This is a genomic window from Sphingobacterium sp. 40-24, from assembly GCF_001899705.1.
Lineage (GTDB): Bacteria > Bacteroidota > Bacteroidia > Sphingobacteriales > Sphingobacteriaceae > Sphingobacterium > Sphingobacterium multivorum.
Genome location: NZ_MKWH01000060.1, coordinates 57,672 through 115,342, shown reverse-complemented (window position 1 = coordinate 115,342; position 57,671 = coordinate 57,672). Strand labels below are relative to the sequence as shown.

46 protein-coding genes (1 of these 46 only partly in view) are annotated in these 57,671 nt (G+C 40.1%); 22 read left to right on the top strand and 24 right to left on the bottom strand.

Translation table 11 applies throughout. The features are described from left to right. Window positions 1-41 precede the first annotated feature (41 nt). The 3 genes from BGP15_RS22185 to BGP15_RS22175 all read right to left on the bottom strand — a co-directional run bounded on the left by BGP15_RS22185 (window position 42) and on the right by BGP15_RS22175 (window position 5,299). Window positions 42-3,293 carry a SusC/RagA family TonB-linked outer membrane protein gene (locus tag BGP15_RS22185; protein ID WP_286770766.1) on the bottom strand — a complete coding sequence of 1,084 codons (3,252 nt, stop codon included), beginning with the start codon at window positions 3,291-3,293 and terminating at the stop codon, window positions 42-44. Between the two features lie 197 nt (window positions 3,294-3,490). Then, window positions 3,491-4,156 carry a hypothetical protein gene (locus tag BGP15_RS22180; RefSeq protein WP_286770765.1) on the bottom strand — a complete coding sequence of 222 codons (666 nt, stop codon included), beginning with the start codon at window positions 4,154-4,156 and terminating at the stop codon, window positions 3,491-3,493. Window positions 4,157-4,168: 12 nt separating this feature from the next. Beyond that, the gene (locus BGP15_RS22175; RefSeq protein WP_286770764.1) at window positions 4,169-5,299 is read right to left on the bottom strand and encodes a TlpA disulfide reductase family protein; all 1,131 of its coding nucleotides are present in this window, start codon (window positions 5,297-5,299) and stop codon (window positions 4,169-4,171) included. A gap of 276 nt (window positions 5,300-5,575) precedes the next feature. On the opposite strand from BGP15_RS22175, the gene BGP15_RS22170 reads away from it, so the two are divergent. Beyond that, window positions 5,576-5,926 (top strand): helix-turn-helix domain-containing protein, encoded by a 351-nt coding sequence (locus tag BGP15_RS22170; protein WP_286770763.1) that lies wholly within the window; start codon window positions 5,576-5,578, stop codon window positions 5,924-5,926. Window positions 5,927-5,986: 60 nt separating this feature from the next. Here BGP15_RS22170 and BGP15_RS22165 read toward each other — a convergent pair whose 3' ends face one another. The 7 genes from BGP15_RS22165 to BGP15_RS22135 form a co-directional block, all read right to left on the bottom strand. Further along, window positions 5,987-6,298: a hypothetical protein gene (locus BGP15_RS22165; RefSeq protein WP_286770762.1), complete on the bottom strand. Its 312-nt coding sequence runs from the start codon at window positions 6,296-6,298 to the stop codon at window positions 5,987-5,989. 124 nt (window positions 6,299-6,422) lie between these two features. Continuing rightward, window positions 6,423-6,794 (bottom strand): hypothetical protein, encoded by a 372-nt coding sequence (locus tag BGP15_RS22160; RefSeq protein ID WP_286770761.1) that lies wholly within the window; start codon window positions 6,792-6,794, stop codon window positions 6,423-6,425. A gap of 115 nt (window positions 6,795-6,909) precedes the next feature. Continuing rightward, window positions 6,910-7,665: a hypothetical protein gene (locus BGP15_RS22155; RefSeq protein ID WP_286770760.1), complete on the bottom strand. Its 756-nt coding sequence runs from the start codon at window positions 7,663-7,665 to the stop codon at window positions 6,910-6,912. A 6-nt stretch (window positions 7,666-7,671) separates the two neighbouring features. Beyond that, entirely contained in the window at window positions 7,672-8,325 is a 654-nt protein-coding gene (locus BGP15_RS22150; RefSeq protein ID WP_286770759.1) for a hypothetical protein, read from the bottom strand. Beyond that, entirely contained in the window at window positions 8,309-8,584 is a 276-nt protein-coding gene (locus BGP15_RS22145; protein WP_286770758.1) for a hypothetical protein, read from the bottom strand. Before BGP15_RS22145 ends, BGP15_RS22150 begins: the two co-directional genes overlap by 17 nt. Window positions 8,585-8,602: 18 nt before the next feature. Beyond that, a complete protein-coding gene (locus BGP15_RS22140; RefSeq protein ID WP_286770757.1) occupies window positions 8,603-12,100 on the bottom strand; it encodes a DEAD/DEAH box helicase in 3,498 nt (1,165 codons plus the stop codon). Further along, entirely contained in the window at window positions 12,097-13,839 is a 1,743-nt protein-coding gene (locus tag BGP15_RS22135) for a hypothetical protein (protein ID WP_286770756.1), read from the bottom strand. Before BGP15_RS22135 ends, BGP15_RS22140 begins: the two co-directional genes overlap by 4 nt. A 574-nt stretch (window positions 13,840-14,413) precedes the next feature. Here BGP15_RS22135 and BGP15_RS22130 point away from each other — a divergent pair. The 11 genes from BGP15_RS22130 (at window position 14,414) to BGP15_RS22080 (ending at window position 31,603) form a co-directional block, all read left to right on the top strand. Beyond that, window positions 14,414-15,484 (top strand): S41 family peptidase, encoded by a 1,071-nt coding sequence (locus BGP15_RS22130; protein WP_286770755.1) that lies wholly within the window; start codon window positions 14,414-14,416, stop codon window positions 15,482-15,484. 34 nt (window positions 15,485-15,518) lie between these two features. Continuing rightward, window positions 15,519-16,610 carry a DKNYY domain-containing protein gene (locus BGP15_RS22125; RefSeq protein WP_286770754.1) on the top strand — a complete coding sequence of 364 codons (1,092 nt, stop codon included), beginning with the start codon at window positions 15,519-15,521 and terminating at the stop codon, window positions 16,608-16,610. 356 nt (window positions 16,611-16,966) lie between these two features. Continuing rightward, the gene (locus tag BGP15_RS22120) at window positions 16,967-18,436 is read left to right on the top strand and encodes a hypothetical protein (RefSeq protein WP_286770753.1); all 1,470 of its coding nucleotides are present in this window, start codon (window positions 16,967-16,969) and stop codon (window positions 18,434-18,436) included. Between the two features lie 127 nt (window positions 18,437-18,563). Then, the gene (locus tag BGP15_RS22115; RefSeq protein ID WP_286770752.1) at window positions 18,564-19,091 is read left to right on the top strand and encodes an RNA polymerase sigma-70 factor; all 528 of its coding nucleotides are present in this window, start codon (window positions 18,564-18,566) and stop codon (window positions 19,089-19,091) included. Window positions 19,092-19,188: 97 nt separating this feature from the next. Further along, complete coding sequence (locus tag BGP15_RS22110) at window positions 19,189-20,136, top strand: FecR family protein (protein ID WP_201639765.1); 948 nt, start codon at window positions 19,189-19,191, stop codon at window positions 20,134-20,136. 67 nt (window positions 20,137-20,203) lie between these two features. After that, window positions 20,204-23,548 (top strand): SusC/RagA family TonB-linked outer membrane protein, encoded by a 3,345-nt coding sequence (locus tag BGP15_RS22105; RefSeq protein WP_286770751.1) that lies wholly within the window; start codon window positions 20,204-20,206, stop codon window positions 23,546-23,548. Window positions 23,549-23,601: 53 nt separating this feature from the next. Continuing rightward, entirely contained in the window at window positions 23,602-25,122 is a 1,521-nt protein-coding gene (locus BGP15_RS22100; RefSeq protein WP_046674178.1) for a RagB/SusD family nutrient uptake outer membrane protein, read from the top strand. Then, complete coding sequence (locus BGP15_RS22095; RefSeq protein WP_286770750.1) at window positions 25,116-26,969, top strand: alkaline phosphatase; 1,854 nt, start codon at window positions 25,116-25,118, stop codon at window positions 26,967-26,969. The genes BGP15_RS22100 and BGP15_RS22095 overlap by 7 nt, the downstream gene beginning before the upstream one ends. A gap of 165 nt (window positions 26,970-27,134) precedes the next feature. Further along, a complete protein-coding gene (locus BGP15_RS22090) occupies window positions 27,135-28,928 on the top strand; it encodes an alpha-L-fucosidase (protein WP_286770749.1) in 1,794 nt (597 codons plus the stop codon). 213 nt (window positions 28,929-29,141) lie between these two features. Continuing rightward, the gene (locus tag BGP15_RS22085; RefSeq protein WP_286770748.1) at window positions 29,142-31,037 is read left to right on the top strand and encodes a sensor histidine kinase; all 1,896 of its coding nucleotides are present in this window, start codon (window positions 29,142-29,144) and stop codon (window positions 31,035-31,037) included. A 158-nt stretch (window positions 31,038-31,195) separates the two neighbouring features. Next, window positions 31,196-31,603, top strand: a complete 408-nt coding sequence (locus BGP15_RS22080; RefSeq protein ID WP_286767618.1) for a response regulator — start codon at window positions 31,196-31,198, stop codon at window positions 31,601-31,603. 103 nt (window positions 31,604-31,706) lie between these two features. Here the strand turns inward: BGP15_RS22080 and BGP15_RS22075 are convergent, their stop codons facing one another. After that, a complete protein-coding gene (locus BGP15_RS22075) occupies window positions 31,707-33,482 on the bottom strand; it encodes an aminopeptidase P family protein (protein WP_286770747.1) in 1,776 nt (591 codons plus the stop codon). Window positions 33,483-33,714: 232 nt separating this feature from the next. Here BGP15_RS22075 and dacB point away from each other — a divergent pair, with 232 nt between their 5' ends. From dacB to msrC, 5 genes are all read left to right on the top strand, one after another. After that, entirely contained in the window at window positions 33,715-35,139 is a 1,425-nt protein-coding gene (gene dacB, locus BGP15_RS22070; protein ID WP_286770746.1) for a D-alanyl-D-alanine carboxypeptidase/D-alanyl-D-alanine endopeptidase, read from the top strand. A gap of 93 nt (window positions 35,140-35,232) precedes the next feature. Continuing rightward, complete coding sequence (locus BGP15_RS22065) at window positions 35,233-37,515, top strand: NADP-dependent malic enzyme (RefSeq protein WP_286770745.1); 2,283 nt, start codon at window positions 35,233-35,235, stop codon at window positions 37,513-37,515. Between the two features lie 32 nt (window positions 37,516-37,547). Next, complete coding sequence (ruvA, locus tag BGP15_RS22060; protein WP_112373856.1) at window positions 37,548-38,129, top strand: Holliday junction branch migration protein RuvA; 582 nt, start codon at window positions 37,548-37,550, stop codon at window positions 38,127-38,129. 660 nt (window positions 38,130-38,789) lie between these two features. Further along, entirely contained in the window at window positions 38,790-40,646 is a 1,857-nt protein-coding gene (locus BGP15_RS22055; RefSeq protein WP_286770744.1) for a beta-N-acetylhexosaminidase, read from the top strand. Window positions 40,647-40,826: 180 nt separating this feature from the next. Then, the gene (gene msrC / locus BGP15_RS22050) at window positions 40,827-41,303 is read left to right on the top strand and encodes a free L-methionine (R)-S-oxide reductase MsrC (RefSeq protein WP_286770743.1); all 477 of its coding nucleotides are present in this window, start codon (window positions 40,827-40,829) and stop codon (window positions 41,301-41,303) included. Window positions 41,304-41,436: 133 nt separating this feature from the next. On the opposite strand, the gene BGP15_RS22045 is transcribed toward msrC, so the two are convergent. The 13 genes from BGP15_RS22045 to BGP15_RS21985 all read right to left on the bottom strand — a co-directional run bounded on the left by BGP15_RS22045 (window position 41,437) and on the right by BGP15_RS21985 (window position 53,168). Beyond that, on the bottom strand, window positions 41,437-42,039 hold the full coding sequence (locus tag BGP15_RS22045) for a hypothetical protein (protein ID WP_046672349.1): 603 nt from the start codon (window positions 42,037-42,039) through the stop codon (window positions 41,437-41,439). A gap of 31 nt (window positions 42,040-42,070) precedes the next feature. Further along, complete coding sequence (locus BGP15_RS22040) at window positions 42,071-43,291, bottom strand: LVIVD repeat-containing protein (protein ID WP_286770742.1); 1,221 nt, start codon at window positions 43,289-43,291, stop codon at window positions 42,071-42,073. A gap of 123 nt (window positions 43,292-43,414) precedes the next feature. After that, window positions 43,415-44,317, bottom strand: coding sequence for a WD40 repeat domain-containing protein (locus BGP15_RS22035; RefSeq protein ID WP_286770741.1), 903 nt, complete (start codon window positions 44,315-44,317; stop codon window positions 43,415-43,417). 258 nt (window positions 44,318-44,575) lie between these two features. After that, window positions 44,576-45,160 carry a bifunctional phosphoribosyl-AMP cyclohydrolase/phosphoribosyl-ATP diphosphatase HisIE gene (gene hisIE, locus BGP15_RS22030; RefSeq protein WP_046672346.1) on the bottom strand — a complete coding sequence of 195 codons (585 nt, stop codon included), beginning with the start codon at window positions 45,158-45,160 and terminating at the stop codon, window positions 44,576-44,578. A gap of 123 nt (window positions 45,161-45,283) precedes the next feature. Beyond that, window positions 45,284-46,036, bottom strand: a complete 753-nt coding sequence (hisF, locus tag BGP15_RS22025; protein WP_070563353.1) for an imidazole glycerol phosphate synthase subunit HisF — start codon at window positions 46,034-46,036, stop codon at window positions 45,284-45,286. Window position 46,037: 1 nt separating this feature from the next. After that, the gene (locus BGP15_RS22020; protein WP_046672344.1) at window positions 46,038-46,790 is read right to left on the bottom strand and encodes a 1-(5-phosphoribosyl)-5-[(5-phosphoribosylamino)methylideneamino]imidazole-4-carboxamide isomerase; all 753 of its coding nucleotides are present in this window, start codon (window positions 46,788-46,790) and stop codon (window positions 46,038-46,040) included. A gap of 12 nt (window positions 46,791-46,802) precedes the next feature. Continuing rightward, window positions 46,803-47,402, bottom strand: coding sequence for an imidazole glycerol phosphate synthase subunit HisH (gene hisH, locus BGP15_RS22015; protein ID WP_046672343.1), 600 nt, complete (start codon window positions 47,400-47,402; stop codon window positions 46,803-46,805). Window position 47,403: 1 nt separating this feature from the next. Then, complete coding sequence (gene hisB / locus BGP15_RS22010; RefSeq protein ID WP_046672342.1) at window positions 47,404-48,543, bottom strand: bifunctional histidinol-phosphatase/imidazoleglycerol-phosphate dehydratase HisB; 1,140 nt, start codon at window positions 48,541-48,543, stop codon at window positions 47,404-47,406. 4 nt (window positions 48,544-48,547) lie between these two features. Then, the gene (gene hisC / locus BGP15_RS22005) at window positions 48,548-49,606 is read right to left on the bottom strand and encodes a histidinol-phosphate transaminase (protein ID WP_286770740.1); all 1,059 of its coding nucleotides are present in this window, start codon (window positions 49,604-49,606) and stop codon (window positions 48,548-48,550) included. 118 nt (window positions 49,607-49,724) lie between these two features. Continuing rightward, window positions 49,725-50,636 carry a ribonuclease Z gene (locus BGP15_RS22000; RefSeq protein WP_046672340.1) on the bottom strand — a complete coding sequence of 304 codons (912 nt, stop codon included), beginning with the start codon at window positions 50,634-50,636 and terminating at the stop codon, window positions 49,725-49,727. A gap of 1 nt (window position 50,637) precedes the next feature. Next, window positions 50,638-51,018 carry an STAS domain-containing protein gene (locus BGP15_RS21995; protein ID WP_286770739.1) on the bottom strand — a complete coding sequence of 127 codons (381 nt, stop codon included), beginning with the start codon at window positions 51,016-51,018 and terminating at the stop codon, window positions 50,638-50,640. 33 nt (window positions 51,019-51,051) lie between these two features. Continuing rightward, window positions 51,052-52,002, bottom strand: coding sequence for a phosphoribosylaminoimidazolesuccinocarboxamide synthase (locus BGP15_RS21990; RefSeq protein ID WP_286770822.1), 951 nt, complete (start codon window positions 52,000-52,002; stop codon window positions 51,052-51,054). Between the two features lie 200 nt (window positions 52,003-52,202). Beyond that, window positions 52,203-53,168: a PhoH family protein gene (locus tag BGP15_RS21985; protein WP_286770738.1), complete on the bottom strand. Its 966-nt coding sequence runs from the start codon at window positions 53,166-53,168 to the stop codon at window positions 52,203-52,205. 351 nt (window positions 53,169-53,519) lie between these two features. Here BGP15_RS21985 and BGP15_RS21980 point away from each other — a divergent pair, with 351 nt between their 5' ends. The 5 genes from BGP15_RS21980 to BGP15_RS21960 form a co-directional block, all read left to right on the top strand. Beyond that, window positions 53,520-54,308 (top strand): SAM hydrolase/SAM-dependent halogenase family protein, encoded by a 789-nt coding sequence (locus BGP15_RS21980; protein ID WP_046672337.1) that lies wholly within the window; start codon window positions 53,520-53,522, stop codon window positions 54,306-54,308. Between the two features lie 158 nt (window positions 54,309-54,466). Then, a complete protein-coding gene (locus tag BGP15_RS21975) occupies window positions 54,467-55,021 on the top strand; it encodes a hypothetical protein (protein WP_286770737.1) in 555 nt (184 codons plus the stop codon). A 160-nt stretch (window positions 55,022-55,181) separates the two neighbouring features. Continuing rightward, the gene (locus BGP15_RS21970) at window positions 55,182-57,017 is read left to right on the top strand and encodes an ABC transporter ATP-binding protein (RefSeq protein ID WP_070563339.1); all 1,836 of its coding nucleotides are present in this window, start codon (window positions 55,182-55,184) and stop codon (window positions 57,015-57,017) included. A 103-nt stretch (window positions 57,018-57,120) separates the two neighbouring features. Further along, window positions 57,121-57,519, top strand: a complete 399-nt coding sequence (locus BGP15_RS21965) for a hypothetical protein (RefSeq protein ID WP_286770736.1) — start codon at window positions 57,121-57,123, stop codon at window positions 57,517-57,519. A 77-nt stretch (window positions 57,520-57,596) separates the two neighbouring features. Then, window positions 57,597-57,671 carry the beginning of a heme exporter protein CcmB gene (locus BGP15_RS21960; protein ID WP_046672334.1) on the top strand. Its footprint extends 585 nt past the window's final position, so only the first 75 of its 660 coding nucleotides appear in the window; its start codon is at window positions 57,597-57,599; its stop codon lies beyond the right edge, outside the window.

Here is a 57,671-nt window from a genome sequence, read left to right as displayed (position 1 = left end):
GCGCAGTGCGTAGGACTATTTTTAGCTCCTTGATCCTGCAATTAGAACGTTACTTTTACACCAAGGTTATACGATCGCACCAATGGATAAAGTCCATAATCCACACCTGGAGTCAGGTTACCACGTTGATTATAATCCGGTTCCGGATTGTAACCTTTGTATTTAGAAATCGTAAATGGATTGTCCACTGTCGCGTAGACCCTTACTCCAGAAAGTGTTAACTTTTCTGCTAGGCTTTTGGGAAGATTGTACCCCAAAGCAATATTTGTCATACGCAGAAATGAACCGTCCTGCAGATAAAAATCAGAAAGACGTGTACTGTTACTTTGCGTACCGCCACGCGATGCACGGTATACTTTACCATTTCCCGGATTTTGAGCCGAACGGTAGCGTTGTGCGACATCCGCATATTGATTGCCGGAACCTTCCATATTATAGAGGTAATAATCATAGCCATCCAGCACTTTATTCCCTTGGGAGCCATTAAATGATGCGCGTAGATCAAATGCCTTATAGCGTGCATTGACGGCAAAGCCATAGGTGAAATTAGGATGCGGATTGCCGATCACACGTTTATCGGCATCATTGACGATACCATTGCCGTCAACATCTTCAAAATAAAGATCTCCAGGTTGTAGCGGAGTTGTTGAAGCAGCGGAAGGTGCGACAGTTTTATAGTTTTCCTCCGTGGCAACACCCAAAACTTTAAAGCCGTAGAACATACCAATCGGACTTCCTTCTTGTGTAATATGCGTTAAGTAGGAGCGTTCAGCACCATTCGTCAAGATGGTAGAAGCCCCACCGAGATCGAGCACTTTATTTCTGTTGACATTGATATTCCCACTGAATCCTAATTCAAATTCATTTTTGCGAATCAGTGTGGCATCAACCTGCACATCAAAACCTTTGTTCTGCACCTTCGAATTTGGCAGATTGGTCAAGATTGTTGTTGATCCGGATACAGCGGAGAGTGGCTGATTGAATAATAAATTGAAGGAACGGCTCAGGTAGAAGTTGGTCATAATGTTGAGTCGTCCTTTTAACAAACCGAGATCCACGCCAGCGTTGTATTGCGAGGTTGATTCCCAACCCAATTTTGGATCGAACAGATCACCTGCTGTATAGGAAGTCTCCACTTTATCGCCAAGAATAACTCCTGCTGGCGAGTTGATAACGGATAACGCGCGATAATCACCAATATTATTATTTCCACTACGTCCCCAGCTCGCTCTTAGTTTGACCGTTGACTGTTGTCCTAACCAATCCGTATAAAACTCCTCCTTGGAGAGGGTCCAACCACCTGAAACCGATGGGAAGGTTCCCCATTTGTTATTTGGCCCGAAACGTGATGATCCATCGGTACGAATGGAAGCTGAAAGGAAATATTTGGAATCAAAGCTATAGCTTACACGGCTAAAATATGACTGGAGCGTTGTCGTACGTTTGAACGTATCGTCTTTTAGCAATTGGAAATTAGAAGGATCGGCTCCTTTATCTGTAATTTCCCCAATTGCATTGTTATTAAAACCATTGGCTCTCACACCTTGATAATCGTAATCTGTTCGTTGAGCCGAATAGCCCAATAAAGCGGATACCTGATGTTTACCACCAAAAGTCTTGTTATAGTTTAACGTTGTTTCCAGCAATTTGTCCAATTCATTTTTTGTCTTGGCATCTGCATAGGCAGCAGAAATTGCCTGCGGTGAAAACGGCTTGTTGTTTCCATCGGATATACTTGTCGGACGGAAATAATCATACTTCTCGTCGTAAGTAGACAGTCCACCGTTTACTTTTAGATTTAGGCCATCCATAATAGAAAAATCTGCAAAGGCGTTGTATAGCCCTCTCTTTCCACGGCGGTTGTTTTTAATCTCAGTAACATAGGCCAGTGGGTTTTCAGGATTCTGGATACCGTAATTGTTCGCCGAAAGATCCGCCATCAGGTATTTGGCATAGGTTCCATCTTCGTTATAAACAGGGAGGGTAGGCAAATAAATTAATGCGGCCATTGATGGGCTTCTGTCGTAACGCCCAGTCGTCACCTCGTTGTTGTCATTATATGTAAATGAAACATTTGCGCCAACGGTCAATCTCTTGCTGACTTTGCTATCGATATTAGCGCGGAAATTAAAGACCTTTTGATCCGTCCCGAGCATGATCCCTTGTTGATTCTGATAAGATCCACTTAGGAAATAGCGATTTTTTTCGTTACCGCCATAGGTTGATAGATTATGACGTTGAAAAGGCGCATTACGGTATAAGGCATCCTGCCAATCCGTATCATATTTTGCTTTTTTTGCTGTACCAGATGCGAAGTCATAGTAGTCTTCAGGAATACTCACCGAGCCGGCATTTCCGACATTAGCAATACGCGTTTTATTATCATCAAAGCGTCTACTATCGCTCCAGGCAATCCCTTTCGTAGCCAAAAGGTCTTTATACGAATTGTTACGACCATCAATCAGGAGATCAATAAACTGTTCCGAATTTAAAACATCGATTTTCTTGGAAAGCTGACCGAAACCACCCAATACTTCGTAGTCCACATTACTCTTACCTTCCTTGCCACGCTTGGTTGTAATCAATACAACACCGCCAGCACCACGAGATCCATAGATCGCTGCAGAAGCGGCATCCTTTAACACATCGATAGACTCAATATCATTGGGGTTGATATTTAAATTGTTTCCTGCTGGATATCCATCAATAACGTACAATGGATCCGAACCAGCATTGATCGATCCCATTCCGCGGACGCGCATTTTGGTCCCATCGTATGGAGCGCCACTTGTCTGCATCACCTGTACACCTGCTACTTTACCAACCAATGCCTGGGATAATTTTGGTGCGCTCAGATTGAGTTCTTCCGCCTTAACGCTAGCGATTGCGCCAGTGACATCCGACTTTCTGATCCGCTGATAACCGATAGAGATGGTCACTTCTTCCAGTGTGTTTTCATCGGTCTTTAGAGAAAAGATCTGCCCATTGGATTGGCTGACAGCTTGCACGAGTCTGCTATATCCAATAAAGGAAATACTCAGGTTATCGCCCATTTCAGCTTCGATCTGGAAATTTCCTCTTTCGTCAGACTGAACAGATTTTTTACTTTTCAAATTTTGAACGGTTGCTCCTGCGACAGCATTTCCTTGGGTGTCGAGGACACGGCCTTTGACGATCCCCTGTGCATACGTAAATTGCGAGGTGGTTAGTGTGAGCGGTTTGGCTTGAACAGCGGTTGAGCTCGCTGCAATGGTACATAACAACCAAAAGACATTGTTGGCTTTAAATTTCATAAGTAGCGCATTTGATTTATGAGTACAAGATTACAAATGCTATATGAAGGCAGGGTCAATAAAACATTAACAGTTTTTAACTAAACCGGGTTAGCAAAGACGGGAGACTTAACAAAAAGGTAATACTAAAAAGGCGGCTGTGTACTCAGCCGCCGTCCTTTTAACGGATTATAAAACTATATTTCTTTTCTAGGTAATTAGATCCCTGGCCCTAGATCGACAACACCCCCCTCCAAAGCGTTCACATCAGCAATAGAAACACCCAAAGGAGAAGTATAATCAATTAAAAATTTTCCTTTTATCAAACTCAATCCATCAGAACTTCCATCTGTTCTTGTAATATAATCGCCAATACTGAGGGTAACCCCCTTCTCTAATTCTTTGAAATATTTTACAATATCAAATTTTAGAACAAATCCGTTTACAGCTGTTCCAAATACGGCAACAAATTTATGATCAGATACCTCAAATGATAAAAGATTTGCATTGGAGGTAACTGATCCAAAATAAGGAAACCAAGGGGTATAATCACCAAATTCATACCTATTAGTTGGATATGCAAACGTAGATCCAAAATTCAATCCCCCTGCAAAAAGACTAGTATATGATCCATTTACATAAGTGATCGGATAAGTTGTCAAAGTACCGCTTTCCATTCCAGGTAATTTTGCATTCTTTTTAGGCAAAGGAATCAAAGATTGTTCTTCGGCATTTTCTAAAATGGAAGCTTCCTTTGAACAGGAGACTATGGCAGTTGATAAACAGAATAAACTGATAATAGTCATAAAGCGAAAATTAAAATAGTTATTATTTTCATATTCTTTAACAATGACCATCCTATTTCGAATAGATTTATTTCTCATAATTTAAACAACTTAATCTGTGATATATTTCGACAATTGAAGCTCCAAATCTTCACCGCGAAGGTTTTTGGCAATAATTTTTCCATTGGGATCGATCAGAAAATTTTGAGGAATCGATCGGATATTATAAAGCTTAGCGACCTGGTTATCCCAAAAATTAAGATCCGAAACCTGATCCCACTCTAATTTATCATCTGCAATAGCTTTCAGCCAGTTGTTCTTTTTGCCAGGTTGATCTAAAGACACGCCGAGTACGGTAAATTTTTTGTTTTTTAGGGCATGATAAGCTTTTACGACATTGGGATTTTCCTGACGGCAGGGGCCACACCAACTTGCCCAGAAATCCAATAATACATATTTACCCCGATAATCGGCAAGGGAGATATTTTTCCCATCTGGGTTAGCCTGGGTAAAAGCCGGAGCAATCTGTCCGATTGATGTCGCCTTGGTTTGATCAATCTGTAGTGCAAAAGCTTTTCCTTTTTCCGAATGACGTATTTCCGGACTGAGCTGTTTGAAATATCGATCGAGGTCCTCGGCTTCGGGAGCATAGCCAACAACTTCTGCAATCCGGTCTAAGCTGACGAAAGAATTGGGATTCTCTGAGATAAAGGTTTCCAGGATTTTTTTATTCTCAAGCTGATAGTTCTCACTGAGCTGTTCAATTTCCTTTTTGAATTCTGGGGAATTTCGTTGCTCCTGGCTCGCCGAAAAATATGTTGTATTCAACGCATCACGCAAAGGAGCAATTTGTTCCAGCCGTTTCTTCAATTGGCTAAGCTCCTTATTTGTATTCCCCCCCTGGACCAATGGATTTTTTAATGAATCGGTGGACTGAACCTTGATCGCTGTGTTTTCAAGATAAAGTGTTAGATTTTTTGAACGTTGAGCCAGGGCAAGTGTCTTACCTACCGCTAGGCTGGCTACTGTCGGATCAGCAATCGTATAATTGAATTGAAATGTTCCATTTGAACCAATGTTGACGGAATCGACGATACGTTGTGTACCATTCCGATAGCTCAGAAAAGCTTTATCCTGCGCGGTATAGCCAGTCACTTGACCGTTTAACAGGGCAGTTTTATGCTGCGCCATAATCGCTGTAGAGAAAGTGAGCGATGCAATCAATGTAAATACTTTAGTCATATGTTTATTATTTTTACAAAAACTACTAAATCAGTAGACTATTCAAAAATAAGTGGTTTAACTATTCATTTCCAACAGTTAGGTAGAAAATGTTCCTATATTAAATGTCGTTATGAAGATTTAATACGCCTTACGAAGAAGATTTTACGAGGAGGATAGCAGTGGTTTTTAAATAACTGAAAATAAAGACTACTACACAAGTAGATTATGTTTTCAAAATACTTATCTTTGGTTATACCAAACCCTGTATTCACATTAATTTGCATTCTATTAACCATGAGCAATGTTACATCACAAGAAATTATCAAAGCCGTTAAAGAGCGTAGGAAATATCTCAAGATTTCCCAACGGGCAATGGCTGAACAATTATATATATCATTAAAAGCTTATCAGAATCTTGAGATCGGAACAACGAAGATAGACATTGAGCGTTTACGGCAAATTGCGGATATATTACAAACGGATATAAATAGTTTGATCAATTCTTCGACAGCTCAGTTAAAGCAAGAAAAATTGCCCTTAGCAAAGGACAAGCAGCTTTTACGCGACAAAGAAAGTTATATTTCTTATTTAGAGGAGAGTTTACAGTTTTACAGAAATCTCATTAAAGAGAATAATTTATTATAGTCAAGGAGCCCGAAATTAGCGAATGTATTCTTGGCGTTCTTTGTGAAATTTATAAAATGTTTAGCGCTTTCTTATGATGACGCGATATATCCAGAAGATCATCAGAGCCAGTGTTGCAGAAAAAAGAATATTGCCGATCAATTTTAGAGGTTCAAATTCGTGGTATCCGACCTGCTCATTAAGATCCAGGCTATAGCCACTTCCTTTCCGAAAGAATATCCAGGGAAATCCTACAGTTAAATTGCCGTCGACGTCCAGGTCATTATGATAGAAACAAACTGTCAAAATCGCAAAAACACCAATAGCACCAACAAAAACTTTGACTAATGCTGGAACTATTGATGTTTTTCTTTGTTCGGGTTTTTCGTGCATGTTTAAATATAGCGATTCATTTTGATTGCATGTTATAATCACTATAGGTACCTTGCCAGTGACTAGCTAGGTCTACACATTTTGATCGTCGTATTTTACAAAGTTGATCAAACTTAACATAGCGTTATGCTGTATCCTTCCCTTCATCTCCTTTCATAATACTATGAATGCGATCCTCCAAAACTTTTTTGTGCCAAGCATCCAATAGCGTTCTTGTTTTTCCAATAAGGTCACCCTCATTCGCCTCGATTATTTTAACCCACTCTTCTGCAAATTCTCCATATTCCACAATACTATTTTCAGACTGTGTATATTGGATCAAATACTCCATCGCAAATACATTAGCCCAACGATCGGGTTGTATTGGATCACACATATACTCTGCAATGTCAATTTTATCAATAAATTCCTGTACAACTTCTTCCGGTGTGAAATTGAACAGGTCGCAAAATTGTTTAAATGCTGTCGTTAATTTAATATTTTCCAATGTTTTCATATTTTATTAATTTAAAAAGTCATCAATTGATTCATCGAAATTGTATCTATCTAACCGTTTTAATACAAGTCCAACTTTATAAAAAGACAAGTAGCTTTCCAAAATTCATTTATAGCTAAAACTCCTCATCTCTGGTTTCCAAAATACGATCGAGCCAGGCCTCATAAAGTGCTATTCTTTTATCGAGGTCGCGATAAAAAAAATAGCGTTTATTGAGTTCCTGTAAATCCATGATAAATCGTTTAAAAAAAGGCGTATGACGATATTCCCAATCAATAAGATCTCCATAACCATCATGGACACGATGAATAAGTCCCAAAACTGGATTATAAGTAGCTTTATCCAAGTGCATTGCTGCTAAAAAGTCAGCTGTAGATACCTGTAGCATCATGGTATTAATGTAATGCGATGGATGAACAGCATTCATCATGCAAGTCAGCAGAAAATCCTTACTCAATTTAAAGGATGTGTTTTCGTCTAAATAGATGCGGTCTTTAAGCCGCACTTTTGTAGCAAAAAGGTCATAGATCTGGGCAGTAATAATTCGGCCTTTATTTCTGCGTTCGCCAGTGCTATAATTTCTATTGATTGCCAATTTTACCTGACGTTGCAATAATTTCACCCCTTTGTCCCTTTCATTCTTTCTGAATTCAATTGTTAAAGGATTATCGCCTTTAGGAATTTTATCGTTGATAAAACGTACGGCTCTCGTCGCAATATTATAGCTTGAATTATCTTTAAAATTTTGATCTATAAAAGAATAATGATCCAAAAACAATTGAATAAAAGCTGGCACAGCGATGCCAAAAAGCTCGCATATTAAGCGAAAATTTCGTGGTACCTCTAAAGGTACTCCAGTAAGATCTTCCATATTTTTTTATTTATGTTCAATATAGCGGAAGCCAAAACTTTTGGCTTTAGTTTTCCGCAGCGGCGCACTCCCTTTCTTTCCTGCGAACACCCCAAGCTCCTGCATCAAGCTTTTCACGCGAATATTTTCTTCAAGATATTTCTCAACATAGCGCCAAAGTTCAAGCGGTGTTCTATACTTCTTAAAATAATTCATCTCGAGGAGCTTATCCAAAAGCACCTCCACAGCCATCCGCTCGCATACATCCTGTTCAGCTTGTGCTTTATCTTCGGCGTTGATCTCTTCCATTAATTGAAAAAAGGTGATGGTTTCTACGGCATTGATAAAATATTCCATTTGGTAGTGGCGGATCCCTTTTCCCTCCCAAATCGTGAACTCAAACCGATAGCTGGTTTTATTATCAAATTTACTGATATCCACTTTCCTGCGGTTGAACACCCAATTAAGATGGACCATAACTTCAAGATTTCCGGCTGGGATTTTAAGTTCTTCCATTTCCTTAACATAGGTTTCCTCTTGTCCCATCAAGAAAGCCATTTCTTCACGGGTAAAACCGAAGCTGATCCGATTTAATAGCAAGAGATAAATAATACCCGCATAGTACATGGAAAATTCTGCGTGAAATCTCTCTTTTCCAGTATCATCAATTAAATTTTGCATGCCCCTCCTTTCTATCAACCGGATAAAAAGAATATCTTCCTTCCAAATTTCTAACGACCAGTTTATTTTGCTGCATGAGCCCATACAGCACATTTTTCAAGTGTCTTGGATAAATCCGAAGCCGAGCAAGTAAAAACAAAACTTCCACTTGCCTCCATTCTTGTTGGATACGCCGCTTAAGATAGGTGTACCAAAGCTGAAAATCGTACGAATACATCATTCCCGAATAGGAAGTTTTTATAATAGATTCTGTTTTCATAATTTATTTTGTAATTGGTTATTCAAATAATTTAAGCAGCTCTTCTTTACTGATCGATTTCATCAGATTCGTTTCATCTAAAATAAGTCCTTCGGATATTCGTTTTTTACTTTCTTGGAGTGCTAAGATGTACTCCTCAACGGAATCCCGACAAACAATCTTGTAAGCCATGACATGCTTGTCCTGACCAATGCGGTAGCACCGATCTATTGCCTGTGCTTCGGCAGCGGGATTCCACCAGGGATCCAAAATATAAACATAATCAGCTGCGGTCAGATTCAAGCCTGTTCCTCCGGCTTTGAGGCTGATTAAAAACACACGGCATCCGTTCTCGTTCTGAAATCTTTCGACCGCATTTTGCCGCTGATCCTGATTCATTTTACCATCAAGATAGGCATACGCTATACCCTTATTTTCGATTCGTTGTGCCACGAGCTTTAGCATGGACGTATACGCCGAAAAGAGAAGAATCTTATGATTCGGAGCTACTTCATCCATGATCTCATCAATAAAATCCAATTTGATCGAATCATGACCGAAGCCACCATCTTTCATCAGCATGGGCGAATTGCACAGCTGTCGTAGTTTTTGCAGCGCCTCTATCGCCAAAAATTTGGATTTTGTGGAATCGGCACTATTCAGATTACTTTCAATCTCCCCCTTGAATATTTTTCTAGCCTTATCGTATATCTTTCTTTGCTCCGGAAGCATATCCATATACAGAATTGTTTCGGTCTTTTCAGGAAGATCCAAAGCAACTTGTTTTTTTGTACGCCGAAGGATAAAAGGTTGAATCATCTTTTGGAGGCTACTAGTCGTTTCCTGCGTTGTATCTTCTCCCTTAATTCCTTTATAGGTTTTGTTGAAACTGCCGTAATTACCAAAAAATCCCGGGTTGACTATACTCATTTGCGCGTATATATCCTCCACTCCATTTTCGATAGGTGTTCCCGTCATCGCTACGCGGTAATCGGCCTTAACCATTGACAGCGTCTCAAAACGCTTCGAATTCCGGTTCTTGACAGCTTGGGATTCGTCCATAATGAGATAACTAAAGTCCAAACTAGTCAGATATTCCGCATCAGTTAATATCGTTCCATATGTCGTAAGAATTACCATACCTTCTGCTTTAAAAATAAAGCCTTCCCGCAGTTTACCATGATAAATTCCTATATTTCGGTGGGGAGCGAACTTTTTGTATTCGTTTTCCCAATTAAACAAAAGGGAGTTAGGAACAACGATTAAAGTAGATTTCCCCATAGGATGCAATTGGTAAAAGTATTCGAGCAATGTTATAATCTGCAGTGTTTTTCCTAAACCCATATCATCAGCTAATAGACCTCCCCACTGAAATTCATTTAAAAAAGCGAGCCAGCTGAAACCTACCTGTTGATAAGGACGTAATTGAGCTCTTAAGCCTTTAGGTATCTCCAAAAGAGGGATCTGATCCAATGCAGCAAGTTTTTCACGACGCTCCCGGATACTATCCTGAATAATCCTTTTATCTATTTTATCCAACACTTTCTGCATAGAAACAAGTTGAATTGTATTTAAAACAAAACAATCCTCTTCCCTTCTTCCACCTAAAAACAGTGGCCTATAGATTTCTCGATCAGCGCTACGTATCACGCCAAAAGTTCCTTCCCCAACGGTAAAAACTTTATCTGCTCCCATGATTAAATCCTCAAATTCATCCATTGAAACGGTGTGTCGTCCGAATTTTGGCCCGAGGAGAATCGAACAGTGATTATTTTCCATACGAACGTTACGCACAGTGCAGTTTAGGGGAAAAGGATAGTATGCACTGCCTTGCTTAAGATGGTCAATTTCTACGGCAATTTCGTTGAGTAAACAGCTGTCCATAAAATCATAGAGCCAGACAGTGTTTTCAATTTCTTTTAAAGGAATCAACCAATTATTTTCTAATGTAGTTTGATTAAGGATCGAATGCTGCGTCTTAAAAAATTTCTGAAAATCATCTTCTTTGAACTTATCTCGTTCAAAATAGGTCAATCGATTCTGTCTCTCCTGTACAATCAAATTGCTCCTGGAATTCAACGAAAACCTACCCTCTTTGTCGTATTCGACAAAAGCTTCTAAGCAAAGAAATTGGCCAATTACAGAAATAGTAGCGATTTTTTTAAAAGGTTTGAAGACTTGCGGAATTTTCATGTTTTCACCCAGCCTATTCAACATGACAAGCTCTGCTATTTTTGACAGAGGTATCAGATAATCGTTCAAGAAAGCATGAAAATCCTCTTTAAAAACAGTCAATCTATATTTCCATTGCCTAAATTTTTGCAATACCGCAGCCTGGATCAGATTATCAATAAACAAAATTTCCCCATTCGAGACTTTCAGAAAAAAACAATTTTCATCTCCTAAAAACTCAGGACAATCTATTAGCTGATTGCTGTAATAAAGGCAAACTCGCATTTTCAAATATTGATCCTGATCATCAATTTCGACTTTGAAGTGCAAATTCCCCTGTGCTTTAGTTAACGTAAAAACATCTAGCACTCTCGAATTTTTCAAATTAATCTGTTGTGCGAATCGATAGCGTCTAAATGTTTCGACAAAACGCAATTTAATTGGAAAAGGCGGATTTTCCAGTAAATCACGCCATACCTGTATAATTTCCCATTGTTTCCGCTCGAAGTAATTGATATCTTCGCTGACCAGATCCTTCTTCTCTTCCCGAAGTATTTTGTCCTCATTAAGGAGGGCTGCAAATCGACGACTGAACAATTCCAGATATTGATCATAAGAATTTAAAGACAACTTCAAGTTACTTTCATCCAATAGATAAGAGTACGAAAGGGAACGAGAGCGTTTAAATTTATAATGAAATGGAAAAAAAACTGGCAGACCAAAAGCAGAAAAATTCGTCGTAACAAAGAAATACACTTCATCATTCTGCTTTAGATCAAGATATCCTTCCAATCTACGTACAGGCAGACGAAGACCACTTTCATAATCATTTGGCGCTAAATGATAAAATCGCCCATATTCATTATTCATTTCTACTGTTAATTCAGCATAAGAATAATTGTCACAAACCTTAAATGGGACTATTTTTTTCTTCCATACCGGCAAATTATTCATTTCAGTCTGATATAGGCCTTTTAAATAATTGGGATGACTATCCTGTAATTTATTCGATAACAGGATTGCTTCGTGCTCACAAAGCCCTACTAAATCGGCGCTACAAGAACAATTAATACTTAGGTATTCCGCAGTCAGCTCGATTTTAACAGTAATTCCTGATTTATTTTTTAGCCTAAGTTCGTATTTCGGCGGATACGGTCGAACTTGAAGAACAATATCATCTCGTTCTACAAATGGAATCTCATCATCAGCATAATATTTGGTCAGGTAACGCGGAGTCATTCGCCCTATAAATCCATCTTCCCAAGGAATTATAAGAGGCTCACTAGAATTTCTTTTTGGAAGTATTTTTTCTACAGAACGGATTTTAGCATCCTTCGCAATGCAGTTAAAGCCAATTCCCATCATATTATCTCGTTTAATTTAACCTCCGATTTCAACTCCATATACCGTATGCTCTGATCGCAGAGATCGACAAAGAAATCCGTAATTTCTTTCGCTTTTGACCTAAAATAGTCCATATCAAGCTGAGCCAATGGTGAAGGAAGCTCATAGACCCGCCCTTTCATTTGTTTTAACAGCTCTGCATTCAATATTTCCTCCACTTCACTTCTTGCTGTATAAAATTCTTTCACCTTTTTATCACAGATACAGGTCCAGTCCACCAGATCCGCTATAGTCACATTCATTGGGGCATAACCGATCCGTAGGTAGAGATAACTGCATAGTCCAATTGATGTCAATTGATTTAAAAATAATACAGCTAATTGTGGACTAGTAAGTCCTTCAAAGGCAAATACACCTAGCAGATCCTGCATGAGTTTTGAATTGCGTGTCCATGAAATGGATGTCTTAAATAACGTATCATGCCAATTGACCGGAGAAACGGAATAGGTGGGTTTATAACGCGGATGGCGATAGAGAACAACAGATTCATTCCAAATGGTATGGGAGAAACGGCTACCCAGTTCCAGTTTTGTTGCCAGGAAATCTGTACTCATAAAAGCTACAATTGCAGTAACTCCACCATAAACGATTTTTCGAAAATGACAGTGACCTATTTTCTTTTTTATTACTGCAAGGTAGATTTCTGCCTTTTCATTTTCCACCACAGGAAAATGAAAAAGTCCTTTCCCATACGCATCGCTGACGTAATAATTGAGCAGCATCATTTGTTCGGGATTATTCTCCTGACGAATTTGAGCCAGCACATGAAGTATATCTGTCTCATACCGCTCCGGCCAAGGAAATACATGAAACTGCGAGGCCGTAGCATTCGATAATGTAGTCTCCTTCGCCACCAGATTACCTACTGCAACTTCGACGTTTTTATTTACGACTTTTTGTTCCTCTTTTGCCAACAATTTTTCATAGCCCGTTTTAAGGCCTTCCATAAAACTCAAGTACAGCTGTTCAATCGTATGAAGAACAAACTTGCAATGCTCATAAAGCCAGGAGGCATCAAAGGCGGAGATTTCGAGATCCTTGTTTTGTTTCACCGCATCAAAGGCACTGTCCAATAATCTAAAACGCTTCTTTTCTTCCTCATCCTTTCCGACAAGAGATTCCCTTAACAGCGAAAAATGTTCATTGAGACTTTTAATTCTGTTATTAACATGATGTACATTATTGGCTTTTCCGTCAATCATTAGCTGTAAAAAACGCAAGTGGTTTTCCATACTTTGATGTAACATAAATACAGCCCTTTGATAGTTGCCTTGTTGGCCAAATGTTTCAGCCCCCCGTAGAAAGCCCGCTGAAATAGGCAAGAGCTTCCGGTAATATTCATCAGCTATTTCTAGAACACTTTTTAGTTCTTTCGCCTGAAGAGGTGGGTTCTTTTTGTTACTAGCCTGATGAACGGTATTTTCAGGTAGAGAGGCATAGGAATAATACAGGCTGCCCACTTTGACTTTACTGAGCATTTCAGCAATCGGTACCAGCTCAAAGGAAATATTCTGCTGGTCCATTAAACATAATTCCACAATAGGTTTTAATACCTTCGGTGAAAGCCCGCTCACATGCTTCAGCGCAAGAAGCAAATGATAATGCTCCTGACCGAGAAACTGATACTTAAAAAGATAAACACGATCGAGATCCATACGCTGAGAAAGCCGATCGATAATTAATTGGCTATTAATTTCCATACTAAATGATTTAAGATTAAAAATTTGGCACAATAAATTATCTCAACAGATCAGACTGTTACAGATCATTATTGCAAATAATCAATACTTTATTGTAAAAAGACAGTATCACAACCAAGGAGACTAAAGAGGGATCGACACATTACTACATATAGACGTTCGCCCCTTGGCTTTTCAGGAAATACCAGCATTTAAATCAACATGTATTCAAATCATTCATATAGCGAAAAAGTATTTTATCGTCGCTGGCAATATAGACAGAGAAAACACTTTGTTTCCCATTAAAAGAAAAACAAAATAGAATACATAAATATAGTTTATATATACAAATATATAAATAAACAAAATAAAATCAAAATATTATTTATCATTAAAGTTTTAAATAAAGGATACCGGCCTGTATTTAGACAGATGACCATTTATTTCCAGCTTTTACATATTATAAATATATGCTACGAATTGTAAACAACTCACGAATCAATTATATATTTCTATTATTTTTAAGCTGTTCAATTTTTAAGCTATCAGAAAATACGCTATTTCTTAAATTGCATTAATTTTAACAACCATATCCATGACCAATACCAAATTATTCCTCATCTTTTGTCTTGTTTTCTTTGTTCGACCAATTTATGGTCAAACCACCTGCAGCTGCTCACAGGCACTTAAGCAATTAATTGTAAAAATAGAGCGCGAGTACCCTGGTTTTCCAGAAAAAACCAAGCAGAATAAGGACCTGTATCAAGCTAAAAAAAATATATTGACGAAGAAAAGCTTGCTGGTTTCAAATGGGAGCTGTATGCGACTTTTGCAGGAATATCTTGACTTCTTCCATGATGAACACATTGTCTTAGATGATCTTTCCAAAAAGAAAAATGCTCCACAGACAAGTACCGAAACCCCAAAGGCAGAACCAGAAGAGGAAATAAGTTCAAAATCGATCAGTCCCGATATATTTTATATGAAGATCTCAAGCTTCGGGTACGAAAACATAGCCCCTTTCAAAGAGCTGATCGAAAAAAACAAAGAAAAGATCGAAAGCAGTAAAGGACTTATTATAGATGTACGAAACAATGGTGGTGGAACGGACGATGTATACCAGCCTCTATTGCCCTATATCTTAACTAACCCTATCCGGATTATGAGTGTTGAGTTTTTTGCGACACATACCTTAGTCAATGGGTTGCGCGATTATGCCATCAAGCATATTAAGCAGGATTCTCTCAATGAAGTAAAAAGAATTGACGAAGATCTTCGGGAATACAGGGAGAATATCGGAAAATTTGTACTGTATGGTGACAAGAAGGTGATCATAGATACGATTGTCATTAATAAAAAGAGTCCGCAACAGGTCATTATCCTAGTCAATAGAAATGTAGCCAGTTCAGCGGAGAATTTTTTATTCAGTTCCCGCCAGAGCAAAAAAGTAAAAATCATGGGAATCCCGAGTATGGGTGCCCTTGACTACGGCTCAATACGTGAGTTCAAATTTGGTTGCGACAACTACCAACTCCTTTTGCCAACCTACCGATCTACTCGACTACCACAATATCCAATTGATAATATAGGTATACAGCCAGACATCTATTTGGATGAGTCCATTTCAGACTGGATCGATTTTGCGGTGCGTTACATCAATGAATAATCAATAATTGCGATAAGATATAACGTTGGCGAGTATGAAAAATAGCTTAAAAATGGGAATCCTAAGTGCTTTGATAAGTCTACTCCTTTCCTGCAAGGAGCAGGTCAGTCCTTTATCTGAAGACTACTATAAAAAGAACGGCGCGATTTATTTTATACCGGGCGGCAATGGTTTTGAAAGAGGGTCGAGAAAGACCGTTGCCGATGTAGCTAGTTTTTCAGTGATTAAAGAGGTCTATGCCCGCGATAAGGATCGCATCTATTTTATGGGTTGTCCCCAAGAGCTGGTGGATGTAAAGACCTTTCAACTGAAAAACAGGATTCCTGTCGATCAACAACACGTATTCAAGTTTGAAGGTTTTGCGTCGGCTACTTCCGATTGCAACCAAAACCAGCTTACCATTATTGATGGAGCCGATCCGGCAACTTATACGACGTTATATGATCAACTGCCGGCACTAGCTAAAGATAAAGCACATTACTTTTATAAGTATCAACCCCTTCACGTCGACTATGCGACTTTCAGCGTTATCAACAGCAACTTTGTAAAAGATAAAAATCAGCTTTCGGTAGTCACCAACAAAGGTATTCTTTCGCTCCACTATAAAACAGCTCACGTTAAGGCTCTCAATGCGGCATATGTACTACTGGATAACCATACACTGCTTTACTACGAGCCTTATCAAGGCATCGGTATACTGGAAATCGAACTCCCTTCGTCAAACAACATAAAATTCCTCAATGAGAAAATGGTAATCATTGACCAATTGGTGATTATCTCGGGTAAGAAATTTGGATACCCTGCGGTCGATCCGGGCAGCTTTGAATTATTAGAAGGATCAAACGGAAACGCCACTTGGTCACGCGACAAAAATCATGTCTATTATAAGCAACAGATATTTTCAGAAGCAGATCCAAAGACATTCGAAGTCCTCAAGTTTGCTGTTGCAAAAGACGCAAACCACATTTTCATTGGCAATAAAATATTCAACGGACCAGATGTAAAAAGTTTCAAAAAGGTTGATAAATCCCGGGTGAACCATGATTTCGAAGATGACCTAGGCAACAGATACTGGTATCAAACCAACAAAGGGGAGGTTGTTTTGGTTCCGGTTACTAAAAAGTGAAAGACCTGCCCCCACTGTTCAATTATTCCCAGCTCCTGCACATTCTTTATATTGCCAGTTATACATACTTTGAGCCGATTAGCCAAATTAATCGGCTCAAAGAAAAAAGCATACGCAATATTGACATCCTTGGATGATATAACTATGAGTCCAGCAAAAGAAAAATTACATTCCTTTTGAATCATCAAGATAATCACTGAAATCGGCTATTTTTCCAAAGCCTGTTTTCCACTACTTTAGTTTCTAAACCAAGGGGGTTCAGAGCGTGTACGGTTTGCAATTCGGACTCAATCAACACGAGCAACTGCAACAACATGCGAGCTGCAAACAACCAGGTTCAATTAATTGAAAAAAGGATGATCAAATCATTATTGCTAAGTATAACAACGATACTATGTATGACGGCATGTGCACAGGATGCCATCACAATCACAAAAAATGACCGGGTTCGGGTTAAATGGATACCCTTCCAAACTAAAAACAAGCAGTTTGTCTATGTTGACACGGCATTCAGTAAGATGCTCTCCCACGAGTTCCATTGGGCTCAGCCTTTCACGTCCACGGGATATGCACTGGTAGCCAATGAAAAGGATCAAACGGGGATCATTAACAGCGAAGGTGAATTGGTAGAAAATTATTCTGACGCAGATTTACAGCTCTTAGACCTCAAGCAGCTGACTCTTCTGATGAAACGCCAGGAATATGAAAAGAAATTGCCCTTCTGGAAATGGGACTGGAATATCCTAAGCAGTTATATCAAGAAAACAGCTACTTATGTCAAGCTTGAAATACGGGTATTGGAAAGTAATCAGATTCTGCTGAAAAAAGATATTCCTTACGATGAGAACGAATATAACCTTGCAACTTACCCCTTAAACGACAAGCATCTGATCCTCAATGGGAACTTGTATCTGCTAAAAGATCAAAAACTTAAGAAAATAGAAGAACACATTGAAATGCCCTTGGAAAACGGACGTTATATTCCAGCATCAGCAAACAGTTTTACCATCCTTGATATCCGAAGCAAAAAACCGGTTTTATCCGCTTTGACAGGCATAGACAAAATAGACCTTCTTTGGAAAAATGAGGCCATACAGCTCGATTCTATCAATCAGGAGCGCTACAGCCCAGCAATCCCCAAACTACTAAAGGACAATAATACAGGCAGCATATATGCCTTTCCACAATACGACAAAGCTTTTCCAAAACAAATTAGACAAGCCAATGCGACACAGATTGCCTTTCTAAAAGAAATATCCTTAGTTTATTCGGTGACTAATTCGCCCTATTTTATTCTAGGCAGATTTAACTACGATCATGCCATCTGGGCTTATGATTGGTTATATATGGATAAAGATGGCAACTTATTGGACACCATCAAAGCCCCGAACTTCTATATCCTGGATCAGGTGGGTAATTTGGTCTGGCCAGACAAACACATGTTACTCACCTCGAATGCCCTGGAAAAGAATTGGAAGACCGGAAAAATAAAGTACATCGATTCATCAGAAGATCTTTATTTAATTGATGTAAAACGAGGTGATCTAGAACCTACAAAAGGCCTATGGAATTCAAGTACAAAGACTTGGGATATAAACCCCGATTTCGAACATATTGAAACCTTAGATGGTAAACGACAAATCTTTGCATTACAGGAGCATAAAGATGGTCGCTATACTTTATACAACAACAAGACAAAACAACGAATCGGCAACAAAAGCTACATGACTATCAATCCCAACGGGTGGGTACAATATAAAAATGAGTGCAATCGGGACGACGGCTATTTTATTGACATTGCTACGGGCAAGGAATATAAAGAATAAAAATATACCGCTCAATCTCAGCAAAAATTACCAAGATTAATTTATAACAGACAAAATATACTCTTTAAGATTTATTAACTTTAAAGGAATACTGAGTTATTAGCTTTGTCCAATTAAAACTGATCTTGTGAGCGAATTATTGATAGCATCATTAAAGCAAGGTGACCACTTTGCCATGGAACAGATTTTTAATCTGTACTGGGAAGCCATATTTGATGCAGCTTTTAAGAAAATAGGCGACGAAAATGTGGCTCAGGACATTACCCAGGAAATCTTCATTTCGCTGTGGGAACACCGTGAGCAGGTCATCATATCTGGTGGTCTTGCAGCCTATCTACATGGGGCTGTCAAATTCAAAGTAATCAACCATTTTCGGAATACGACAGTTAAAGATGGACATAAAGCCGAACTAGCGACTTTAATGAACCAACGATATGCGGATTCAGCGGACGACCTACTGCTCCTAAAAGACGCGCAGCAAAAAGTTGAAGAAGCTTTGATGCTGCTTCCCGAACGTATGCGACTGGTCGTCACCATGAGCCGAAAGCAAGAAAAGTCTATCAAGGAAATTGCGAGCGAGCTAAATGTCTCCGTACAAACTGTCAAGAACCAAATTACCTCGGCCATGAAACTGCTCAAAAAAAGCCTCTCTTAGGCAGTTCCTCCATTTTTTTTGAGTGTTAACAATAATTTAATATACTCCTAATATTTTCGACTATTACCATTTCCCATTTGAAGTGACATGTATTCAAATGAGGGAAGAAAAAGCAAAGCAGTTACTGCAAAAATATTTAAATGGAGAGGCTACCGCCGCCGAGATTAAGCAAGTCGAAGATTGGTACGCCCAACTGGATAACGCTGCAAAAAAAGTTCCGCAGGAACGAAAAGCTGCACTGCGCGAACAATTATTGGCCAATATTCAGTCCAGTATTTCAGAAAAGGGAAGTAAACGACCTTCCCTGCTGTATTCACCTGTATTCAAAATAGCAGCCGCTATTTTAATGATTGCTTCCATAGGACTTCTTTATTGGAAAGTAAATAATCAACCTATCACAGCATCTGCGCAGATCGTCACAACAACCCTTGCAGGGGAACATAAAAAGATTGTCTTGGCAGATGGTTCGGAAATTATCCTCGAACCATCTTCAAAAATCAGCTATCCAAGTAAATTCAAGGGCAATATCCGTGAAATAGCACTTACTGAGGGGGAAGCCTTCTTTGACATTGCCCACGACGAGAAGCATCCATTTCAGGTACAGCTTGCATCGAAGCTAGCAGTTAAAGTATTAGGAACCTCTTTTCGGATAAAAGCTTATCAGGCTTCCGATCAAGTCGAAGTCACCGTCGCTACGGGTAAGGTTGCTGTGGAGCAAAATGATAAGATCCTCGGCATATTAACCAAAAACCAAAGTCTACGCTATGATAAAGAGACCAAACAATCATCGCGCAACCTAGTAGAAAAAAATACAGCCGTAGCCATTGCGTTTGATGGAACACCACTTAAGGAGGTGGTAAAAAGACTGGAATATGTCTACAACATCGAAATTATCTTAAAAGACACTTCACTTTCGCCTTTAAAAACAACAGCTACATTCAATAGCACACAAAATCCGGCAGAAATACTGGATATCATCTGCAGCCTACATCACCTCAAGTACAGTACGATTGAAAAGGATAAAATATTTAAAGTCCACAAATAATGTCTAAAAATTTACCTAAAACATCTTAGTCACCATGCGTAATTCATTACCTAATCATTACAAAAAAATGAAAACACCTGCATTCAAAAGAGAATTCTCTTTTTATCGGATCATGAAGTATCCCTGCATCGCATTTTCGATTACTTCGGTATTCTGCAGTTCATTGATGGCCTCCCCAAGCATGGCCCAACGTCTGGACAAAAGCAGTGTAAACATCAAAATAAGCAAGGGCGAGAAACTCGATGTGATTCTACACAAAATCGAGAGTCTTTCAGGCCTTCATTTTGTTTATAATCCCGATCTATTGCAAGAACGTAACACGGTCTTAAGCGGCAGTTTTAAAACTGAACCAGTTCGCTCTCTTTTGAATAAGCTTGGAATCAATGCGGTGGAAAAAGAGGACTATGTGATCTTGAACACACAAGCAAACATGAAGGCAGATCGTATCGTGACAGGTTTTGTACGGGACACATTGGGAACTGCAATCGCAGGTGTTTCTGTAAAAGTAGTTGGTACGCAGGTTGGAACGACAACAGATACAAAAGGAGCCTTCCGAATCGAGGCAGGACCGCAAGCTGTACTTTCTTTTTCGATGGTCGGATTCCATTCCAAGGAAGTCGCAGTTGGTGAAAATGAAGTTATTAATGTAACGCTAAGCGAAGAACGTTCGACCCTATCCGAAGTTGTTGTTGTTGGTTATGGAACGCAGAAAAAAGAGACATTAACGGGCGCTGTAAGCTTGGTTTCACTTGACAAATTATCGTCTAGGTCTGTCAACAGCGTTGGCGAAGTATTGGCCGGAAAATCGCCAGGTGTTATTGTCACAAACGAAGGTGGTGACCCAACTGCTTCACCCCGTATCAATATCCGCGGTGCTGGTGGTATAAATGGTGAAAATGTACTCTATGTTATTGATGGTTCCATTTTCCTAGGTACGCCACAATTAAATCCCAACGACATTGAGTCTATTTCTGTATTAAAGGATGCTTCTGCAGCAATCTATGGTGCCAGAGCTTCTGGTGGTGTGGTATTGATCACCACTAAAAAAGGAAAAAAAGGACAGATGCAAATTAGCGTTGACGCCAAGTTAGGTCAACAAAGTGCATGGCGAAAATTACAGCCTTTAAATGCCGAACAACGTGCACAAGTCGCTGCAACAGCCGCTCAAAATGGTGGAACAACTATCCTACCTGCTTTTGATCCGACCAAATACCCAGAAGGTTTAGTCACCAAAACAAACTGGATGGACGAAGTTTTTAGAAATGCAGCACTACAGGATTACAATGCTGCAATTAATGGTGGTAGCGAAAAATCTAGTTTTTACCTCAGTTTCAATTACCGCAACGCCGAAGGTATTGTCCTAAATACGAAAACCAAGCGTTATAACTTCCGTATAAATTCAGAACATCAACTTACCCCCTGGTTGAAAGTTGGTGAAAACTTATCCTACAGCAGTACCAATGGAAATGGTGCCAATACGAGCAGCGATTATACAGGAGCGCTATTATCTGCCATCTATTATCCAACCAATGGAACTCCTTACAATGCTGATGGCAGCTTTGCCGGTCTACCAGGGCCATTCCCGGGCGATTACGGTGATATCATTAACCCTGTTGCCGAACTGATGCGCATCGACATCAACAATCCGGTCAATGTCCTTGTTGTCAATCCTTATGCGAGCATCCAATTGGCAAAAGGCTTAACATTCAGATCCAACTTAAGTATTACTAAATCAAACGCTAGATATAAAAGTTTTACACCACGACGTCCGGAAATAGGCAAACCCGTTTTGAGCAATAGTCTGGTTGAACGAGCTGATGATGCAAACGATATCCTTGCAGAACAAGTTTTAAATTACAAAACTTCTTTCGGCAAGCATCAACTTGACCTAACCGGTGGTTATACCTTCCAAAAGACAAAAAACACCTATCTATATACTTCCGGAGCAGGCTTTGATGATGAGTCCAAACAATACCGTTATTTAACAAATGCCAATACCATTCAACCTTCAGAAAGTGGCTACGCTTCAACAGCAATATCCTCGCTATTCTTACGAGCAAACTACAGTTACAATGATAAATATTTATTATCGTTGATTGGTAGACGCGATGGGTCATCCATGTTGACAAAGGAAAATAGATTTAAAAACTACGCTTCTGCATCAGCAGGATGGGTAATCAGCAAAGAAGAGTTTTTAAAATCAGTAACCTGGTTAGATCAATTAAAATTACGCGGTAGCTATGGTATTTTAGGTAATCTCGGTAGTTTGTCAGCTGCAGCTGTCAACCCGCTACTAGCATCGACACAAAGTTATTTCGGTCAAACACCGACCTTACAAAAAGGATACGTACAAACGATTCTGGCCAACAAGAACCTCACTTGGGCTGAAAGTAAACAGACTAATATAGGTTTAGATTTGGGAATTTTCAACCATTTTAACTTAGTCGCCGATTATTTTATTAAGGAAACAAATAAAATGATCTTAACCCGTTCACTACCAGGTACAGCAGGCTTAAATAGTCAAACGATCAACGCGGGTTTAGTCAAAGACAGAGGTATCGAGCTAGGATTGACCTATAATAGTTCAAGAAATTCCGACTTTACATATTCCATCAATGCAACCTTAACCAAATTAAACAACAAGGTTGAAGAATTAGCACCGGGCTTGAACACCATTGCTGTGGGTACTAATTTCAGAAATGAATTGGCTCCGCTCTCTATTACCGTCGGTCAACCGCTCTACAGCTACTATGTGCTCAAAACAGATGGTATCTTCCAGAGTCAGGCCGAAGCTGATAATTACAAAAACGCCAATGGACAAAAAATTCAGCCGAATGCAAAAGCAGGAGATTTCAAATTTGTAGACATCGATGGCAATGGTTCAATCGGACCTGAAGATCGTTATTTTGCGGGCAGTGCATACCCGGATTTCTCCTATGGATTGAGCTTTAATGCGAATTATAAGGATTTTGATTTCAATATTTTTGCTCAGGGCGTTCAAGGCAACAAGCTTTTCAACGCTATCAAAAGAACAACGTATAGTGCAAGTGGCCCTTCTTACAATAAGTTAACGGGTATTTTGGACGCCTGGTCTCCAGAAAATCCAAATGGTAAAGTGCCAATCATTTCCACCTCAGATGCGAACGGAAACTTCAATGCATCCGATTTTTACATTGAAAACGGTTCTTACCTCCGCATTCGTAACGTTACATTAGGCTACACTTTACCAAAATCAATTGCAAGCAAATTTAAGACGGGTAACGTACGCATTTATGCAACAGCCAATAATCTGTTCACCATTACAAAATATACAGGTTTTGACCCAGAAATTGGGATGGATAACAATGGTCTTGATGTCGGCCGTTATCCACAAGCCCGAAGCTTTATTGTCGGTTTAAATGTCAATTTCTAATCTTAAAACAATGCAGATGAGTTATACTTATCAGCCCTAAAAAATAAAAAAAAATGAAAACGAATATAAAATACCTTGCAATAGCTGCACTAGCATTTTTTGCATCGTGCAACAAACAGTTAGATATAACGCCAGAGGGCTCCCCGTCTGCACAGAATTTCTGGAAAACGGAACAAGATGCGATCAAAGCAGAAGCTGGTATGTATGAAAAGTACAACGAAGAGGATTATTATGGCCGTGGAATGTTCTGGTTTATTAATGCCAGTGACGACATGGTGACCGGACGTAACAAACCCGAAGCGGACAATATCAAAAATTTCAACCGCAATTACATCGGTGGCGGTTATACAGAATCGCAATGGAGCATGCGTTATGCGATTATAAAAAGGGCCAACGATATTATTATCAATGTTCCCAATATCTCCATGGATGAAGCTCGAAAAAAACAAATCATTGGTGACGCCTATTTCAATGCAGGCCTGGTTTATTTTCAGCTGGCAGCAAACTATGGTAACGACAAGGCAGGTGTGCCTATTGTTACGCCTGAAACAGATGCTTCCGTTCCGGTAGCCAGAGCAAACAACGTTAACGAAAACTACGATTACATCATTTCACTGCTATTAAAAGCGGCCGACAACCTTCCTTATTTTTCTGAGATGAAGGATACCGATTATGGTAAAGCCCACAAAACAGCTGCATGGGCCTATTTATCAAAAGTATATCTGTACAAAAAAGATTATACCAATGCAGCGAAGTACGCGGATATGGTGATCAGTTCGGGCAAACATGAATTATTGACCAACTTTGTGGATGTGTTTAAAGCCGCCAACAACTGGTCCAAAGAATATATCTGGTCGGTGGTCTGTACGCCAAATGGTGGTGGTACTGGCTGGGGCAGCAAACTTCCAGGTGTGATGTTGACCAACAAAGCTTGGGGAATTTACAACGGCTGGGGTTACTATCTGCCGACAAAAGAACTTTACGATTCTTTTGAAACAGGTGACTTGCGTCGTGAAGCAACAATCTTGAAACCAGGAGACAAATTCCAGTTTTTTGGCGCAGAACGTACATTTACTAAAGACGGTGGCGCGACTTCGAACTATCAGTTCAAAAAGTACATGGAACCATTTTCATATGCCAACCCTATTCCAACACATGTCAATCCAAATGGTGACAACGGCACTACAGACCTCAATGTACCCTTGATGCGTTATGCCGAAGTATTATTGATTAAAGCTGAGGCGGCCATTAATTTAAATGGCGCTGGTGCTGGTGATACCGAATTAAATAAAATTAGAAAAAGAGCTGGTTTAATCGCAAAAAGCGGAATGACCCTTGCTGACCTAAAACGTGAGCGCCGCAATGAACTTGCTGGTGAATGGGCAGACCGTCACCGCGATTTGGTCAGATGGGGCGATGCGCAAGCTACCTATGCCAAACCGCTACACGATTTTGATGGTGCTGTAATTTGGCCGGCTAGAAATTTCAATCCGCAAGTACATGATGTCTGGGCAGTTCCACAACGCGAGATCGACAACAGTTCCGGTGTCATTAAACAAAATGCAGGATGGTAAAAAACACTAAATTAATGTGGCTGCTATTTGCCAGCCTAAGCATTCAGTCAGTTTCTGCACAACAGAAACTGACTGCCAATGCAGGTCATAGCCACAATGATTACAAACAACAAATCCCGCTGTTGGAGGCTTACTATGCTGGAATGGGCTCTATCGAAGCGGACGTCTTCTACCGCAATGGGGAGCTCTACGTTGCTCATGAAAGCAGCGAAATCAAACCAGGGAAGACATTAAAAAAACTTTACATCGACCCTTTAATTGCCTTCTTTAAGGAGAACGGCAATAAACCTTATGCCAAACCTGAGCAAACCTTGCAGCTTGTGATTGATATTAAGGAAAATTACGAACAGGTATTGTCTAAATTGTTAGCCGATTTGAAGGGCAACGAATCTGTATTCGACCAGCAGAAAAATCCTTCCGCCATTAAAATTGTCGTCAGCGGTGAAATCCCACCGCCCGAAAAGTTCGACAATTATCCATCGATGATTTATTTTGATGGTAGGCCGGAAAAAGACTATACGCCGGCACAGCTCAAACATATTGGGATGATCAGTCAGGATATTAAGCAGTATTCTGTCTGGAATGGCAAAGGAACTCCCACTCCGCCCGACCTTGAAAAGATGAAATCTGTAATAGACAAAGCGCATAAATTAGGTAAACCCTTTCGTTTTTGGGCTACGAAAGATAGTCCCAATAGTTGGAAAGAGCTTGGTCACATGGGGGTAGACTGGATCAATACAGACCACCCTACTGCACTTAAGAATTTCTATTTAAATAACGCTAAAGTCGAATACGCAAATCCAAAGGCCTACATTCCCTATCAGCCAACCTATAAAAATGATGGTGCAACGAGCAAGGTCAAGAATGTTATTTTACTCATTGGTGATGGAATGGGCTTAGCCCAAATACAAGCAGGTTTAAGTGCCAATTTTGGTCAGTCCAATATCATCAATATGAAACATATTGGTCTTTCGCGCACCGAAGCATCCAACTCGGATTTTACAGACTCCGCTGCGGGCGGGACAGCTTTGGCTACTGGACATAAAACCAATAACCGTTACATTGGCGTGGATGCAGACGGTAAATTGTTGAGCGCTATTCCTGATACACTTGCTCAACACGGGATCAAAAGCGGTATAATCAGTGCGGGAGATATTACAGATGCCACCCCGGCTGCATTTTACGCACATCAGATCGATCGGACCATGTCACAGGAAATTGCGGCAGATTTCAAAAATAGCCATGTGGATATTCTCGTTGGATCCCGTCGCGAAAGCTTCCTCAACAACAAGGATAACACGCTGATGAAGCAACTGACGGCAAAAGGTTATCAGCTTCAGCAAAATTTAGGTGATTTTGAAAAAGCGACATCAGGCAAACAGCTCGTACTCCTGGCGGATTCTGCGACACGAAGAATACTCGATGGACGGGGAGAAATGCTAAAAACTTCCCTCTCAAAAACGATTGAGCTTTTGTCTAAAAATAAAAATGGCTTCTTTATCATGGCCGAGGGTGCACAAATTGACTATGGAGCCCATGCCAACGATCTTCCCTATGTTGTTACCGAACAACATGACTTTGATCGGCTTGTCGGGGAAGCCCTAAAATTTGCGGACCAAGATGGTGAAACACTCGTCATTGTCACTGCAGATCACGAAACTGGCGGACTTTCCCTGTTGGATGCCAATTATAAAAAGGGAACTGTTAGGGGCAATTTCAGTAGCGATGACCATACCAATATTATGGTACCTGTCTTTGCTTATGGACCAGGTGCGCAAAATTTTATTGGCATCTACAACAATACAGCAGTTTTTAAAAAGATTATCCAGGCCTTTAACTTGAAATAATCGCGTTAAAGCTTCATACTAAACAAAGACCCTTCGTTTAAATACGAGGGGTTTTCACTTTTTTACAGACGACATTTTATCCTTCACAGCCACTTCAAAACCCAATTTAAGGATCGATATTCGATTTTTTGCCTATCTTGTAAGTCAAAAAACAGAACAACCTTTATGATACCATCAATCAAGCGACTACTGATTCTGTCATTATTGCTATTCAGTATTTCAGCCAAACTATTTGCACAAACTTCTGAAAAAGCCTCATGGTTTAAAGATGCCCGCTTTGGCATGTTCATTCATTGGGGGCTGTACAGTGCAGCCGAAGGCATGTGGAAGGGTGAACCCTTACGTTATATGAATAACTATGCTGAGTGGTTAAGATATCGCAACCGCGTCTCCAAAGAAGAATACGGTACCTTGGCAAAACGTTTCGACTGGAGTAAAATAGATCCTGAGCAATGGGTTCTTCTAGCAAAAGAAGCTGGGATGAAATACATTATCATCACCGCCAAACATCACGATGGTGTTGCTCTTTGGGACACAAAAGTTGGTCATTATAGCCTTCCACAATTGAGTGGTTCCAATCGGGATGTCATCAAAGATATTGCAGTAGCCTGTAGAAAGCACGGCATGAAATTGGGTTTTTATTATTCACATTGGATTGACTGGGAACATCCATACGGCTGGAACCATCAACAGGAGCTGTCGGGACATGTTACCGATGCCCAATACAATCAATATTGGCAAGAAAAAGTCATCCCTCAACTGCGCGAACTGATGACCAATTATGGCGACATTGCCTTGATATGGTTCGACATGTGGATCCCTTATCAAAAATCTATTATTAAAAAAGAACAATTACTTCAAGTTGTCAAACTTATCCGTGAACTTCAACCTAATTGCTTGATTAATTCACGCCTAGGCCTTCCTACGGATGCAGAGAATGTGGATTTCGAGACATTAGGTGACAACCAATTTGGTAGCAATTACATTAACCATCCCTGGGAAACCCCTGGGACGATTGCCCATTCTTGGGGATACAATGGCCAGGAAAATGAATGGAAATCAACCAGTCAAATTTTCCAGTCCTTAATCTCCAATGTAAGTCTCAACGGCGGGTTCACCTTAAATATCGGACCACGTGCCAATGGAATGGTGCCCTACGAAAGTGTCAGTCGTCTGCACGAAGTCGGAAATTGGCTAAACACATACGGAGAGGGCATCTACGGCAGCACCGGCCTTGATCTAAAAAACAACCAGTTCGATTGGGGTTACCTGACAACTAAAAAGGAAGGGCAAAAAACAGTCGTGTATGCACACGTCTTTAATTGGCCCTTAGACCATACACTTCGGATTACAGGAATCAAATCGACACCAGAACAGGTTTCCCTGATGAAGGGAAGTGTATCAACGGCACTAAAATTTGATCAAAGTCTCAGTTTAATCCATATCCAATTGCCTGACGCGCAGCCGGATCATTATGTTTCAGAAGTTAAATTAACCTTTAATGGGCCGGTGGAACTAGACAAAAATACGGTCCCAGAATCAACCTTTGGTGGCTTTTCATTGAAATCAACCAATAGCCTCAACCAAGGACTCAAAATTGTACGCTATAACGGCAAAAACCCAACGCATGCGATCCTGACGGGGGATACGAAGATCGATTGGGAGGTAACCATCCCTGAAGCGGGCATCTACTCACTCGATTTTTCAGCACATAATCCCAATAAAGAAAACAGTGTTTTTGAAGTCAGTACGACCAATCAGCGGTTGGAAGGAAGTTTTGCTTCGACCAACAAAATGGTGGTCGAGCCCAATGAAAACAATTATACAGAAGAATTTGTCGAAAACCGCATCGGCAAATTTAAATTCGATAAGCCCGGAAAGTATATCATAACCTTTAATAGTAAACAAGTACAACCACTTTGGTTCAACTGGATGTGGCTAGAAAAAATTAAGAATTAGACAGAAGGTCTTAGGCACAGAAGAGGTAAAATACTAGCAGGTATATTGTTATGCATACATAACAATATACCTGCTAGTATTTTATATAAAAAGTTACATATTTTAATATTTATTTATTATTTTGGGGTAAAAGTTACCAATTTTGCAAATTAAGTACTCAATGAGTTGCTTATACTTTTAAATGAGAAAATTAACCCTAAATATGGTTGAATAATGCATCAGCAGCGGGACTCTTTATCTATGCTTTTTGATCAAACTGTAAATACAAGGTTGGAGGGAACAATCACGACCACAGATGATGGCACTATTCTACTATTCAACAAAAGGGCTCAAGAACTTTTAGACCTCGATAGTACGGCAGATAGCTACAAAATACAGGAATTAATAACGTTTTACACAGCAGATGATCTTTCGGTATTGTCGCCTACAGAAACGCCATTTTTTACAGCTCTTTCCAAAAACCAAGACCAAAATGAAATTATCCTAGGAAGAAAAAAGGATCAAGAGTTTAAATGGTATCAATTCGATGTTCATGTTATGATAAAAGACAATAAAAAAGGTCTTTTAATTTCATTTATGGATGTATCGAAATTGGTCAATAAAAACCGCGTCCTGGAAGATAAACAACACCAACTTCAATTGCTTGTTGCCTCATTGAATGATCTCGTATTTGAAGTAACCGATGCTGGTGTATTTAAAAACTACTGGACCAACAATCCAGATCTCTTGTTCTACAGTCCCGAAGAATTTCTAAACAAGAGTCTCACAGAACTCTTTCCGCCGGATCTTGCTGTACCCACTGTCCAATTGATACAAAATTCATTAAAATTGGACCGCGAACTTAAGATGGATTTTCAATCCAATTTAAACGAGCACAAGGACAAATGGTATCGTTTACAGATTAAACCTATACATAGGGCTCAGAACCGGGTAGCCCTGGTTATTTCCGACATTACAAAACAAGTCGAGTCCAATGAAAAAAGTAAATTCAATGAACACAAGTTTAATCAAGCATTTTATTTATCAGGTCTGGGAATTTCATTGACGAGTCTCGAAGGCTACTCCATAGAATCCAATAATATGTTAACCAAAATTCTTGGTTATTCTCACGAAGAAATGTCGAAAACCAAGTTTACTGATAGAACGCACCCCGACGATATAAACAAAGATGTTGAACTTAGAGAAAAACTTGTCAGGGGTGAAATCGACGCATTTACGCTTCAAAAACGCTATATACATAAATTAGGACATTTTGTATGGTGTTCTGTAACGGTTGCGGCAGTTTTTGATAATACCAATACCGCACAATTTCTCATCGTCCAGGTGCAGGATATTTCCGAATCAAAAAAGAATATCGAAATCCTAAAACGGCAAAAAATTGAATCGGATTTAGTCAAAATAGATCTTGAAACCAAAATACGGCAACTGGAAGAATTTGCGAACATACTTGCTCATGATCTAAAAGGCCCACTCAGCAATATACAGATGCTTATTGCTGAAATTAAGTTAACACATGATGAAAAAATAAAGGCTGATTTTGTGAACCTGCTGCATACGAGCAGTGACGATCTGACTGAAACGTTACATAATTTGGACGGAATACTTGATATTAAATCAAACAATTCACTGATTTATGAACAATGTAATTTTTTAGATATATTCAAAAAAGTGCAGCAGCAATTTATGGAAGAAATACAGCAAAAAAATGCAACTATTTCCATCGAATTCAATGTAAAAGACATCTATTATCCTAAGATTTATCTGGAAAGTATTTTCAGCAACCTCATCAGTAATGCGCTCCGATTTACAGCGACAGACCGAGCCCCTAAGATCGAAATACATACACATCAGGAACAAGAAGGAACGTTATTAACGGTTAGAGACAACGGGCTGGGCATTAACCTGCCAAAATACAAATCGGAGCTGTTTATGTTCAAAAAGGTTTTTCACCGTGGATTTGAGAGTAAAGGTGTCGGATTGTTTCTCATTAGATATCAGATCGAATCATTGGGTGGAAAAATCGATGTACAAAGTAAAATCGATTCGGGTAGCACCTTTTATGTCAAATTTTTAGAAAAAGCATATACAGATCCGCTGATACAGCTATAATAAAAAAATCAGCGTTCAATCCTGAAGCAGAAAATAACTGCTACGATCCTGGACAGCGTGATCTCATATATAAAAGAGTGAAAGAAAAACTGCGCTGTCAATCAAAACCAAGATGAGGGTTATTGACACGATGAAAACAATTATTAATCAAAAAGACCATGACTCCTGAAACCAAAAGAACGATCATTCTCATTGATGATAATGCCATTTTACGGACTATTTTCGCCCATATGCTACAGGGATTTACCGAATATGAAATTGACTTTCATTCTTTCAAAAATGCACTGGATGCATTGGATTATTTGGAGAACAATGACATCAGCCAGTCGTTGATGCCAGCAATACTCTTTGTGGATATCAATATGCCATTTATGACTGGTTGGGAGTTAATGGATGTACTTGAAAACCGGACCGATTTCATCAAGCAAACCAAGATTTTTATCGTCAGTTCCTCCACGAGCAAAAACGATCAGGAGCAACTGGCAAATTACCCTTTTATAAGCGGTTTTATTCTGAAACCTTTTGGAAAAGAATCCATTTATGAGATTTTGAAAAAAACCGATTAAAAAAACGGTCCCCCAACTTTTCTGCCTAAGTATTGGGGGACCGTTTATGTTGACAACTTCGTGTTGTGCGCAGCGGATAACCACTGTTGTTATTCTTTTTGGATTAAATCGCCTGACACTTGTCTGCCAACCAATTCTTTTCCTCAGCAGTAAGATGAGTCGATAATTGATCAAACACCCACTGATTATAGTTATTCAACCAAGCAATGTGTTTTTTATCCAATAGGGATTTTTCGATTAAATCGGTTGCGATATAACATATTGTTAGTGTCTCAAAATCCAGAAAGTCTCCAAATTCAGAAGAACCTGCCTTACGGGTCAACACAAGATTTTCAATGCGGATACCATGTTTGCCTACGCGATACAATCCGGGTTCTATCGATGTAATCATCCCTGGTTCAACAGCAACATCTATTGCAGCTGCATTGAACACTTGCGGACCTTCGTGTACGTTTAGGAAGAAACCGACGCCATGTCCTGTACCATGTCCATAATTGCGCAATGTTTCCCACAATGGACGACGCGTAATGGCATCGATCTGATAGCCGCGCGTTCCAGTAGGGAAAATGGCCTGAGAGCCTTCTATTGTTCCCTGGAGTACAAGCGTATAATCCTCTTTTTCCTCCTGCGTAAGACCACCAAGCGTTACCACCCTTGTAATATCCGTTGTACCAGTAGTATATTGTCCGCCAGAATCGACCAATAGTAAACCTTTAGGTTGTAATATATAGTTCGATTTTTCATTGGCTGAATAATGCGGTAGGGCACCGTGATCCAAGTATCCCGCAATTGTCGTGAATGAGACATCGACAAAACCCTCTTGACTTTCGCGAAATCCACGTAATTTCTCCGCAATAGATAATTCAGAAAGCTCACCAGAGGAGACATTCTCTTCCAACCATTTGAAGAAACGCGTCAACGCTATACCATCTTTTACAAACGTATGGCGGTTATTTTCAACTTCAACCTTGTTCTTAATCGCTTTCAAACTTGTTGAAGGGTTTATTTTCTCAACAATCTTAACCTGTTTAGGTATGCTATCGTAAACAGCAAAACAGGTACGTTTAGGATCAATTAAAATTGAAGTAACATCCAATGTAGGAATCGTTTCAAAAATATCTTCATAAGCCGAAACACCCACACCATAGCCTTTAAGTTCTTCAGTCGCCTGAGTTGTCAGCTTCGAAGGTTCGATATAAAGCGTTGCATTTTCTGGGGTAATCAATACAAATCCCAAAACAACAGGATTACATGGTACATCTTGACCACGGATGTTTAATAACCAGGCCAAGTCATCCAAAGATGAGATCAGATGAGCTTCCGTTCTATTCTTTTTCAACTCCGCACGAACAGCTTCAATTTTAGAAACCGTTGACTGTCCCGTAATATTTTCGTCCAGCAGGTAGGCCTGTGCCTTAGGCAGCGCTGGTCGTCCTTCCCATAATGACGATAACAGGTCAACATGGCCATCTACTTTGATCTCCAAAGGCTCCAAAGTATGCTGAACAGATTGAGCCACTAATAAAGAAGCGAGATTGCCGTCAAAAGCAACTTTAGCACCAGCGCCCAACTGCTCGCCCAACCAATCGGCATACTCCGCTGCGCCTTGCACTTTCAATTTCACTAATTCAAAACCTGTTCCTTCCAATTGTTCCACTGCTTGGACAAAATAGCGAGAATCGGTCCAAAGACCGGCAAAATCCTGTGTGATTGCCAACGTACCTGCTGATCCGGTAAAACCAGACGCCCAGGCAATACATTTATAACGTTCCGGTAGATATTCACTAATATGAGGATCTGAGGATGGAATGATATATCCATCGATTCCCTGAACCTTCATCGCCTCACGAATGGCAGCTAATTTTTCGATATGCTTCATGTCGTCTATACAATTTTATGCAAGTTAGGATTTTTTAGGGTCGAATGCCTAACTTTAAGCCAAATAAAACAAACGAACTACAGCGAACGCTTTTCCTAAAATTGGCAGTGTTCCAGTAATTACAATAAATCCGATGAAATATCCAGAATTGCCAGCACGAATATAGATAACCGTGTTTACAAGCTCATCGAAGATGAACTGGATAACTATAGGACGATAAAAAATAGTATATATGAACCAATTTGTGCTAAGTGCCATTGCCTTTTCAGCCTACACGTTAACGACCGTTGCTACGCCAGTATATGCACAGGATCTTCGCGGTAAAATTCAGGATGCGTTCACGCAATTTCAAAATCAGGAAAACCTCAGAAATGGTTTAAGCTCATTGACTGTTTTCGACGCAAAAACAGGCCAGACTGTATTCGCAGCAAATGAAAATATCGGACTAGCAACAGCCTCCACCATGAAGGTAATCACCTCGGCTACGGCCCTGGACTTCCTGGGCAAGAATTTTCAGTTCAAAACAACCCTGTATTATACAGGTGAAATCGACGAGAACGGAGTGTTAAACGGAAATATTATAGTGACAGGTACTGGAGATCCTACCCTCGGCAGCGCCCGCTACCCGGAGACTCAAGCAACAACAATACTGAACAAGTGGCTTACAGCAATCCAGAATGCCGGTATCAAAAGTATTAACGGGGCAATCATCGCCGATGACCGGCTTTACAATGGCAACCAGCTTCCAGGGGGCTGGATCTGGACCGACATGGGCAATTACTATGGTGCTGGAATTTCTTCCCTCAATTGGTGTGAAAATGCCTTTGGCATAAATTTTCTGCCAAGCACTAAAGTCGGAGCTAAAGCTGAGATCGCCAATTACACAACGCCAGTTCCGTATCTGGAAATCATCAATGAAACAACCACGGGTAAATCGGGAAGCGGAGACAATGTGTACGCCTATGCCGCTCCCTATTCGACAAAGATATTTGTGCGCGGCACCTATGGACAGGACCTCAAGAAAACTATCGAGCTCTCTTCGCCAGACCCGGCCTATGATCTCGCTTATCAATTAAATGAAGTACTAAGTAACAACGGTATTCCCGCCAGCGAACTACCAGCTACCGGGACCAAGATGGATTCAGTTGATATTTCAAAAAAACAGACCCTCGATATCCATTTATCTCCAACCTTAGACAAAATTGTCTACTGGTTTAACCAAAAGAGCATCAACCTTTACGGAGAGGCCTTGTTGAAAGCGATTGCTTATACAACAGCTGGTAAAACGGGCACCGACGATGGCGCGTATTATGTACAAAAATATTGGAATGCCAAATTAGGTATAAAATCCAGTGAACTCAATAGTATGGACGGTTCGGGACTCTCGCCTCAAAATCGAGTGACGACATCAGCGATGAATAAGATTATGCAGTATGCACAAAAACAGAGTTGGTATCCTGCCTTCTACGAAAGTCTTCCCACCTATAACAATATGAAGATGAAAAGTGGAACAATTGGCGGCGTACTTGGTTATACAGGTGTGCATACCAATAAAACAGGGCAGTCTTTTACTTATACTTTACTGGTCAACAACTATGCAGGATCGGCGTCCAGCATGCGTCAGCAAATGTTTAAACTATTGGATGTCCTGAAGTAACATATTATTGTCTAATTATAATAAGATATTGGCAAATATTTCCAATTATCAAAAAGAATGATAGATTTGTAGCCTTAAATTAATAAAATCGTAATGAGTAACACTAATCGTAAACAGGCAGCATTAAACTACCACGCAATGGGTAGACCTGGTAAAATAGCTGTTGTTCCGACCAAACCAACAAATTCGCAAAGAGACTTATCATTAGCATATTCTCCAGGTGTAGCGGAGCCATGTTTGGCTATTGCTGAGAACAAAGAAGATGCTTATAAATATACTGCAAAAGGAAACCTTGTTGCTGTGATCAGTAATGGTACAGCAGTTTTGGGCTTAGGCGATATCGGCGCCCAAGCTGGTAAACCAGTTATGGAAGGTAAAGGTTTATTATTCAAAATTTTTGCCGACATTGATGTATTTGACATCGAAGTGGACACCAAAAATGTCGATGAGTTCGTCAATATCGTCAAAGCATTGGAGCCGACTTTTGGAGGTATCAACCTGGAAGATATCAAAGCACCGGAATGTTTTGAAATCGAACGCCGTCTAAAAGAAGAAATGAACATCCCTGTGATGCACGATGACCAACATGGTACTGCAATCATTTCAGGTGCAGCATTGATCAATGCCTGTGAAATTATTGGTAAAGATATTTCAAAAGTAAAAATCGTCGTCAATGGCGCCGGAGCAGCTGCAATGTCATGTACAGCAATGTATATTTCAGTAGGTGCTAGCAAAGAAAATATTGTGATGCTGGATAGCAAAGGTGTAATCCGTACCGATAGAGAAAATCTAGACAGTATGAAAGCACAATATGCAACAGATCGCGATATTCGCACACTGGCAGACGCTGTAAAAGATTCAGATGTATTTATCGGTCTCTCGGCAGCAGACGTCATGTCGGCAGAGATGTTGTTATCAATGGCTCCGAACCCAATTGTATTGGCGATGGCAAATCCAAATCCTGAGATTGCTTATGATCTGGCGATGGCAACACGTAACGATATTATCATGGGTACAGGTCGTTCAGATTATCCTAACCAAGTAAACAATGTATTGGGTTTCCCCTATATCTTCCGTGGTGCTTTGGACGTACGTGCAACAGCAATTAACGAAGAAATGAAAATTGCTGCAGTGCGTGCAATTGCAGACTTGGCGAAACAACCTGTTCCAGAAGAAGTAAATCAAGCCTATAATACCAGCAATTTAAAATTCTCGGAAGAATATATCATTCCAAAACCTACCGATCCGCGTTTGATCACTGAAGTTTCTATGGCTGTTGCAAAAGCGGCCATCGCATCAGGTGTAGCACAGACCGTAATCGAAGACTGGGATCAATACAGCGATTCCCTACGTAAACGTCTTGGTAAAGATGATGCGATTATGCGCAATTTGACCATGGCTGCTAAAAGAGATCCTAAACGTGTTGTTTTTGCAGAAGCAGACAATTACAAAACGTTACGTGCGGCACAGATTGTTAAAGAAGAAGGTATTGCGATTCCAATTCTTTTGGGTAGAAGAGATAAAATCGAACGTCTAATCAAAGAATATGCTTTTGAACTGGATGGCCTTGAAATTATCGACCCAGTTGCTGAAGTTGATAACGAAACGGAGCGCTCGAAGAAATTTATTGAGCATCTTTATAGCAAAAGGCAACGTCGTGGTATTTCGAAATACGACGCCCGTAAGTTGATGTACGACCGCAACTATTTTGGCGCCTCTTTAGTGGAATTTGGCGAAGCTGATACCCTAATTTCCGGTATGACCAAAAATTATGCAAATACAATCCGTCCGGCATTACATGTAATCGGTGCTAAACCAGGCAGCCGTGTCGCAGGTATGTATATGATGTTAACTAAAAAAGGACCAATCTTCATGGGCGATACAACCGTAAATGAAGACCCTACAGCACAAGAATTAGCAGACATTACGCTGTTACTGGATAAAGCTGTGAAACGTATGAACATTCAGCCACGTATTGCATTACTATCTTACTCTAATTTTGGTTCAAGTGAAGGAAAAACGCCAACAAAAGTAAGAGCAGCAGCGCAGATTCTACACGATCAACATCCAGAGATTATTGCTGATGGTGATTTACAAGCAAACTTCGCCTTAAACAGCGAAATGTTGACCGCAAACTTCCCGTTCAGCTGCTTGAATGGAAAATCGGCGAATACACTTGTATTTCCTAATTTGGAGTCCGGAAATATCGCTTATAAATTATTGCAAGAAGTTGGTGAAGCTGAGGCAGTAGGTCCAATCCTTCTGGGTATGAACAAACCTATTCACGTATTGCAACTGGATAGCTCTGTGCGCGAAATCGTCAATATGGTTACCATTGCCGTAGTAGATGTACAAGCACATCTTAAAAATTTATAGAATAGCTTAAAATCTTCCTATATTCGTATACTATGTACGAATATTTCATTGGAAAATTAGCATATAAAGCCCCCACTCATGTTGTTATCGATGTGAGTGGGATTGGTTATTATGTCCACATCTCGCTCTATACCTTCTCCCAAATCAAGGATCAGGAAAACTGTAAACTATTTATTTCACTTCAAGTTCGGGAAGACTCACACACGCTTTATGGCTTTGCAACAGAAGGCGAGAAAAAATTATTCGAAAATTTGATCTCTGTTTCTGGTATTGGCCCCAATACAGGCCGTATGATCCTATCGTCAAACACACCCGATGAGATCCAGTCTGCCATCGTCAATGGCCAGGTTGCCCTCATTCAAAAGATTAAAGGAATTGGCCCTAAAACAGCACAACGTCTTATACTGGAACTTCAGGATAAATTAAAAAAACAGGGCTTCGAAGCTTTGGCATCACCTATCCAATCCCAATCAGTTCCGGACGAAGCATTGTCAGCACTAGTGATGCTCGGATTCAACAAAGTCGCGGCAGAGAAGGTGTTAAATACCATTTTAAAGACCGAAAGCAATCTTTCCGTAGAGGATATGATCAAATTAGCATTGAAACGACTTTAAAGCATAAACATTTGCTGAACATATCCGATATTATTCATTAGATGACGGATACGTGCTGTTCATGCTGTAGCGTAAAAGATATAAAGGAACCTTCGGGTTCCTTTGTCATTTCCCGAACCTCAGTTTTGCAATACTTCGCGCCTTATTAACAGTGCTTCAAATTTGAAACATCAAAAAGATATTGCTATAAATAATAAGGAGCTGATAGGGACTTTATAGGGACCTCATTCGGACCTTATTCGGATAAAGCCCTATCAGCTCCGTTGAATGTACCTATAAACTAAGCATTAAAAACGCATCAAAAACGACTTCATTCAGAAGAAGTTATAAGGTCGTTATCTTCCCTTCACGTGATCGAAATAATCTGTACAACGAAAGAAGGTTTAGTGATAAAGCATCAGCTCACCAGGAGATACGAACATTTAAAAAGGCATATTTTTTTACCTAAATTTAGATACTATTCCCCGAAGTAAAATATCCCCTTTAACAGACTAAACAAACGATTGATCTAACCCAAACACGTTATTATCCAAACTACTTCTAAGTGCCCAAAAACACTTTCAACAGTGTTTTCATACCCTATTTGTTACATTTCCTCTTTGCTAAAACGTATTTATTCACCTATTTTTAGAACTTCTTATTTCAGTTATAATCTCACGCATGAAGAAACTATTTTCACTTGCGCTGGCTCTAAGTATAGGAGCAGCAGTATTTGCGCAAGAAAAGAAAGATGCTACCTTGAACATTGTGCCCTTACCGCAACAGGTTCAAATTAAAAATGGTACATTTAAAATCAACGCTAACACCAAAATCGCCTTTGATAGCGAAGAGGACAAAAAAGTTGCAACGCTGTTTCAGGATTTCCTAAAAAGCAACTACAGTCTCAATTTATCCCTAGTGAAATCAGCGAGCAGCAATACGATCTATTTCTCCTCCAAAAACGCAAAATCCACTAATGCTGAAGCGTATGAACTTAACATAAGTTCAGACCGCGCAACTATTAGCGGAAAAGCTGCCGGTCTATTTTATGGTATGCAATCGTTGATCCAGTTGCTACCTGTGGATAAAAAGGCCAGCATAGAAATTCAACAAGCTTCAATCCAGGATGAACCTCGCTTTGCTTACCGTGGATTACATCTCGATGTTGGCCGTCATTTCTTTCCAGTAGAGTTTGTAAAAAAATACATTGATATTCTGGCGTCTTACAAATTGAATACGTTTCATTGGCATTTGACAGACGACCAAGGCTGGCGTATCGAAATCAAATCACATCCAAAATTGACTCAGATTGGCGGTTACCGCAAGCAAACACTACTGGGTAACTACAAGACAGATGGTGATTATAATAACACACCTTATGGCGGTTTCTATACCCAAGACCAAATCAAAGAAGTGGTTGCTTATGCTAAAGCTAAATATGTAACAATTATACCCGAAATCGAAATGCCTGGGCATGCGTTAGCAGCACTTTCGGCTTATCCAGAATTGGGCTGTGGTGATAAGCCAGGACCTTACACGGCTGCGCAGACTTGGGGGGTCTTTGACGATGTTTTCTGTGCCGGAAAAGAAGAAACATTCAAGTTGTTGGAAGATGTCATTGATGAAGTCATTCCCCTATTCCCGAGTGAATATATCCACATCGGCGGTGATGAGTGTCCAAAAACAAAATGGAAAACATGTCCATTTTGTCAAAAAAGAATCAAAGATAACAACCTCAAAGATGAACACGAGTTACAGAGCTATTTTATCCAACGTATGGAAAAATATATCAATAGCAAAGGTAAACGTATCATTGGATGGGATGAGATCTTAGAGGGTGGTTTAGCGCCTAATGCGACTGTCATGAGCTGGAGAGGCGACCAAGGTGCGATTGATGCAGCCAATCAAGGTCACGATGTGATCATAACGGCAAACAGCTATGGTCTATATTTTGATCACAAACAAGGTCCTGATCAAAACAGAGAACCTTTAAGTATCGGCGGACTTTCCACATTGAGCAAAGTATATTCGTCAGATCCAATGCCTAGCAAAATTGCTGAAAACAACAAGAAACACGTTCTAGGTGTACAAGCAAATATTTGGACAGAGTATATTGGATCATCCAATAAAGTCGAATTTACAGTGTTACCGCGCGTTTTAGCGCTTTCTGAAATTGCCTGGACACAGCCAGAGAAAAAGAATTGGAAAAATTTCTCAGAACAGCGTGCAGCAAATCAGCTGGCTAAACTTGACCAAACCAATACATTCTATCGTGTACCGGAAGTATATGGCATAACAGATACCACCGTATATGCTTCGGAATATACGATCAGAGGCTTGAAACCATCTGTTGAAGGGGCCAAAATTTATTACACATTGGACAACTACGATCCTTCAGAATTGGATTTAGAATATACAGGTCCAGTGAAAATTACGGTTCCTAATAGTAAGGAACGTGTTTTCAAAGCCGTTGTTGTAACGCCTTCCGGCAAAAGAAGCAACTACATTCGGGTGAATATTATCAACACCAAGAAATAATAACATTTGCCTGATAAGAAAGCGCTAATATTCTGTTAACTTTGAACAGCGTATTAGCGCTTTTTCATTTCATGCAGGTTGGAACTCAATATGCCGTGAAGCTTTCCGGACAGGCAAAACATGCTTGGCAATTGTAATCCTGATAGCAAATGCATGATTATTTTTTTTACATAGATTTTTATGGCAGAGGATTTACAAATAGCTAAAGGTAGCAAAGAAGAACAATATCAAAATTTACTTCCTCAAATTGGAGGACTTTTGCAAGGCGAGCCGAATCAAATTGCCAATTTGGCTAACATCGCTGCTGCACTGAAAGAACAATTCAATTTTTTCTGGGTTGGTTTCTATCTCGTCGATGGAGACGAGCTCGTATTAGGCCCTTTTCAGGGACCCGTTGCATGCACGCGTATCAAGAAAGGTCGTGGTGTATGCGGGGGTGCTTGGGCAGAGGAAAAAACATTGATTGTTCCTGATGTGGGGCAATTTCCGGGACACATTGCCTGTAGTTCGCTCTCGCGGTCCGAAATCGTGCTACCCGTTTTTAAACAGGGGCAGATTATCGGTGTGCTGGACGTTGACAGCAGTGAATTAAATAGTTTTGATGAAGTCGATGAGAAATACCTTACGCAGGTATTACAGCTTTTAGACAGCGAATAAGTAAGCTCCACAAAAAAGAGTGAAATAGCGTCAGTATCGGCCTAGATTTGAAAAACGAACCGTATACTTACGCTATTTTTTTACATTTCAAGCTATCGACACCTGTTAATAAAAAAAAACATCCGATCGATACCTAAAAACCAAATCCTACCTGTAAAGTAAAACGGTGCAGATCATATTTTTTATCCATTTGTGTTGTTCCATACCCTATGCTAGTGTCTGGCAAACTTGCTGAGGGTCGCGTATAAGTATCCTTTCGGCTATAGTGCTGATACCGATATCCTGTTGCCAAAGACCAATATTTCGCTGAATTCTTAAATTTAAAGCGCCAACCCAGCTGTGGATTTACCAACAAGCCACCCTGATATTCATATTTTAAATTGCTCTCGACTAGATTTTTATTCAAGAAAGCAAAACTATAGCCTAAATCCAATCCTGCAAAAAAACTACGTTTTCTGTCAGGGAATTCCACATAATTTACTTTGGCTGAGAGTGGTAAAAACCATTTTGATCCTTCATTGTTTACAGGATACCTATCCACCCCTGTATTTAAACCCAGAGCGATATTTTCATGGAGCTGCACCCCATGGAATGTATGTAGGCCAAATCCAGATTCGAGAAAAGCAGGGCCATAAGTAATAACCGAAAATTCATTATGATTTGTATATTTTTTTGTTTGGGCATCAACAGTTAAATACCCGAGAAGAGCCAAAATGGCAATCGAAAGTCTTTTCATATCAGAATAAGGAAGCTCTTGAAATAGTGTCTTAATTGGGTCTAATAACAGGAATAATGCTCAATTCCTTCAATTTGGCCTTATTGCTATAATCATATTGATGTACACCTTTTTCTCCAACAATAATTAGCGATTTTGGTCCAGCGATAACATCCATACTCATCAGGTCTTTGTGAGTTTCTAAAAGCTTATTACCTATTTGACTAACATCACTGGCATCGAATGACTTCAACCCGAATTTTCCATCACAGATATACAGCGTGTGGTCCGATAGCGCCAGTCCGTAAGGATTCTCCAAAGTGAAGCTATGTTTCAGCATCGGTTTCGTCAAATCTTGGATATCGATAACTTCCAACAAATTTTGCTGCCCCCCACATACCACGCCTGCACGTAAGGTTACAAAGGCATATTTCTCATTGACAACGACAGGATCACAGGCACGAATATGTGTATAACGCGACAGCTCTACGGGAGCTGATGCCGTCGTGACATCATAAATCACCATACCTGTATTGGAGCCGATAAACAGGTTGTTTTTAAAGGGAAAAATTGTTTCGATGCCAGGACCTATTTTGATATCCTTTACATAGGCAGGTTTACTCGCATTCTGCACGTCAAAAAGGTGCAACATCGTTTGGTCCACGGCATATAGATGTTTATTGGCAATGGTAAATCGCGCCATGGATCCGCCCTGTCCCGAGCCCGAATTGGTCTCGTTATAGAGAGGTTCTTTTCGATCATAAGGTGAATATTTATCTTTTTGGCTATAGCTTACCAGGCTATCTCGGTATCCTGTAATGATGCGATCGGCAGTATTATTCAAGTAATCCATTTGAAGCAACATCTTAAACACATCCTTATTTCGTGTCAATAATTTTGGAGATGCAGGATTTTCGAGATCGAAGGTCAACAAATCTGTAAAACTATCCGCATACAGCTTTCCATCTAGAACCGCAAGATCCACATTGCCGGGAATACTTAAGAATGCCATCGCCACGGGTTTTGACGGATCAACATTATTAAAGATATGAACTCCTTTCCCTGGCTCATTTATAAACAAGTAATCTTGATAAATATAAATCTTTCCGGTTTGAACAATTGTCGTAGGGCCGCTTACGGGATTAGTTTTAGCTCGTATACTTTCCATTGTTTCGAATATGGGCACGCTAGCTAGATACATTCCTTTACTTTCGATTTTATCACAGCTCGAAAGCGCTATACAGCCTAATAGGATAAGCCAAATTCTTTTCATAAAATATAACTATAAGGTCAATTAAATTTATAATTACCATAGTTAACGATATAATTATGAATTCGCTACAAATGACTTTACTTTTTATGCCCCTAAGTTAGTCCGCACTTCCTACCCGATATTTTATACATGAAATTCCCAGACTTTCACTAGTTTGTCATCGCTGACGCTAAAGAAATATTGCGCATTTTCGGACCATGCTCCCGCATTTACAGATAAATGATGACCATCTTGCATCTTCTCGCGGCTCATATTTTTCAATAGTGCAAAATCGGCTGTGGACCAAAATTTCAACGATTTGTCGCGACTGACAGTAACAAAAATTGGTGCTTCAGGATGGGGATATATTCCATATACGGTAAACAGATGCGGTACAAACGAAAAATTAGTTGTCAATTGATTGGGGTCTGAAATCACCAATTGCGCATCCCGTCCACCGCTTAGCAATTTATTATGGATAAATGCCAGCGACGTAGCGGGCATGCTATGCAATTTTGCATCAGTAATAACATGAAAGTCAGTACTGTCCAAGGTATAAACTTTCCCATCTTTATCCCCCAATGCTATTCGTCCAAGTCCTTCATCAATTGCAATTGCGCGAATTGTTGTTGGGGATATTCGCTTCTCATAAATACTTTTATAAGTTGCCAGATCAATAACGTACAATGTTCCCTCTTCACCTACTGCCAGAAGTTCATTTTTCCAGGACATATTAGCCAATGCAAAAATAGCTTTGCTGCTTAGCTGTATACTTGCTACAAGTTTTTGCTCTTCGACATCTACAAAAAGCAGTTTACCCTCACGCAAGGCTATGGCCAGAATCGGCGTCCCCGGGATCAACCGTAAAGCATAAACCGATGAACTTACCGCACAGAGAATACGCTTAAATGCATTTTGCTCAATATCCCATTCGACAACGCCCTTATCGTTACCAGCCGTAAAAAAAGTATCTGCATAGTAGCCCTTCTCTACACAAAAAATAGGGTTTTGATGCCCTGGTAACGTCGATTTTAATGTAATATCCATAGTAATTCGCTAAAATGCCTTCTCTATTCGGAGCACCTGTTTTAAGCCTATTTTTTTATGTTATAGGACCGAATTCTCCGCTGACTGAGCTGTGATCCAGTAAAGATCAATACAGCAATACGTATTGTTAGTCGGTAGAAACAAGAAGTGCAGTATATCCACAAATATACTGCACTTCTTAGATTATTTTGTCATCTTAGCTTAAAGCCTTCTTTCCGCTTCAGATTTTGTTCAACGCTGATGCCGTCGTCCAAATACCTATTGATGTCTGCTCTCGAGGTTTTTCGCAATTGTTTCCAAAGAAAATCCTTTCTCACGCAACAATACGATCAAATGAAACAATAAGTCTGAAGTTTCATTAATAAAATCAGTATCCGTTTCGGTCAATGCTGCAATGACTGTTTCTACGGCTTCCTCGCCAACCTTTTGCGCAATCTTATTGATACCGCGAGAACGCAGACGATTGACATAAGATTCGTCAGAAGGATGTTCATAGCGATGGTTGACAATACGCTCTAGCTCCAACAGAAAGTTTTGGTTGAAGTCTGTATTAAAACAACTTCTGCTTCCTGTATGACAGGTAGGTCCCATTGGTTCTGCTTTGATCAAAACAGTATCCTTATCGCAATCAACATGGATGCTTTTTACATTCAAAAAGTTTCCACTTTCCTCTCCTTTTGTCCAGAGGCGATTTTTGCTTCGGGAGAAAAACGTAACGCGTTTCTCTGCTTGTGTCTTCTGCCAAGCTTCCTCGTTCATATAGCCTAACATCAACACTTCCAATGTTTGGAAGTCCTGCACAATCACTGGAACAAGGCCGTCACTTTTTGCAAAATCTAACATGATTTTAGTATTTCAATTTTTAATTATTTTCGAAGAGCCATGAGCCCAGTTTAATTTCTCAGGATTTCTTTCAGCAAGTTTATAACTTCCACCCCTTTGATTATCGATCTTTATTCCGCTATCCTATCTTACGACAATACCATTTTGGCGTAAGGTAGCTTTAAGATCGGGGATCAATATTTCACCATAATGGAAGACCGATGCCGCCAGGGCAGCATCCACGTTAGCTTGTTGAAAAACATCGACAAAATGCTGTTGATTACCGGCACCGCCAGAAGCAATCAGTGGAATATGAATCTGGTCGTTTATTGTTTTTAAAAAACCATTGTCAAAGCCATTTTTTGTTCCATCATGATCCATTGACGTCAACAGGATCTCTCCTGCTCCACGTTCTTGCGCTTCAAGGATCCAATCCGCTGTGTCCAATTCCGTCTTAATGCGTCCGCCGCTCAGATGCACAAAATTCTGACCTTCGATCGACCGGGTATCCACAGCAACCACAACAAATTGTGCACCAAAAGCTGCAGCCATCTGGTTGATAAGAGCAGGATTGCGTACCGCAGCAGAATTGATGGATATTTTGTCCGCACCTGCATTCAACAAAATATCAGCATCTCTGATTTCATTGATACCACCGCCGATTGTAAAGGGAATATTCACTTGACGTGCGACTGCTTTGACCAGATCAATTGTCGTTTTACGCCCCTCATGCGTTGCTGTAATATCTAGGAAAACGAGTTCATCAGCCCCTTGTTGAGAATATTCATAGGCCAATTCAACAGGATCACCTGCATCGCGCAGATCCACAAAATTGACTCCTTTTACCGTCCGCCCATCTTTGACATCCAAACAGGGAATTATACGTTTTGCCAGCATTTTAAAATCTGATTAACGATTTTAAATTCCAATCTTTGATTTCATCGATCGAGATTCTATTTTCATAGATTGCTTTACCAACGACAACAGATTCTACACTACCCAATTCCTGAAGTTTCTGAATATCGTCCATTGAACTGATCCCGCCAGAAGCTATTAACTTGATAATCGGAGAATGGCTCAACAACTTTTGGTACAGTTCAACGCCTGCACCGCCCAATTTTCCATCTTTACTAATATCGGTACATAAGAACCTAAAGAATCCTAAAACCAAGCATTTATCAATATATTCGATCAATTTGATTGGCGAACTTTCCAACCAACCCGAGTATTTGATTACCTCATCCAAAACGTCGATTGCAATAACGATGTGGTCGGCATATTTTACTTTACCTTCGTTCAACGTAGCCAGCTCCTCCAAGAATGAAGGATTTGTGATTGCCTGTGTTCCGACAATAACGCGATAAATCCCTGCATCAACCAATTCCTTAACCTTTTCGATACTTCTTACACCACCGCCATACTGAATTTTCATATCTGTCTTTTGGATGATATCAAATAAATAGGCCTGATTGCTGAAGTCTCCTTTTGCACCATTTAAATCAATGATATGGACGAGTTCCGTACCATTTGCACGGTAGGTTTCGATTTGCTCTTCTAAACTAATCGCATACGTTGTAACGTCATTGTAGTTACCCTCTCTCAAGCGGACAACTTTTTTGTCCAAGACATCTATTGCTGGAATGATATACATAGTCGAATATTTTTAATCAATTTGAATAGTTGAAAAATTGAGCAGCAGCTGCTCTCCTGCTTTTCCAGATTTCTCTGGATGAAATTGTACGCCAAAGAAATTGTCTTTGGAAATTGCAGCCGAAAAAGGCTGTCCATAGACACATTTCGCCGCGGTATATGTCGCATCGAATTCGATAAAGTACGAGTGGACAAAATAAAAATAAGTCTGGTCTTCAATATGTGCAAATAAAGGACTGTTTGCTGGCACGGAAACACTATTCCAGCCCATATGTGGTACTTTACCCGACTTTTCGGCATCAAAATGTAAGGTCTTCAAAGGAAATAGCTTTAACATTTCGGCATTTCCTTCTTCTGAAAAAGCCGTCAGTAATTGCATACCAACACAAATACCCAACACAGGCTTTTTTAGCTTTTTGATATAGGGCACCAATCCCGATTCCTGTAGTTTGTCCATCGCGGCTCCAGCGTGGCCCACTCCAGGAATGATGATACGATCGTATTGATCGATCTCATCGGCAGTATTGACCATACCATAGGTAAGCCCAACACGATCCAGTGCCGCTGTCAAGGAGAAAATATTCCCCGCACCGTAATTAATAATTCCTATCATCTTACAATACTCCTTTTGTACTTGGCAATTGCATATGGTCGGCATCGCGTCTTACCGCTTTCTTGATAGATTTAGCAAAAGCTTTGAAAATCGCTTCGATCTTATGGTGTTCATTGTCACCTTCAGCTTTAATGTTTAAATTCGATCGTGAAGCATCTGAAAACGACTTAAAGAAGTGGAAAAACATTTCCGTAGGCATATCGCCGATCTTCTCCCGCTTAAATGCCGCATCCCACACTATCCAGTTGCGACCACCAAAATCCAATGCAACCTGAGCCAAACAATCATCCATCGGCAACGTATAGGAGTAGCGCTCAATTCCACGTTTATCCCCTAAAACCTTCAAAAAGATCTCGCCCAGCGCAATACCCGTATCTTCGATGGTATGATGTTCGTCGATATGAAGATCCCCTTTCGCCTTAATGGTCAAATCAAGTGCTCCATGTCTAGCCAATTGATCCAGCATATGGTCGAAAAACGGTAACCCCGTTTCGATGTCTGACTTACCCGAACCATCCAGATTCAACTGAATAAAAATATCAGTTTCATTGGTTTTACGATGATGTTCGGCAGTGCGCGTACCCAATTTAAGGAATTCATACACCGTCTTCCAATCCGTTGTCTCTAAAGCTATAACAGTTGAATCTATCGCAAGGTTTTCCAAAGCACCTAATTGATCGTTTGCACGCAGCCAAATTGCCTTTGCACCGAGGTTTTGTGCCAATTTAACATCGTTCACACGATCGCCAATGACGAAGGATTGGCTCAAATCGTATTTCGACGCATCAAAATAGGCTCCAAGCATACCAACTCCCGGTTTTCGGGTTTCCGCATTCTCGTGTGGAAAGGTTTTATCAATATGTTCCTCGGCAAACACTACGCCTTCTCCTGCAAACGTATCAATCACAAAATGATGGACTGGCCAGAAATTCTCTTCCGGATGGGAAGACGTTCCTAAACCATCTTGGTTGGAAACCAAGATCAATTCGAAATCCAGCTCCTTTGCGATACGTGGTAGATACTGCAAAGCACCAGGATAGAATTTTAATTTGGCAAAAGAATCGATTTGTTCGTCTTCAGGTTCCAAAATCAATGTTCCATCGCGGTCTATAAACAGTACACGTTTTAAGTTATCAGGCATAGTATTATTTATTGATTTGATTAAGTTTTTCTAACAATGTTTTATTTTCAGCCGGTGTACCGACCGTGATCCGTAGACAGCCTTCACACAGTTCGACTTTGGATCTATCTCTAACGATAATTCCATATTGAACGAGATAATCGTAAACTTCACGTGGCTGCTCCATCTTCACCAAAATAAAGTTGGCATCAGAAGGTGTAATATGCTGCACATAATCCAGTTCAAGCAATCCACGCACTAGTTGCTCACGTTCTGCTACTGTCTCCTTGATCCAGTCATTGACTTGATCAACCTGATCTAAGGCTTCCAATACAATATCTTGTGTCGCTTGATTAATGTTGTATGGTGGTTTTATTTTATTGTAAACAGCGATAATCTCCTTACTGGCAAAAGCCATACCCAAGCGTAAGGCCGCAAGCCCCCAGGCTTTGGATAAGGTCTGCAATACCACTAGATTGGGGTATTCAGCCAGTTCTTGCGTAAATGACTTGACAGCAGAAAAATTAATATAGGCCTCATCCACTACCACAAGCCCCTGAAAATTATTCAGGATTGTTTCAATATCCTGACGACGGATTGAATTTCCGGTTGGATTATTCGGAGAACAGATAAAAATCAGTTTAGTATGTGCGTCTATTGCATTGGCAATACCATCCAAATCCAGCTGGTAATCAGCAGTAAGGTTTACCTTTTTGAAAGCAACATCATTGATGTTCGCCGAGACTTCATACATCCCGTAGGTTGGCGGAACTAATATGACATTGTCAACACCAGGGGTACAAAATGCACGGTATAAAATATCAATAGCTTCATCACTTCCATTTCCCAAAAAGATATTCTCTGATGGTACACCTTTTATTTTAGAAAGTTTTGCTTTAACTTGATGTTGGAGAGGGTCTGGATATCGGTTGTAATCATGGTTTAAGGGGGATCCAAAAGGATTTTCATTGGCATCAATTAATATGGATGCCTCCCCTTTAAATTCATCTCTTGCGGATGAATAAGGTACGAGCTTCTTAATATTTTCCCGTAGTAGGTTGTTTAAGTTGAATGGATTATCCATTATAAAAAAATTAGAGCCGTAAACTTAGATAAATTGTTCATCATATGCAATATAATAAGCAATTATTCATAGGTGTTAACCCGTTTATCGTTGGGATATCAGAGAAAATTCAAAAAAATTAAACGGAAAACCACCGACCTTCCACAGAGAGTTCCGTATTTGGGAATACAGTTCTCGCTTCTTCCAATAGGGGATTTAAATCTCTGTACCGCGCTGAATAATGACCCAATAGCAACTTCTTTGCATGAGTTTCCTGGGCGATCTCTCCAGCCTCCAGCGCTGTGGTGTGAAATGTCTCTTTTGCGCGGTCGACCATATCGTGCAAGAATGTGGACTCATGATACATCAGATTAGCCTTTTGCACATAAGGCAGGTATTCCGGCGTCCGTACGGTATCCGAACAATACACATAACTGCGCGATAAGGGAGCAGGAAGGCTCAGGTCATCTGCAGTATATACTTTACCACTTTCATCGACGTAATCAAATCCTTTTTTGATCATCGGAAAATAAGCGGTGGGTATATTCAGTTCCTGTACGACATCGCCAAGCAATGTTCGTGCACGGGGCCCCTCATCAAAACGAAAGCCTGTACAGGCAATACGATGCTTTAATGGAAAAGTGCTTACTTTTAATGTTCTGTTTTCAAAAATGACCCCCGGCTGTTCGGGTGAAATCGGATGAAAAACAAGATTATAGCGTAAAATAGTCTCGGAATGCAAAAATTGCACGTCTAAAATTTCCTTTAACGCAGGTGGCCCATACAAATGGAGATCACTTTTTCGGCCGACAAGGTGCATCGATGAAAGCAGCCCCACCAAACCCAAATAATGATCCCCATGCAGATGGCTAATAAATATATGTCCTAAACGATTGCTTTTGATGCCGTATCGGCTAAGTTGCATTTGTGTACCTTCTCCACAGTCGATCAAAAACAATTGCTCATTAAAGTTCAACACTTGGCTAGTCGGATGACGATCAAACATCGGTGTGGCCGAGCTATTTCCTAATATCAGAACTTCAAACTTCATATTAATCCTCGATTACCCCCCGATACTCAGATTCCAATTCGTGTGCAAAGATTAAATCTTCCGCCACCTTTAAAGATGGTGCTATTTTAAGCGATTTATCCAAATGCGACACACGAACCATATCCATTAACGTTGGACAAAGATTAACCAAAATAAATATGCCCCCAACAGACTGACATAAACGATGGGCAAGCACACCTAAACGGATACCGACCTCGTCCGTTTGCTTAACGTGGATCATATCCAAAACGATATTCCGTTGTCCAATCGTATTCCGCAACAAAAACTCCCCTTTGAGTTTAGCGGCATTATCCGCGTCAATCACATCGACATGAGGTTCTATGACAATATAGCGATCGTGCTTATCAATGGTATACTTCATTAGTCTATCTCCTTTGTTTGAGGATACAATGTACTAATAATTTAGCGTTTTCAAGGCCTTTGCCACATTTCTTTCCACACGTTCCAGTACGTTTTCCTGATCTGGATACACAAACTTCTCTCCGACGATATGCTCGTAAAGCTCAATATAACGTTCAGAAATGGAAGCGACAATCTCATCCGTCATCTCCGGAACAACCTGACCGTCTTTCCCTTGGAAGCCGTTTTCAATTAACCATTTGCGAACAAACTCCTTCGACAATTGCTTTTGTGCCTCCCTTTTTTCCTGACGTTCCTGATAACCTTCCGCATAAAAATAACGGGAAGAATCTGGTGTATGAATTTCGTCGATCAGCACAATTTTCCCATCTTTTTTTCCAAACTCATATTTTGTATCCACCAAAATAAGCCCTCTTTGCGCGGCAATTTCGGTACCCCTTTGAAACAACGCTTTGGTATATTGCTCCAATTGAACATAATCTTCTTCGCTTACGATGCCTTTTTTCAAGATATCGGCACGTGAAATATCTTCATCATGTCCAACAGCAGCCTTTGTTGTCGGTGTAATAATTGGCTCAGGCAATTTGTCATTTTCTTTCAGTCCTTCTGGCAATGCCTCACCACATACTTCACGTTTGCCAGCAGCATATTCACGCCAAGCGTGTCCTGACAAGTAGCCCCGAATAACCATTTCCACTTTAAACGGCTCGCATAGCTGACCGATAGTTACACTGGGGTCCGGCACAGACACGACCCAATTTGGAATAATATCAGCCGTAGCCTTTAAAAATTTGGCTGCAATTTGATTCAACACCTGCCCTTTATAAGGAATAGGACGTGGAAGTACCACATCAAATGCCGAAATACGATCTGAGGCAACCATCGCCAAATACGTATCGGCAATCGTATACACGTCACGTACTTTTCCCCTGTAAAAAGCAGTTTGATTTTCGAAATTGAAATTTGTTTCTTTTATAGCATTCATGTTCAACGTAAAATTCAAATGTAAGTAATTGTTCATTTATGACTGCGTTCAATGGCATTCATAAATGCAGCGCATTTATTTAAGAGCTCGCTGTACTCGATTTGCCTTTTAATTAGGCTATTTGAACTATATCAGTCGGCACCTTTCGTACCCATGCCAAACTGGGATATCCCAAATCATACGTTTGCAGCATAGACCGATTAAATATCGCCATACGCTTCGAGGATGCGGCGAACCAATTTATGGCGAACCACATCTCCACCGCTGAGGTGGATAATGTCTATTCCTTCGATATTCTCCAATAGGCGAATTGAAGTAGACAATCCAGATTGATTTTTTTTCGGTAAATCTACCTGTGTCATATCACCGGTAACGATAAATTTTGCCGTTGGCCCCATACGTGTCAAAAACATCTTCAGCTGCATATCCGTTGCATTCTGAGCTTCGTCCAGAATCACAAAGCAGTTGTCCAATGTTCGTCCACGCATAAACGCTAGAGGTGCAACTTCAATGGTCCGATTTTCCAGGTAACCTTTTAGCTTTTCTGCTGGAATCATATCGTCCAATGCATCGTAGAGCGGTCTCAAATAGGGGTCTACCTTCTCCTTTAAGTCGCCCGGTAAAAAACCGAGATTTTCGCCGGCCTCGACGGCTGGTCTCGTTAGAATGATCCTTTTGATTTCTTTATTTCGAAGTGCCCGAACAGCTAATGCAACCGCCGTATAGGTCTTTCCTGTACCCGCCGGTCCGATAGCAAATAAGATGTCATTTTTCGAAATACTATCCACCATCTTCCGTTGGTTGGCCGTACGTGCACGTACAATAAGGCCATTAGGTCCATACACGATCGGTTCGGATCCAAAGGCTGCATGTTTGGCCGCAAGTCCTTTTTCCTGCTGAATAGAAGAACCTGCACTTGCTCCAAGGAGATTTTCAAAATCCAATAAAGTAATGTTGTTAAATTTCTCCAGATGAGCCATGACTTCCTTAAACGATTGCTCAAACAGGTCTAATTCCTTCGCGTCTCCCAACACCTTCATTTCACTCCCGCGAGCTACAATCCGCAGTTTTGGGAATTGCTTCTTCAAATAATCGAAGTGCTCATTGTCTGCTCCCCATAATATGGGCAAATTCAGACCATCTAATGCAATTAGTAATTCGTTCAAATTTTATCCTATTTAGAATTAATTAGATTGTAGCCATTACACAATATCGTTCCTGTATAATACTATTCAAAATTAACGTATTCTAACGAAACAACCAAGAAGATACGGCGTACAAACGACGATGATTTATAAGCTTATGGAGACAGCCGACAAAGGGGCACAAAGATTTCGTTATGCATAAAATCTTCGCTATGTTTGTGTATATCAATCGAAAAAAGACAGATTCAAAATAAGTTATCCAATTAACTTTATAAATCATCTGATAAATAGTAATTTTGTCCACTATTTAGATAAATTTAAGGGTATATTTAAGGGAATTCGACAGCAATTCGATCTAGGATTTAGATTATAATGGCAGTAATTACATTAACAACAGACTTAGGACACAAAGATTTTTATCAAGCCGCGTTAAAAGGTAGTCTTTTATCGCAGTTGTCCGGTGCCAATATTGTTGATATTACCCATGAAATTCCAGCATTCAATATCCCTCGGGCGGCCTTTGTATTAGGCAATGCTTATCATTATTTCCCTAAAGGAACCGTACATATTATCGGAATTAACACCCTGTTTCATGAGGAGTCGAAATATATCGGCATGAAATACAACGATCATTATTTCGTCGGGGCCGACAACGGTATTTTCAGCTTATTGTTGAATGGCAATGAACCCCAGGAACTGTATGAGCTCAACTTAATGCAGGACCTCCGGTACCTTCACTTTCCGCTCGCAGATATTCTTTCTAAATCCGCCTGTCATATTGCTAAGGGGGGCAAGCTGAAAGAAATCGGTACTTCAATGCAACAGCTCATCGAAAAAGTAACTTTGCAGCCTATCTTTGATAAAGACATGATCCGAGGCAATGTCATTTATGTTGATGCATTCGGCAACGCCATTACCAATATCTCGAAAGATCTATTCAATAAAGTTCAGAAAGGACGTCATTTTGTCCTCTATTTTAAACGTAATGAAACCATTACCAATCTTTCCTGGCATTACAATGAAGTCGGAGAAGGAGAGAAACTTTGTTTATTCGGTATTTCCAACTACCTTGAAATCGCCATCAATAAAGGTAATGCCAGCCAGCTACTCGGACTTCATGATGACGATTCCAATGTTATTCGTATAGAATTTAAAGATTAATTTCATAAATTCATTTGTCGTGCTTTCGCTCCATTTTTTTATCCTTGGTCAAACAGACCACAAGGCTAAAATTGTAGTTGTAGCTTCGTGGCAAAATAAAATTTTACCATCAACGTTAGTTTAAACTAGACATTTGATTAAATAGATCGTCCAAATACATGATGAAATTCTTAAAATTCCTACTTCCAATCGCCGTTCTATTTTGCTTCTTTGGACAGGCCAAGTCGCAAAACAACCCAGACTCCAGCTCTTTTGAGGTCCAACGAAGCCGTGTAAATGACCTACTCGATGCCCGTCAACAGAAATTCGGCGCCTATGACACGAGCCTCACTAAAAAAACAGGGCTTTTTGGCCTTTTCAAATCAAAAGGTGACATGCAAAAGAGCATTGATATCCTTAAAGATATTGTTATCACCGACAATAACATTTTCTTAGAGACTCAAAAACTATTGAAAATCAAAGATTTTGAGAAGGATAAATTCCAACAATTGGCAACAGATTACGACAAGCAGGTATCAGCCTATATCGGCACCATAAGTAAGCTTCAAAAAGAGAACGAGAAACTGCGGGCACAGATTGACAAAACATCAGGCAACGGAGGTATAGGCAATATTCTGCTCTATATCGCTTTACTTGTTATCGCCGTATTAGGATATTTACTGTATAAATTTAACGCGCAACTAACAGCTTCGAAACAACAAAATTTAGGATAAAGCAGCAGCAACAAGCATTTGCACAAGTACAAGCCACTTAAAACAGCCGTTTTAAATCAGAAAAAGTACGGTTTAGTTCAAAAAATTGACTAAAGTATGATAGCAAAATATTTTTAATCTCTTTACATTTGTCCTCGCAACAAAATTTGAAGTAGCGGATATGGCAAGAGGATTCAACAGCGGTAACAAACAAGAAGAAGATCTACCAAAACCAAAATTGAATAAAGAGCTCCTATTGAGAGCATCTAAATTGATGACCTATTTAAAACCTTATCGTTTTAAATTTGGGGTCGGCATGTTTTTCTTGGTATTATCCAGTTTGGCCATGCTCGCCTTTCCGGCTTTGCTTGGTGCCATGATTGATGCCGCGCAAGGCAAGCAAACTTATCCATGGCTTGCACCACATGTTTATTATATTGGTGGAATTGCCTTTATTATTCTGTCTTTTCTGTCAGTCGTTTCTTTTTTTCGTATCCGAATTTTTGTTGAGATTGCCGAACGTACGCTATCCGCGTTACGCAAGGATACTTATCTTAAGCTGATTTCTTTGCCAATTGAATTTTTCGCCAATCGTCGTGTTGGGGAATTAAACAGCCGCCTGTCTGCAGACCTTTCACAGATCCAGGATACGTTAACAACAACTTTGGCTGAAATCTTAAGACAGTTGATTAGTCTTTGTTTCGGTGTGTTCCTTTTGGTTTGGGTATCGCCCAAACTTGCCCTCATGAACCTTTGTATTTTACCGATTATCGTTGTAGCGGCCATTATTTTCGGAAAATTCATCCGCGAATTGTCCAGACAGGCACAGGATAAAATGGCCGAGTCAAATAGTATCGTTCAAGAAACATTATTGGGGATAAGCAACGTAAAAGCCTTTGTGAATGAGTACTTCGAGTTTAATCGCTACAGCAATCAAATGGATTCAGTGGTAAAGTTGGCAGTCAAAGGAGCTACTTTCCGTGGTGCATTTGCCTCTTTTATTATTTTCTGTATTTTCGGTGCGGTGATTGCTGTCATCTGGTACGGCGCAGCATTGGTTTCTATCCATGAAATGACTGTAGGCGACCTGACTACTTATATCTTGTATTCGATGTTTGTTGCAGGCTCCATGGGCAGTTTCCCCGAGCTCTATGCCAATATCCAACGCTCTTTGGGTGCAAGTGAGCGGATCTTGGAAATTTTAGATGAGCCCCAAGAACACCTCAATGTAAAACCAACTTGCAAGGAAGTGCACAAGACCATGACCGGAAAACTAAGCTTCAATCATGTTTCCTTTGCCTATCCAAGCCGCCCCGATATTGAAATTCTGAAAGACATCAACTTTACAGCCAATGCTGGCGATAAAATAGCCATCGTTGGACCGAGTGGAACCGGAAAATCAACAATAGCTTCATTGATTCTTCAATTCTACACAGCCAATAAAGGGGAAGTATATTACGATGACAAACCGGCATCCGATTTTGAACTTTGCGATATCCGCAACCAGGTCGCTATCGTGCCGCAAGATGTTTTGCTGTTTGGCGGAACAATACGTGAAAATATAGCCTATGGTAAGCTCGATGCCACGGAAGATGAAATAATAGCGGCTGCAAAACGTGCCAACGCACATCAATTTATATTAAATTTCCCCGAAAGCTATGACACCTTAGTTGGTGAACGTGGCGTTAAACTCTCTGGTGGTCAGCGCCAACGGATTGCCATTGCGCGTGCACTATTAAAAGATCCTGCAATCCTTATCTTGGACGAAGCCACTTCTTCCCTAGACTCAGAATCAGAAAGACAAGTGCAGGAGGCGTTGGAAGAATTAATGCGTGGACGCACCTCGATCATTATTGCACACCGACTATCGACCATTATTGATGCCGATAAAATTATCGTTGTCGAAAATGGAATCGTGTCTGAGAGCGGTACGCACTTTGAACTGCTCCAAAAAGAAAGCGGTCTTTATCAGCACCTCTATAATCTGCAATCAAAGCAGCAGAAAATTGATATGTAAAATTTTGTTAATTATTGATTCTTTTTAAACAAATTCACCCTGGGATTGTTCATTTGGTATCATACTTGATTATCATTTGAATATATAACAAAATAGAAGAATTATGAAAAATAGCAAAAATGGATTAGTGGCATTTGCTTTGGTAGGATTAGCTGCGGGAGCTGCTGCATGGTATCTTTTAGGAACTGATGATGGGAAAAAACAATTAGATCGTGCAAATGACGGCATTAAAAGCTTAACTAAGTCATTGAAAGATCTTTCAAAAAAAGAAGCTAAAAAGGCACAAAAACTAGCGAACAGAGCTTCGGCTGAATTAGACAATTTGAAATCAAAAGCACAAGCAGCTTTCAGCAAAGCATCGGATGATGCAGATGCACTGAAAAACAAAGCAAAAGAAGCCGGCAGAGAAGTTTTGGACCACGCTAACAATGCCGCTCAAAATTTGGCAAGCAAAATCGACAATACAACTGATGCTGCAAAATCCAAAATTTCTAACGCATAAGTAAAAAAACAGCTTTTTTAAGAATTGATGGTTTTGGTCACTCCCGTGGTCAAAATACATTTGTATCTTTGCTGCATATGACTTTGCTGCAACAGGTAAAAACTTTAATTCTTAAAGACATCATTCTGGAATGGCGTTCAAAATATGCTATT

Coding starts and splice junctions, on each gene's coding strand:
- BGP15_RS22185 (WP_286770766.1), bottom strand. CDS start 3,293: ATGAAATTTAAAGCCAACAATGTCTTTTGGTTGTTATGTACCATTGCA.
- BGP15_RS22180 (WP_286770765.1), bottom strand. CDS start 4,156: ATGAGAAATAAATCTATTCGAAATAGGATGGTCATTGTTAAAGAATAT.
- BGP15_RS22175 (WP_286770764.1), bottom strand. CDS start 5,299: ATGACTAAAGTATTTACATTGATTGCATCGCTCACTTTCTCTACAGCG.
- BGP15_RS22170 (WP_286770763.1), top strand. CDS start 5,576: ATGAGCAATGTTACATCACAAGAAATTATCAAAGCCGTTAAAGAGCGT.
- BGP15_RS22165 (WP_286770762.1), bottom strand. CDS start 6,298: ATGCACGAAAAACCCGAACAAAGAAAAACATCAATAGTTCCAGCATTA.
- BGP15_RS22160 (WP_286770761.1), bottom strand. CDS start 6,794: ATGAAAACATTGGAAAATATTAAATTAACGACAGCATTTAAACAATTT.
- BGP15_RS22155 (WP_286770760.1), bottom strand. CDS start 7,665: ATGGAAGATCTTACTGGAGTACCTTTAGAGGTACCACGAAATTTTCGC.
- BGP15_RS22150 (WP_286770759.1), bottom strand. CDS start 8,325: ATGCAAAATTTAATTGATGATACTGGAAAAGAGAGATTTCACGCAGAA.
- BGP15_RS22145 (WP_286770758.1), bottom strand. CDS start 8,584: ATGAAAACAGAATCTATTATAAAAACTTCCTATTCGGGAATGATGTAT.
- BGP15_RS22140 (WP_286770757.1), bottom strand. CDS start 12,100: ATGATGGGAATTGGCTTTAACTGCATTGCGAAGGATGCTAAAATCCGT.
- BGP15_RS22135 (WP_286770756.1), bottom strand. CDS start 13,839: ATGGAAATTAATAGCCAATTAATTATCGATCGGCTTTCTCAGCGTATG.
- BGP15_RS22130 (WP_286770755.1), top strand. CDS start 14,414: ATGACCAATACCAAATTATTCCTCATCTTTTGTCTTGTTTTCTTTGTT.
- BGP15_RS22125 (WP_286770754.1), top strand. CDS start 15,519: ATGAAAAATAGCTTAAAAATGGGAATCCTAAGTGCTTTGATAAGTCTA.
- BGP15_RS22120 (WP_286770753.1), top strand. CDS start 16,967: ATGATCAAATCATTATTGCTAAGTATAACAACGATACTATGTATGACG.
- BGP15_RS22110 (WP_201639765.1), top strand. CDS start 19,189: ATGAGGGAAGAAAAAGCAAAGCAGTTACTGCAAAAATATTTAAATGGA.
- BGP15_RS22105 (WP_286770751.1), top strand. CDS start 20,204: ATGAAAACACCTGCATTCAAAAGAGAATTCTCTTTTTATCGGATCATG.
- BGP15_RS22100 (WP_046674178.1), top strand. CDS start 23,602: ATGAAAACGAATATAAAATACCTTGCAATAGCTGCACTAGCATTTTTT.
- BGP15_RS22095 (WP_286770750.1), top strand. CDS start 25,116: ATGGTAAAAAACACTAAATTAATGTGGCTGCTATTTGCCAGCCTAAGC.
- BGP15_RS22090 (WP_286770749.1), top strand. CDS start 27,135: ATGATACCATCAATCAAGCGACTACTGATTCTGTCATTATTGCTATTC.
- BGP15_RS22085 (WP_286770748.1), top strand. CDS start 29,142: ATGCATCAGCAGCGGGACTCTTTATCTATGCTTTTTGATCAAACTGTA.
- BGP15_RS22080 (WP_286767618.1), top strand. CDS start 31,196: ATGACTCCTGAAACCAAAAGAACGATCATTCTCATTGATGATAATGCC.
- BGP15_RS22075 (WP_286770747.1), bottom strand. CDS start 33,482: ATGAAGCATATCGAAAAATTAGCTGCCATTCGTGAGGCGATGAAGGTT.
- dacB (WP_286770746.1), top strand. CDS start 33,715: ATGAACCAATTTGTGCTAAGTGCCATTGCCTTTTCAGCCTACACGTTA.
- BGP15_RS22065 (WP_286770745.1), top strand. CDS start 35,233: ATGAGTAACACTAATCGTAAACAGGCAGCATTAAACTACCACGCAATG.
- ruvA (WP_112373856.1), top strand. CDS start 37,548: ATGTACGAATATTTCATTGGAAAATTAGCATATAAAGCCCCCACTCAT.
- BGP15_RS22055 (WP_286770744.1), top strand. CDS start 38,790: ATGAAGAAACTATTTTCACTTGCGCTGGCTCTAAGTATAGGAGCAGCA.
- msrC (WP_286770743.1), top strand. CDS start 40,827: ATGGCAGAGGATTTACAAATAGCTAAAGGTAGCAAAGAAGAACAATAT.
- BGP15_RS22045 (WP_046672349.1), bottom strand. CDS start 42,039: ATGAAAAGACTTTCGATTGCCATTTTGGCTCTTCTCGGGTATTTAACT.
- BGP15_RS22040 (WP_286770742.1), bottom strand. CDS start 43,291: ATGAAAAGAATTTGGCTTATCCTATTAGGCTGTATAGCGCTTTCGAGC.
- BGP15_RS22035 (WP_286770741.1), bottom strand. CDS start 44,317: ATGGATATTACATTAAAATCGACGTTACCAGGGCATCAAAACCCTATT.
- hisIE (WP_046672346.1), bottom strand. CDS start 45,160: ATGTTAGATTTTGCAAAAAGTGACGGCCTTGTTCCAGTGATTGTGCAG.
- hisF (WP_070563353.1), bottom strand. CDS start 46,036: ATGCTGGCAAAACGTATAATTCCCTGTTTGGATGTCAAAGATGGGCGG.
- BGP15_RS22020 (WP_046672344.1), bottom strand. CDS start 46,790: ATGTATATCATTCCAGCAATAGATGTCTTGGACAAAAAAGTTGTCCGC.
- hisH (WP_046672343.1), bottom strand. CDS start 47,402: ATGATAGGAATTATTAATTACGGTGCGGGGAATATTTTCTCCTTGACA.
- hisB (WP_046672342.1), bottom strand. CDS start 48,543: ATGCCTGATAACTTAAAACGTGTACTGTTTATAGACCGCGATGGAACA.
- hisC (WP_286770740.1), bottom strand. CDS start 49,606: ATGGATAATCCATTCAACTTAAACAACCTACTACGGGAAAATATTAAG.
- BGP15_RS22000 (WP_046672340.1), bottom strand. CDS start 50,636: ATGAAGTTTGAAGTTCTGATATTAGGAAATAGCTCGGCCACACCGATG.
- BGP15_RS21995 (WP_286770739.1), bottom strand. CDS start 51,018: ATGAAGTATACCATTGATAAGCACGATCGCTATATTGTCATAGAACCT.
- BGP15_RS21990 (WP_286770822.1), bottom strand. CDS start 52,002: ATGAATGCTATAAAAGAAACAAATTTCAATTTCGAAAATCAAACTGCT.
- BGP15_RS21980 (WP_046672337.1), top strand. CDS start 53,520: ATGGCAGTAATTACATTAACAACAGACTTAGGACACAAAGATTTTTAT.
- BGP15_RS21975 (WP_286770737.1), top strand. CDS start 54,467: ATGATGAAATTCTTAAAATTCCTACTTCCAATCGCCGTTCTATTTTGC.
- BGP15_RS21970 (WP_070563339.1), top strand. CDS start 55,182: ATGGCAAGAGGATTCAACAGCGGTAACAAACAAGAAGAAGATCTACCA.
- BGP15_RS21965 (WP_286770736.1), top strand. CDS start 57,121: ATGAAAAATAGCAAAAATGGATTAGTGGCATTTGCTTTGGTAGGATTA.